We start from the raw sequence: 57,671 nt of genomic DNA on the forward strand, positions 1-57,671 counted from the left end.
CGTACTCAGAAACGCCAGGGGCAACGAAGTTGCCATCACCAACTACGGGGGGGCCATCGTCGCCATCATGGTTCCCGACAGAGACGGCAATCTGGCGAACGTCATACAGGGACACGACAACATCCAGGACATCATCAGCTCCCCGGAGCCTTATCTCTCCACCCTCATCGGCCGCTACGGCAACCGCATTGCCAAAGGACGCTTCCAGCTGAACGGCAAGGAATACCGCATCGCTGTCAACAACGGACCCAATGCGCTGCACGGAGGAAAGAAAGGCTTCAATGCAAAGGTGTGGGACGCCGTCCAGGTAAACGACCATGCCGTCGTACTGAAGTACACGTCTCCCTATGGGGAGGAAGGCTTCACCGGCGAGGTGGAAGTATGGGTAGCCTATTCCTTTACCGACGACAACGAGCTTGTCATCAAGTATTCGGCGAAGACCAACAAGAAAACCGTCATCAACCTTACCAGCCACGGATTCTTCTCCCTGGCAGGCATCGCCGACCCTACCCCGTCGGTGGAAAACCTGGAATGCCAAATCAACGCCGACTTCTACCTCCCCATCGACGAGACCTCCATCCCGACAGGCGAAATCCTGAAGGTGGCCGGCACACCCTTCGACTTCCGCACGCCGAAACCGGTCGGACAGGACATCAATGCCGACGACGAACAGATAAGAATCGGCGCAGGCTACGACCACTGCTTCGTCCTGAACAAGAAGGAGGAGGGCGAACTGTCGTTCGCGGCACGCATCAGAGAGCCGGAGAGCGGCAGGACAATGGAGGTCTACACCACCGAACCGGGCGTACAGGTATATACCGACAACTGGGCCGACGGCTACAAAGGGCAGCACGGGGCGACTTTCCCGCGCCGGAGTGCCATCTGCTTCGAGGCGCAGCACTTCCCCGACAGTCCCAACCACCCTTACTTCCCGTCTGTCGTGCTGGAACCGGGCAGGGAATATACGCAGAAGACCGTCTATAAGTTCGGTGTGGAGAAACAGACAACCCATGTAGAAACAAACAAATAAACATAAAAATGGAAAATCAAACTAAGAAGAGAGGAACGCTGGTGGCCATCATCACCATGATGTTCCTGTTCGCGATGATCGCATTCGTCACCAACATGGCTGCACCGTTCGGCACCATCTGGAAACAGCACTATGAATGGGCCGGCATGATGGGCAACATGATGAACTTTGCCGCCTACCTGTTCATGGGCATTCCCGCCGGCATGATGATTACAAAATACGGTTACAAGAAGACCGCCCTCGTCGCCCTGGCCCTCGGCTTCATCGGCATCGGCATACAGTATGTTTCCAGCACGATGGACGGCAACGCCATCAGCACCTATGTGGTCTATCTGCTCGGTGCTTTCGTGTGCGGATTCTGCGTCTGCATCCTGAACACGGTCGTCAACCCGATGCTGAACCTGCTCGGCGGCGGCGGCAACCGGGGCAACCAGCTCATCCAGACCGGCGGCTCGCTGAACTCGCTTGCAGCCACACTGACCCCGATGCTGGCCGGCTCCATGATCGGCGAGATCACGAAGGACACATCCCTCAAGGCAGTCACGCCGCTGCTGCTCATCGCACTGGTCATCTTCGCAGCTTCGTTCATCATCGTATGGTTCACGCAGCTGACAGAACCCGAGACGGAGAAGTCGGACGTGATGGGCGGCATCAAGGGCGCACTGGGCTACCGCCAGCTGGTACTCGGCATCGTGGCCATCTTCTTCTACGTAGGCATCGAGGTCGGCATCCCGGGCCAGCTTCTGTTCTACCTCAGCGAGCCGGTGGCAGAGGGCGGCGTGCTCGGCAGCGCGGCCATCGCCGGTCTGATAGCCGGTGTATACTGGCTGCTGATGCTCGTCGGGCGTTTCGTGAGTGCCTTCATCAGCGGCAAGGTGTCTTCCCGTATGCAGCTCACGGTGACCTCCTCCGTTGCCATCGTCCTCCTGCTTGTCGCCATCTTCATGCCGGAGACAAGCAAGATGAGCCTTACCGTGCCCGACCTTGCCGAGAGCACGCTGATTCAGGCAGAGGTACCGGTAAAGGTGCTGTTCATCATCCTCTGCGGTATCTGCACCTCCGTCATGTGGGGCGTTATCTTCAACCTTGCAACGGAAGGACTCGGGAAATACACCGCAACAGCTTCCGGACTGTTCATGACAATGGTTGTCGGCGGCGGTGTCATGCCGCTGATCCAGAACCTGACGGCAACCAGAATCGGCGACATCCAGAGCTACTGGCTGATCGTGGCCATGCTGGCCTATATGCTTTTCTACGCATTGGCAGGCTCGCACCCGGCAAAGAAAGATTAAGACTGAATCCCGTATAATCCAGACCATCAACTAAAAACATTACTGATATGGACATTGAATTCGTAAGAAGCCGTTTCATCAAACACTTCGACGGCAAGACCGGCAACATCTACTTCTCGCCGGGACGTATCAACCTCATCGGCGAGCACACCGACTACAACGGCGGGTTCGTCTTCCCCGGTGCCGTAGATAAAGGCATCATGGCGGAAGTACGCCCCAACGGTACGGACACCGTGATGTGCTACTCCATCGACCTCAAGGACCGGGTGGAGTTCAAGGTAGACGATCCGAAAGGGCCGCGCGCCACATGGGCCCGCTTCATCTACGGCATGGTACAGGAGTTCAAGGCACTCGGCGTCGACGTGAAAGGCTTCAACATCGCCTTTGCCGGCGACGTTCCCCTCGGTGCCGGCATGAGCTCATCGGCAGCCATGGAGAGCTGCTTCGGCTGTGCGCTGAACGACCTGTTTGCCGGCAACAAGGTGCCGAAATGGGACATCGCTCTCGCCGGACAGGCAACGGAGCACAAGTACATCGGCGTGAACTGCGGTATCATGGACCAGTTCGCAAGCGTCTTCGGACAGGAAGGGAAGCTGATGCGCCTGGACTGCCGCAGCCGTGAGTTCGAGTACTTCCCGTTCAGTCCAAAGAGCTACAGACTGGTGCTCGTCAACTCGAAGGTGAAGCACGAACTGGCAGGAAGCCCCTACAACGACCGCCGCAGGAGCTGCGAGAACGTCGTCGCCGCACTGGGCAAGCACTTCCCCGGCAAGAAGTTCGAGACGCTGCGGGATGCCGACTGGGACGAGCTGGAGGCCGTGAAGGCGGAAGTCAGCGCTGAAGACTATAAACGCGCCCACTTCGTACTGGGCGAGAAGGACCGTGTCCTCGCTGTCTGCGACGCCCTCGTGGCAGGCGACTACGAGACCGTCGGAAAGAAGATGTACGAGACCCACCACGGCCTCAGCAAGGAGTACGAGGTAAGCTGCGAGGAACTCGACTTCCTCAACGACCTCGCCCGTGAGAACGGCGTGACCGGCTCGCGCATCATGGGCGGCGGCTTCGGCGGCTGCACCATCAACCTCGTCAAGGACGAACTGTATGACAGGTTCGTTGCCGATGCGACCGAGAAGTTCAAAGCGAAGTACGGTCATGCGCCGGAAGTCTATCCGGTAGTCATCAGTGAGGGGTCGCACAAGGTCTGCTGAAACCGCTTCAACATCCGGGAAGACGGTCTTTTTCCGCAGGGACAGGTCTTCACCGGCATACACAAGAGCTGGATTCCTCACGGGGTTCAGCTCTTCGTGTCTGGTTCCCGGCGGTCCCGGACACGACTCCATGCCATGTCAGAAACAATGTTACATCGCTAATCAAAAAAATCTACAACATGAAAGAATACTATAAAGGTGAGCCCAAGATCCTGGTATCGGTGGACTGCATCGTACTGGGGTTTGAAGACAAGAAGCTCAGGCTGCTCGTAGGGAAAAGGAAGGTAGAACCCGGAAGCGGAAAGCTCTCGCTGTACGGCGGGTTCGTCCGGGAGAACGAAAGCCTCAAACAGGCCGCCAACCGGGTGCTCTGCCAATGCACAGGCATCAAGGACATCTATATGCTGCAGGTGGGCGCCTTCGGGGAGACTGACCGCGACCCCGGCGACCGCGTCATATCAATCGCCTACTGCGCACTCATCAACGCGCCCGACTACGACCGGCAGCTGCTGGAGAAGAACGACCTGCAGTGGGTCGACATCGACAAGATTCCAGAGCTCTACGGCGACCACATCGCCATGGTGCAGATGGCTCTGAGCCAGCTCCGCAAGCTGCTCAACAAGACACCCGTCAGCCTCAGCCTGCTGCCGGAACTGTTTACCCTCACGCAGCTGCAGCACGTCCACGAGGCGATTCTCGGTGCGGAAGTTGACAAGCGGAATTTCCGGAAACGCATCAAGCAGACCGACTTCATTGAGAAGACCAGCCTCATCGACAAGGTCACCAGCAAACGCGGCGCAGCCCTCTACCGTTTCAACCGGCAGGCCTTCAAGGACACTTCCGTCTACAGGCTGTAAAGGAAGGCAAGAACGCCCGTCCACAAAGCCAGGTACCGCCGGCCGGCAGACTTTCCCCTGTTCAAGTTCTGTCATCATCATCTTGACGCATACGGTACCGACAGGAAAGAACTCATCTTCCTGTTTTCTGCCTGCGTGCTGCCGCCCATCACTTATGGTGCCGTTGGCAGACACCAGCCGTGTGAGTACCCGGCACCGTGCGATCATGCCGTCGGTCCGGAAGCTGCCGGCAGTTAAACATCACCCGCAGGGACAGCCACGCACGTCCGTCCCTGCCGATCATTTAAGGACGACATACTGATTTCTGCATGAAACCACGTGTCTCGTCCGCTCAATCCGTTTTATCCGCAGGACATTGTCAGGCGCGACATTCAGCCGGTCCGCTCCATCCACAGAGAAGTCCTGGGCACGAACGATGCCCGCACCCCCCGGACAACAGCCTTTTGAGGTGTTCAAGACAAATTTATCAAAAATGTAACCCCAATATTTTGAATTCTCCTTATTTATCTCTATATTTGCATTATAAAAATTTAAATCCAATCTATATATGAACGACAAGAAACTGATGGACCGTGCAGCGGACAACATTAGAATACTCGCAGTGTCAATGGTTGAAAAGGCCAAGTCAGGCCATCCGGGCGGCGCCATGGGCGGTTCCGACTTCATCAATGTTCTTTTCTCTGAATTCCTCGTCTACGATCCGGACCGGCCGGAATGGGCAGGACGCGACCGTTTCTATCTCGACCCGGGGCATATGTCGCCCATGCTCTATGCGGCACTGACCCTCCAGAGAAAGTTCACGGTCGACGACATCAAGCAGTTCCGCCAGTGGGGTTCGGTCACACCCGGCCATCCGGAACGCGACCTCGCACACGGCATTGAAAATTCATCAGGCCCGCTCGGACAGGGACACGCCTATGCCGCAGGAGCCGCCGTGGCAGAGAAATTCCTCGAGGCACGCCTCGGACACACCATGATGCAGCACAAGATATACGCCTACATCTCCGACGGAGGCGTCCAGGAAGGCGTCAGCGCAGAAGTCGGAAGACTGGCAGGCGCACTCGGACTGAACAACCTCATCATGTTCTACGATGCCAACGACATACAGCTCTCCACCGAATGCGGAGCCGTCATGGATGAAGACACGGCCATGAAATACAGGGCATGGGGATGGAACGTCATGAATATCGACGGCAACGACCCGGATGCCATCCGTGAGGCACTCGCCGCTGCCAACAGGGAAGAGAACCGCCCCACCCTCATCATCGGTGACACCGTCATGGCCAAAGGCGCACGCCAGGCCGACGGCAGCAGCTACGAACACAGCATAAAGACACACGGCGCACCGCTCGGAGGCGATGCCTATATAAATACGGTGAAAAACCTCGGCGGCGATCCCGACGACCCGTTCAGAATCTTCCCTGAAGTACAGCAGTTCTACGATGACCGTGCAGCCGAACTCCGGAAAATCGTGGCTGAACGCCATGCTGCGGAGGCCGGCTGGGAAAAGGAGAATCCGGAGAAAGCGGCACAGATGCACCAGTGGTTCTCCGGCAAGACACCGGAGATCGACTGGAGCGGTCTTGTGCAGAAGCGTGACATCCCGACACGCAACGGATCGGCAGCCTGCCTCGGCCTGCTGGCAGAACAGGTGCCGAACATGATCGTGTCATCTGCCGACCTCAGCAATTCCGACAAGACCGACGGCTTTCTCAAGCACACACATTCCTTCACCCGCGGCGACTTCAGCGGTGCTTTCTTCCAGGCCGGCGTAAGCGAACTGGCCATGGCATGTATGTGCATCGGCATGATGCTCCATGGCGGCGTTGTCACGGCAATGGGCACATTCTTCGTCTTCTCCGACTACATGAAGCCGGCCATCCGCATGGCGGCCCTCATGCAGGTGCCCGTGAAATTCGTATGGAGTCACGATGCGTTCCGTGTCGGCGAGGACGGTCCTACCCACGAACCTGTCGAACAGGAGGCGCAGATCCGCCTGATGGAGAAGCTGCAGAACCATGCCGGACAGGATTCCGTCCGTGTGCTCCGCCCTGCCGACAGCGATGCGGCAACCGTCTGCTGGCAGATGGCCATGGAGAATACTGACACGCCGACGGCCCTCATCTTCTCCCGGCAGAACGTGAAGAGCCTGCCGGAAGGAACCGACTACCAGCTGACCCGCAAGGGCGCATACATCGTGAAGGGCTCTGACGAGCCGTTCGATGTCATCCTCGTCGCCAGCGGATCAGAGGTCTCCACCTGCCTCGACGGTGCAGAACTCCTGCGCCGGGACGGAGTGAAGGTGCGGGTCGTCAGCGCTCCGTCCGAGGGCCTCTTCCGCCGTCAGAGCAGGGAATACCAGGAGCAGGTACTGCCGGAGGACGCAAGAATCTTCGGTCTGACAGCCGGCCTCCCCGTGACGCTCGAGGGGCTGGTCGGTGCGCACGGAAAGGTATACGGGCTCAACAGCTTCGGCTTCTCCGCTCCTTACAAGGTGCTCGACGAGAAACTGGGCTTCACCGCCGAGAATGTGTACAGGCAAGTGAAAGCTTTTTTAGCATAGACGTTTAACCTGAGTCCTGCACTCCCCCGCCGGGAACGCAGAGGCTCATAAAACCTAAACAGCTTATGGAAATTAAGACAGTAGGAGTTGCCTGCGACCACGCAGGCTATCCGTTGAAGCAGTTCGTCATCCAGTATCTGGAAGAACACAAGTATCCATATAAGGACTTCGGTTGCAACAGCGACCTGAGCTGTGACTATCCCGACTACGCCCACCCGCTGGCCGAAGCCATCGAGAAAGGTGAGGTCTATCCGGGCATCGCCATCTGCGGAAGCGGCGAGGGAATGGCGATGACACTCAACAAGCATCAGGGTGTGCGTGCCGGACTGGCATGGAACAAAGACGTAGCCGAACTGATACGTCAGCACAACGATGCCAACGTCCTGGTCCTTCCAGGCAGATTCATCGACAACAAGACTGCCGGCAGAATCCTCGACGAGTTCTTCAAGGCAGGATTCGAAGGCGGCAGACACGAACGCCGTGTCAGGAAGATCGCCATCCAGCAGGCATAAGGCGTTCTCTGACCGCCTTGTCCTGATTGTCTCCAAGACATTACATACAGTCAGAAACCGGACGTGCCGGACATTCCTTCCACAGGCTTTCCCTGTAAATGACTATCCAAAACAACCTGTCCGGACCGCACCTTTTCTGACTGCCGGAATTATATGCGGCTTCTTCCTGCCGAAGCCCTGCTGAACAACACAAGAAGGCTGTGCATCTCCCCATCCTCCGGAAACAGACCGTGGATGGGGGGATGTTACTGCCTTTTTTGTCTTCCGTAATACGCATGGACAGGGAGTCAAGACAGCTCTCAACACACCCCCTCTCTTCTCAACGATCCCCCCCTCCCGCATCGGAGATGTGCTCCGTACAGCCTTCCCCCTTCCCGGAGACAGAACCTGAAAGACATGAATCCTTACCTATTCGCAGTTATCACTGTCCGGCAAAACCTGAATGTCATGGATTTCTATGTGTAACTTCCTTTCAGCCGGCAATCTCTCATCGTCTTTGGAAAGGCAGCCCCCCTCATCAGAAAAGGTACGCTGACCTTCGGCATTTACCACAGGCGGTTTCCTACCGGGCGGCAGATTGCAGGTGTGCGGGCCCTCAACACGGCCGGTATTCACCGACAGCACGGCCAGTGTCGGGCATCAGCACGGCTGGAAGAAGATGGGTTTTGTTCCCGTCACTGTCATAAATATGGCAAAAGGAATGACCGGCTTATACTGAAAAAACTTACCAGACAGAAACAATTTGCAATCCAATCCATATAAAACAATAAAAAAAAGAGGGAAAAAGGTTTTTTCTTTTATAATTTATATCTATCTTTGCACCGGAGTGTCTGACAGCAGCCTGTTCCTCTTGCAGGCAGGCATCCACAAGAAGCTGTCTGCAATACATTCCACCAGGGAAGGCACTGCGAACAAAAAAATCACTGGTTCCCGATAGACAATCACAATCAAAACGTAATATATGAAACAGGTTTACTATTTCGTTTTCCTGGCGGTACTGGCACTGACATCAGCAGCCGCAAAGGCCGATACGCCCGTGAAAATCAAGGTGGACGATGCCGCCAGGGTGACTGTGAAAGTCAACTACGCACCTGTCGCCGTCGTCACCGGAACGAATACGGTGAATGTACCCCAGTACGGTTCGGTGCAGATCGAGGCCAGACAGGGCTTTTATCTGAAGAGCGTCACGAAGACGACCGGCGCAGGAGACGCCACTCAGCAGACCATCACCGGACTGACAAGCTGCAGCCTCTACATCTCCGAATCAGACCGGAATGCGATGTTCACCGTCAAGAGCGGCGACCTGGAGGCCGCCCGCACAGGTTCGTGTACGGTGACGGTCGACCATGCCGCAAAGGTGAAGATGATGCGCTACGAGTCGCAGACCACCGTCGACCTGACGGACGGCGACAATACCGTGAAATGGATTCCCAACACGGAGAAGACCCTCGTCATCAGCAACAGGAACTATGGGGAAGCCCCTATATATAAGGTGGCGGTCGACGGACAGGACGTAGTGCCCTCTGACGGCCAGTACTTCGTCGTGCCCAGGCAGGGCAGCACCATCGTCATCACAGCCGGTTATCCCGATACAGACTGTCCGGTGACCTTCCAATTCAACGACGCTTCGGCAAAGGGTGTCCTGTCAGAAGTGACGGTCGACGGAACGGCAGTCAGCAACTTCCTGGAGGCCGGCTTCACGGTGAAGGCCGGCTCGAAGCTGTCGCTGAAATTCGACAAGACGAACTATTCCCTCGATGCCTTCAAGGTGAACGGCACCCCCGTGACGGTCTACGGCACCTATGAACGCTACGTCAGAGAAGCCACCGCCTTCGACATCCAGGCGCACAGGTACGCCACCGTGAAGGCCACGCTGACCATAGACAAGGCGGCCAACATCACCGCCTACGAGGGCCAGAGCTATGACAACAAGGTGATAACCCTCCGCGACGGAGAGAACACCCTCGAGCTGAGCGAGAAGAACAACCTCATCCAGCTGAAGCCCAACAGCGGCTGCAGGATCGAGTCGGTGAAGGCCGACGGCACGGCACAGTCGGCCGATTATGACGGAGCCTACAACATAAGACTGACGGAGGGTATGAAGATCGACGTCACCACTTCGGCCGTCGTGTGCGACCAGAAGGCAACCGTCTTCATCGACGACATCAGCCTCGCCGGCTACGGCTTCAACTTCTACCGTTCCGACCACAGCACCGTGCCGATGCAGACCGGCGAGAACACCGTGATGTTCTCGACCGACGACCATCACTTCCTGCTCGCAGCCTACGGCAACGACCTGGGCAAGATGGAAGTGAAACTGAACGACACGAAGCTCGCCCCCTCCTACCCCGGCGGCACCAGCTTCGAGTTCGACCTGAAGAACAACGACCGCCTGGAGGTGTTCCTCAAGGGCGCCCCCACAGGCATCGGAACCATCGGACAGGCACGCGGCGGAGAGGCAGCAGTCTACCGCCTCGACGGCACACGCGTGCAGGGAACAGGCCTGTCCAAGGGAATATATATTATCAACGGTAAAAAAACAGCAATCAACAAGCGATGAGAAAGATTCTACTCACAGCATTCTGTGCCGCTCTCGCAGCCGCAGCCTTCGGACAGTCGAAGCTCGACCTGCAGAGCCAGATGGAGCTGTACAGGCTCCGCAACACGTCCATCCCCACCTACAACAGCCGCACCCGCACGTTCGAGCGGCGGCAGAGTGTCCCGCAGAACACGATGGCAATGATCGAACTCAAGAACGGCAACGGCCGTGCAGAGCTCGAGGCAGAGGGCGTGACAGTACTGCGTATGCGCGGCGGCATCGCCATCGCCGTCGTTCCCCTGGCCGATGTCGAGCGCATCTCGGCCCTGAAATGCGTCCACCGCATGGAGCTGCCGCGCCGTATGTACCAGAAGATGGACATCGTCCGCAAGGAAATCGGCGTCGACAAGATCCACCAGGGCATCGACCTGCCGCAGGCCTATACCGGCAAGGGAGTCGTGACGGGCATCGTCGACGGCGGCATCGACCCGAACCACATCAACTTCCTCAAGCCCGACGGCACGACCCGCTTCGGCTACATCAGCAAGATCACCGCAAGCCAGCAGGACCCCAAAGGTTACCAATACGACAACTACTACCCGCGCGCCGTGCTCGACACGATGAAGAACAAGGCGGACAGCTACGCCATCGAAGACTTCACGACCGACAACAACACCAACTTCCACGGCACGCACACAACGGGCATCATGGCCGGCGGGTACAAGGGCGACATCACCTATGCCGTGACCGAGGACAACGACGTCTCCCACAACGTGCAGAAGCCCAACCCCTTCTACGGCTGTGCCACGGAGTCGGAGATCGTGGCTTCCTGCGGCGACCTGCGCGACCAGTACATCGCATTCGGTGTCGACGATGCCGTGCAGTATGCGCTCCTGTCAGGCAAGGAGCCCAAGCCCTGCGTCATCAACCTGTCGCTGGGCAGCAACCTCGGCGCACACGACTCCACCAGCGTGATGAACAGGTTTCTGGCCGAAGAGGGCAAGCACGCCATCATCTGCGTGGCGGCCGGCAACGAAGCCGACCGTGCCGTGGCCCTGAAGAAGACCTTCACCGATGCCGGCGAGACCGTCAAGACCTTCCTCACGCCGATGCAGACAGGGGAGCTTCCGTCGGGCAAGAAGACCTACTACAACCTCCGCAACGGACAGATTGCCGCCTACAGCAACGACAGCACCGAATTCGAATTCCAGATCGTCGTGACCAATACGAGGCGCAACAACCGTGCCGCCGTACGCATCCCCGTGCTGACGAACTCGAACGGACAGGCGACGACCTACGCCTCCGGCGGCGACTACTCCATGACGGGGGCCGTCATCAACCAGACCTTCGCCAAGGCTTTCGACGGCTACGTCAGCGTGGCATCGATGAAAGATCCCGAGACAGGACGCTACTATGCCATGGCGGAAATCATGACCAGCGACAACCAGACGACCAACAAGGACGGCAACTACAAGCTGTCACTGGAAATCAAGAGCAAGGAAGCCGGGCAGCGCGTCGATGTCTACGGCGACGCACAGCACATCTACTTCGACGACAACCAGCAGGTGGGATTCGTCAGCGGAACACGCAACGGATCGATCAGCGACATGGCCTGTGCGGCGAACATCATCACCGTAGGCAGCTACAACGTGCGCAACCACTGGCCTTCCATCGACGGATTCGTCTACGGATACAACAAGAAAGGGCAGGAAGACGACTTCCCCGCAGGCGAGGCATCCCGCTTCTCGTCGTTCGGCACGCTGGCCGACGGCCGGAACCTGCCGCTCGTCTGTGCGCCGGGAGCGTCCGTCATCTCTTCGGTGAACACCTACGCCGTGGAGAACCCCGACCTGGGCTACACGCAGGCGGCCCTGCAGGGCAAGCTGACGAAAGGCAAGAAGACCTATTACTGGCACCAGTCGCTCGGCACGTCGATGGCCACGCCGGTCGTCGCCGGAGCCATCGCCCTGTGGCTGGAGGCGAACCCGAAGCTGACCTGCAAGGATGTCGAACGCATCATCAGGGAGACCGCCCGCAAGGACGACTTCGTGAAGAACACCGGCGACCCGGTACAGTGGGGGGCCGGCAAGTTCGATGCCTACGCCGGACTGAAGCAGGTGCTGCGCGAGAAACAGTCCGCCGGCATCAGCGGCGTGAAGACAGCCGGCAACCGGGAGACGCCTGTCATCACGATGACGGGGGAGCGTTCGTTCGATGTCTTCCTCGCCGGTGCGGCACCGCTCACGGTGCGTGTCTACTCGCCCGGCGGCCAGCTTGTCCACGTGCAATCGGCACAGGGCGACGAGACCAGCGTCAACGCCTCCGCCTGGCAGAAGGGTGTCTATCTCATCCAGGTGAACGGCAGCAAGGCACAGCGCATCGTCATCTATTAAACGGCAGCTCCCTGCCGCTCAGAGATTCTGTAATGAAAATTCAGAACTCAAAGCACAGAACAAAGTCAGTGGAGAAGCAAGAGGGCGTTGCCTGCCTTCCAAGTAAGGCCTGACAGCACGTCGGGCAAGGCCTGATTGACGTGCAGACGAGGCCCTCTTGCCATGCAACTGAGCACCTTTTCCGCACAGGGATTCAATCTGCTGTGAACCAGTAGGTTGCAGTCGCCGGAATCTTCACTTCCCGCCGAGCGGTTACCCGTTCCCCGGCTGAGACATAAAAAATCGGAATTAAATATTATTTACCAAATCGTATGAAGAAAAAGTTTACTTTCCTGCCGTCAGTCTTTCTGTTGCTGATGGCGATGCTGTGGAGCTCCGCCGCCGTGCATGCACAGGAAGAGCAGCTCATCAGGTTCCACACCAACGTGCCCGCCAAGGCGAAAAGCAGCGGCATAGCGGCACAGGTCTCCTTCGTGCTCGGTGCGACGGACCAGGACATGACCGTCAGCATCGACTGTGGAGCCGGCGAACAGGAGTTCGACGTGAAGAAGGCCAAGGTAGAGTCGGATAACGGCGACATCTCCATCAAAGGCTCGCTCTTCACCGGCACGGTCTCCGACGAAGGATGGGTGACCATCACCGGCGACCCCGACAACCTCTACTTCTTCAATGCCTCGGGCAACGAAATCGACCAGATCGAGTTCAGCAGCAACCTCAAGCTCCATGTGCTCAACCTGGAACACAATGCGCTGAACGCACTCAACATCGACCGCCTGCAGACGCTGAACGTCATCTACCTGCAGGACAACCTCTTCACGAAGTCCACACCGCTGATGATCGGCAGCATGCCGGAACTCGTCGTGCTGGAGATTCCGCAGATCGGACACCTCTCCCCGGACTTCACGCTCCGCAACTTCCCCAAGCTCCGCTCCTTCGACGCCTACCACACGCTGGGACTGAAGACCGTCGACCCGACCGCCTGCCCCAAGCTGCAGCGGCTGAGTCTCGACATGACGAGCGTGGAATCGGTCGACCTCTCGCAGAACCCCGAGCTGCAGATCCTGAACGTCGGCGACTCACGGGTGAAGACGCTCGACCTCAGCCACAACCCGAAGATCACACAGCTTTACATCTCCCACTCCTCCGGTACGGTGAACACGGACGTGAAGTTCGACAACATCGACGTGACGCACTGTCCGGAGCTATACTACTTCTACTGCGGCGGCAACAACCTCAAGACGCTCGACCTCAGCCAGAACCCCAGACTCTTCACCCTCTCGTGCGACCGCAACCTGCTGCACAGCCTCGACGTGAGCCACAACCCCGACCTCTACAGCGTCAACGTGCGCTACAATTACATGGACTTCGCCACGCTCCCCTGGCCGGGCAACTGGTTCGAGTACTACCACGAGCAGAACCCGATGGAGCTGAACGACACCTACAAGGTGGGCGATGTCATCGACCTCAGCAGCCGTGTGCTCCGCGCGAAGACGACCACGCAGGGACGGCTCTTCCGTGTCCCGAAGAAGGACCCGACGAAGCCCGTCGAGCTGGACGACACCTATTATGAATACAAGGACGGCAAGGTGACGCTGAAGAAGGCACTCGACGACGAGGTCTTCGTACAGTACACCAACAGCGTCCTCAAGGCCTACCCCATCCGTACGGAGAACTTCCGGGTGAAGACCGCCGAAGACTTCGGAAAGGACGTGAAGGCCATTGAGCTGTCAAGCCTCGGCTCGGAAGGCTCGCCGGTGAAGATGTCCGTCGGCATCCTCGGCGCGACGGAAGACAAGCCGGTCACGGTGAAGGTCGACCTGGGCAGCGGCGAGACGAAGCCGCTCAAGGTGACTTCCGAACATCCCGCAACTGCGAACATCAATGACGTGCGCACGGGATCGGGCAACATCATCGTCTACGTGCCGCAGGACCATTACGTGACGACGCTCGAGTCCGACGGACAGTACATCGACAACATCGACCTCTCCGCACTGACCGAACTCCGCACGCTCTCGCTCCGGAACGCCGGCCTGACCGCCATCGACATGGGCTACAACAACAAGCTCGAGAAGCTCGACCTCTCCGGCAACAGCCTCCGGTTCGTCGACCTCCGCGGACCGTCGTCCTACTTCTACAAGAGCAAGCTCGCCGACATCGACCTGAGCCACAACCAGCTGGACTCCATCCGCTTCAACGACCTCTATGCCGTGCGCCGGCTCAACGTCAGCCACAACAACCTGGAGAAGCTGGATGTGTCTGATGCCGACAACCTGCGTACGCTCGACCTGTCGTACAACAAGTTCACACGTGTCCTGCTGAACCACAGCGAGCTCATCGAGGACATCAACGTGTCGAACAATGAACTCGACGAGGTGAAGATTCCGCCGGTCGCACCGGTCGCAAAGCTCAACGTCAGCGGCAACCGCTTCACGCTGGGCAATATGCCTTCCGACTTCGGACTGCCGCAGGGCAGGTTCATCTACGCACCGCAGCATATCCTGCAGATTTCCACCTCCTCGCCGGGCATCGACCTCTCCGAACAGAACATCACACGGAACGGTGCCAAGACGCAGTTCGTATGGAAGAAGAAGGGCGGAGAGACGCTGAAGCTGGGCACCGACTACACCCTCACGGACGGGTCGGCGAAGTTCCTCAACCTCGCACTCGACTCCATCTACTGCGAGATGACCCATCCGGGCTATCCCGACTTCAAGGGTGCCGACGTCTTCAAGACGACCTGCGTGCATCCGATCGCCATGCCGCAGCACGAGCTGGCATCGTTCACGACGGTCAGCAAGACGGACAGCGTGCAGCTCTCTCTGGCCAGCTACGTGCCGGGCAAGTCGGTCTACTTCGAGTGGAACGGCGACGGCAACGTGACCCAGTACACCCTCGGGACGGCCTACAAGCTCTTCCGCGCCAAGTCGAAGGAGAACACGAAAGTGCGTGTGCTCGTAGCCGAGGCCGACGACAAGCTCAAGATCTTCAGCGTGTCGAACGTCAAGATGAGCCAGGCCGACCTCTCGGGGCTGAAAGATGCCAAGCTCATCACGCTGGCGAATACAGGGCTGGAGCACATCACGCTTCCTGCCGCAGCACCCGGCCTGACCGACCTGAACCTCGACGGCAACGAGCTGAGCGAGATCGACCTTACGAAGTTCCCGAAACTCTTCTCACTCTCGCTGGTCGGCAACAAGTTCCAGACCTTCGACCTCTCACAGGCGAAGAACCTCAGACTGGCCTATCTCTCGAGCAACAAGATGACCAGCGTCAGCCTCGACAACCCGAACCTCTGGAACCTCGACCTGAGCAACAATGAGCTGGAAAGCGTGTCGCTCGACAGGCTCCCGGCACTGGAACAGCTCTGGCTGAACGCCAACAAGCTGACGAAAGTAGACGTGTCGCAATGCCCGAATCTGTCGGTATTGAACATCGTCGGCAACCGTCTGAAGTTCTCAACCATGCCGCTGCCGAGCAACAACGGCAGACCGTTCAACCGGTATTCCTACAACCTCCAGGCACCGCTCGATGTCAAGTGTGTCGACGGAAAGGTCGACCTCAGCTCCGAGGCCGTCGTAGGCGGTGAACCGACTACCTACCGATGGTTCGACGGCAACGTACAGTATGTGGACGGCGAACTGCAGGGCGAGGAGCTGACCGCCGGTGACGAGTACACGGTCGAGAACGGTGTTACCACGCTGAAACTCAACAAGAAGTTCACAAAGCTCGTCTGCGTGCTGGCCAACGGCAACTTCCCCAATGCGCTCCTGTACACGAACTACATCGAGTTCACGCCGACCGGCATCGATGATGTCCATGCCGGCGAGGACGTGAAGGTACAGCTCACCGACGGCGGCATCACCGTCCTCGGTGCAGGGAAGCACACTGTCGCCGTCTACACCATCGACGGCAAGGTGGCTTACCAGGGCAAGGCTGCCGGCGATGCAGTCCGTATCGCCCTGCCCCGCGGCACCTACATCGTACGTGTGGGCAACAAGGCTGCCAAGGTAGGCGTAAGATAAGCCACCCATCATCGCCTATCATCGCTTATCATCGCCTATCACTGCCCATCACCGCCCATCATCGCCTACCCCATCCCCTCTTTCGGAGGGGCTTGGGGAGGCTTCCCTCCCCCGTCATCCCCTCCCCAAGTCCTCTCCGAGCGATTTGGGGAGGGCTTTTTAAAGTGTATCAGAAACCCTCCTCTGCTTAAAATTAACAACATATTACCCTATTTTTAAGAAGAAATGTAATTTATTCTGTCAAAAACTTGCATTCCCTCTAAATATTTATTAATTTTGCAATCAGAAGGAGACGTAACCTTTAAAGTTTCCTAAGTAAACCGCGCAGCAGCCCTTACCATCCATCAGGGCTTCACATAAACCATATACGCTCCATCGCCCCCAATACCCAACACCCCACCATCGCTTATCATCGCCCACCATCGCTTATCATCCGCCTATCACCGCCTCCCCCACCAGCCGGAAAGGGGTGCAGATTGAGAGAAACTGTTACACAACAATAATTCATTAACATTCAAGAAAGAGATCTATGGAGAAAAGATTCACTTTATTTTTGCTTGGACTCGTCCTGTCTATCGGCACGGCATTCGGCCAGGCAAAAATCAATGGTACCGTAGTTTCTCAGGAAGACGGAGAAGCCGTCGTCGGTGCTTCGGTCATGGTACAGGGTACCACGACAGGAACGGTCACCGACATCGACGGAAAGTTCTCGCTCAATGTTCCTGCAGGAAAGAAACTCGTAGTCAGTTACATCGGCATGACCACCCAGACCCTCACCGCCAGGGACGGCATGAAGGTGGTGCTTGCCAATGACAACCACCAGCTCACCGAGGTCGTCGTGACGGGTATGACCCAGCAGGACAAACGTCTCTTCTCGGGTGCCGCCACGAAGATCGACGCCTCCAAGGCGAAGATCGACGGTATGGCCGACGTCAGCCGGTCGCTCGAAGGCCGCGCCGCCGGCGTGAGCGTCCAGAACGTCTCGGGTACATTCGGTACGGCACCGAAGATTCGTGTGCGTGGTGCCACGTCCATCTTCGGTTCGTCAAAGCCGCTGTGGGTAGTCGACGGCGTCATCATGGAAGACATTGCCAATGTCGATGCAAGCTCCCTGTCGTCAGGTGATGCGAAGACCCTGATATCCTCCGCCATCGCCGGCCTGAACGCCGACGACATCGAGAGCTTCCAGATCCTCAAGGACGGTTCTGCCACATCTATCTATGGTGCGCGCGCCATGGCGGGCGTGATCGTCGTCACGACGAAGAAGGGTAAAGCCGGCCAGAGCCACCTCAGCTATACCGGCGAATACACGCTGCGCCTGAAGCCGAGCTACCGCAACTTCAACATCATGAACTCGCAGGACCAGATGGAGGTCTACCGGGAACTGGAGAAGAAGGGCTACCTGAACTATGCCGAGATTGCCAACGCTTCGACGAGCGGTGTCTACGGACATATGTACCAGCTGCTCTCCGAGTACGATGCCACCAAGGGACAGTTCGGACTGGAGAACACGCAGGACGCACGGGATACCTACCTGCGGGCTGCCGAGTACCGCAACACCGACTGGTTCGACCAGCTCTTCTCAAGTTCCATCATGCACAACCACTCCGTCAGCGCATCGGGCGGTACGGACAAGGGACAGTACTATGCCTCCCTCTCCGCCATGTACGACCCCGGATGGTACAAGGCGAGCCGTGTACAGCGTTACACCGGCAACCTCAACACCACCTACAACATCAGCAAGCAGGTGGGCCTGAACCTCATCGCCAACGCCTCTTACCGCAAGCAGCGCGCACCGGGCTCGCTGACCCGGACCGTCGACCCGGCATCGGGAACTGTCAGCCGTGCGTTCGACATCAACCCCTACTCCTACTCGCTGAACACGTCGCGTACACTCGACCCCAACGTGTTCTATACCCGCAACTATGCGCCGTTCAATATCTTCAACGAGCTGGAGAACAACTACATGGACCTCAATGTCCACGACTTCCGCATCCAGGCGAGCGTCGACTACAAACCCATCTCGAAGGTGAAGCTCACCGCCCTGGTGGCCGTCAAGAGCGCCGCCTCGACGATGGAACACATCGTGCGCGAGAACTCCAACCAGGCACTGGCTTACCGGGCCATGGGGACGACGACCATCCGCGATGCCAATCCCTACCTCTATACCGACCCTGACAATCCGTTCGCTCTGCCGGAGTCTGTCCTGCCGGAAGGCGGTATTCTCGACCGCACCGGCAACCACTTCTTCGGCTGGGACTCGCGTTTCTCGGCATCCTACAACGATGTCTTCAACGACACGCACATCGTGAACCTCTATGCAGGTATGGAGACCAACAGCGTAGACCGCAAGCAGACCTTCGACCGGGAATGGGGCATGATGTTCGACGCAGGCGAGATTGCCAAGCTCAACTACCGTGCCTTCAAGATGTTCCAGGAGGAAGGAACATACTATTATTCGCTCGCGAACACCCACATCCGCAGCCTGGCTTACTTCGGAACAGGCACCTATTCCTATAAAGGGCGCTACCAGGTGACGGGTACTTTCCGCTACGAGGGTACGAACTATCTGGGCAAAGCGACATCCGCCCGCTGGCTGCCTACCTACAACGTCTCCGGCGCATGGAACGCACACGAGGAGGGTTGGTTCGCCGATGTCTTCAAGAAAGCGCTCACCCACGCCACACTCCGTCTGAGCTACTCGCTCACCGGCGACCGCCCGCCGGTCACCAACTCCCTGCCGATCTTCACGGCGGTAGTGCCCTGGCGGCCGTTCACGACCGTCCAGGAGACCGGCTACAAAGAGCAGTTCGGCAACAAGAACCTCACCTACGAGAAGAAACATGAGTTCAACCTCGGGTTCGACTTCGGCTTCCTCGACAACCGCATCAACCTCACCGCCGACTTCTACTGGCGGCGCAACAAGGATCTGATCGGCTATGTGAACCATCCGAACCTCGGGTCCTACAACCTCGCCAACGTCGCCGCCATGAAGTCGAACGGTGTCGAAGTCTCATTGAACACGCAGAACATCAGGAGCAAGGACTTCAGCTGGGAAACCAACTTCATCTTCTCCTGGACACACAATGAAATCACGAGCCTCTTCACCCATGCACGGGTCATCGACCTCGTACAGGGCACGGGCTACAGCCTCGTAGGCTATCCCGTGAACTCCATCTTCAGCATTCCGTTCGCAGGACTCAGCAGCGACGGTCTGCCGACCTTCTGGGACGCCGACGGCAACCGGACGACTTCCGGCATCTACCTCCAGGAACGCGACCAGGACAAGATCGGATTCCTCAAGTATGAAGGACCGGCCGACCCGACGACGACCGGCTCGTTCGGCAACGTCTTCCGCTACAAGAACTGGGACCTCAACGTCTTCATCACCTACAGCTTCGGCAACAAGGTGCGACTCAATCCGGTCTTCAGCAACCGTTACGACGACATGGACGCACTGCCCAAGGAGTTCCGCAACCGCTGGGCATACAGCGGCAACGAGGCGACGACAGACATCCCGGCCATCGCCACACGCCGCCAGAACCGGAACGACTCGCAGCTCAACGTAGCCTACAACAGCTACAACTACTCCGACGCACGCATCGCCAAGGGCGACTTCATCCGCATGAAGGAAATCTCGCTGGGCTACACCTTCCCGGCATCTCTCATCAGCCCCATCGGCATCAACAGTCTGGCTCTGAAGCTGCAGGCTACCAACCTCTTCCTGTTCTATGCCGACAAGAAACTGAACGGACAGGATCCGGAGTTCTTCAATACGGGCGGTGTAGCGGCTCCGGTGCCGAAACAGTTCACACTGACACTGAGATTAGGTCTTTAAACTCTTAATACAGACGGAATTATGAAAATAAAGAATATCATATACAAGAGCGGCCTGATGCTCGCATCGACGGCACTGCTCGCCTCCTGCTCCGACGAGCTGAACACGCTGCCGGACAACCGTACCACGCTGGACAACCCGACAAAAGTGGCCGGTCTGCTCGTGACAGCCTACCCCGACCGCACCCCGACACTCATCAACGAGTGGATGTCGGACAACACCGACTACATGGGTCCGCACAACAGCATGGGCGACCGTGAGGGCGACCAGATGTTCTTCTGGCTGGAAGACACGGAAAGCGGCAACGACTCACCGGAACACATCTGGATGATCTACTATGAAGGTATCTACAAGGCCAACGAGGCTCTGAACGCCATCCAGGAACTCGGAGGCGCCACCAACGCATCGCTCCGCAACTCCGAGGGAGAGGCACTGCTGCTGCGCGCCTACAACCACTTCGTGCTCGTCAACGAGTTCAGCCGTGCCTACAACTCCAAGACCAGCCAGACCGACCCCGGTATCTACTATGCCACAGAGGTGGCCGACTTCTCCGAGACGACTGCACAGGCCAACCGCGGTACCGTGGCAGAGGACTATGCGAAGATAGCCGCCGACATCGAGGCCGGCATCCCGCTGATCAACGACAGCTACAAGGTGCCGAAGTACCACTTCAACAAGAAGGCCGCCTACGCCTTCGCCACCCGCTTCTACCTCTATTACGAGAAGTGGGACAAGGCCAAGGAATACGCCGACAAGCTCCTGGGCAGCAATCCCGGTGCCTCGCTGCGCGACTACCGCACCCTGCAGGCCATGCCGCTGAGCAACTCCTCGCAGGCCGTGAAGATTGCCGAAGCCTACTGCAACGTGGAGGCGGAATGCAACCTGCTCATCCAGACGAGCGTCAGCTATGCCGGCATGGCACTCGCTCCCTGGGGGCTATACAAGCGTTACGCCCTGACCAACTACCTGTCGCAGACAGAGCTGACGGAGAGCGAAAACATCTGGGGATCGGAGTCTGGCCTCATCTGGAAGCCGTTCACCATCAACCAGGGCGAGGTAGACTGCGCCATGACGATGAAGCTGCCGCGTGAAGTGGAGATTCTCAACAAGACGACCGGCTCGGGCTATCTGCGCACGCTGAACGTCGACTTCACCATCGACGAGGCACTCCTCAACCGCGCCGAGGCCGAAATCATGCTCGGACAGGACGATGCTGCCTGCGCCGACATGACGACGTGGATGCAGAACTTCTTCAAGACAAGCGTCACGCTCACCCCGGCAAGCGTAAAGGCATTCTTCGATGCCCTGCCCTACGCCTACGACGATGCAGCGAAACTCAAGCCGAGCATCAAGAAACACCTCAGCCCCCGCTTCACCATCGGCGCCGAAGGCTCCGTACAGGAGTCGCTGCTCCAGTGCGTACTCGACCTGCGTCGCATCGAGACGGTACACCAGGGACTGCGATGGTTCGACATCAAACGCTACAACATCGAGATCCCGCGCCGCCTGATCGGTGCCGACGGAAAACCGCTGCGCAACCTCGACTGGCTCAAGAAAGACGACCCCCGGCAGGTGGTGCAGATTCCGCAGAGCATCCGTGCGGCCGGCGTAATGGGCAATCCGAAAGTCGTTGCACCCAGCCAGTACACGAAGCCGGGCTATACGTACACCCCACGGCCGAAGTACGCAGGACAGGCCCGGCTTTAACCTAACAGAATGCTTCCGGAATCCGGTCCGCCCGTTACCGAACGTCGGGAACATGAATCCCGGCCGTCGGGAATACGATTCCCAGGCACCGGGAACAACCTTCCCAGGCACCGGGAACAGCAGAACAGGCGGGCAGCCCGCATCCTGCAAGACCGGTTCCGGACACCGAATGACGAATCAATAATCAAGGAATAAGAAATGAAAAAGAACATATTGGCTTTATCGCTCCTGGCAGCCGTTGCGGCAGGGTTCGCCTCCTGTTCCGACGACGACCTGTCAAGTGAGAGCGTCATCAAGCGTTCCACGACGACAGAAACCGCCTTCGACAAGTGGCTGTACAAGAACTTCGTGTCGCCTTACAACATCCAGATACAGTGGCGTTACGAGGACAACGAGTCGGACATGGCCTATTACGACGTGCCGGCCGACTCGGCACAGTCCGTCGAACTGGCACACATCATCAAGTACACCTGCGTCGAAGCCTACACGCAGGCCGCCGGCATCAACTTCACACGCCGTTACTTCCCGAAGCTCTTCAGCTTCCTCGGCGAGTTCGAGTACGAGAACAGCGGAAACATCAAACTCGGTACGGCCGAAGGCGGAAAGAAAATCCGCCTGCTCGGTGTCAACCACCTCGACAGGTACAAGAACAACCGTGCCTACCTGGACGAATACTACCTGAAGACCATCCACCACGAGTTCGTACATATCGTCAACCAGACGAAAGACTATCCGCGCGAGTTCGGAAAGGTGACCCCCAACGACTATGTCAACGACTCCTGGAGCTCGAGCAAGTACGGAACGGGCTTCGAGCAGCGCGGCTTCGTGACCGCCTACTCGCAGAAGGAGGAGCGCGAGGACATCGCCGAGGTTGTCAGCACCTACATCATCTCGACGCCCGCACAGTGGAATGCCATTCTGGCAAAGGCCGTCATCAAGGATGACAAAGGGAACGCTGCCAAAGAGCAGCCCGGCGTGACAGCCATCAACAAGAAGCTCGAAATCTGCAAGCGATACTACAAGGAATCCTTCGGAATCGACCTCGACAAGGTGCGCGATGCCGTCATCGAACGTGAGAACGATGTCGTCAGCGGAAATTACAATCTGACGAATCTCAACTAATGAAGAAAGGATCATTTATGAAAGCAAGTAAAATATTCATCGCCCTCCTGATCGCTCTGCCGGCAATCGGCTTGCAGTCGTGCCTGAAGGACCAGGAGGACGTCTTCGACAAGTCTTACTCGGAGCGCATGGCGGAGTTCCTCCAGCAGGCGCAGGACACGCTTGTGAAGGCTCCCTACGGATGGGCACTGGACTACTACCCGGAGAGCAACCAGAGTTACGGCGGAGTGGCCTACACCATCCGCTTCACACGCGACAACGCCATCGTGCGCTATGAGAACAACCCCGACGACGGCGAGGTGAAGTCGCTCTACAGCATGAAGGATGACAGCGGTCCCGTGCTGTCGTTCGACACCTACAACACCTTCCTCCACGTCTATGCCACGCCGAAAGACGGTGAGTACCGGGGCAAGGAGGGCGACTTCGAGTTCATCATCGACAGCATCGGGTCCGACTGCGTCAAGCTGCACGGCAAGAAGTCGGAGAACACGATGTACCTCCGCAAGCTCACGGCTGATGCGGCAGAGTACATGGAGAAGGTGACCGACCTCTCCGCCGACTTCATCTTCTCGGGGATGGAAGTGACCATCGGCGGAAAGCCCTACAGGCTCGTCATCACCGATCCGGACAACCGCCAGCTGGCACTCTACGACGGCAACACACTGGTAGGCACATCGGCCTACGCCTTCACCGACCATGGAATCCGCCTCTACCTGCCAGTCACTGTGAACGGCGTACGGCTGTACGACTTCACCTACGATTCCGCAACGGCGAAGCTGTCGGCCGGCGGTGTCGAGACGACCAAGAGCTTCGTGGATGTCAACGCCATTGCCAAGCTCATCGGGTCTGTCAGCGTGTCAAACGGAGCGAAGACCGTCACGAAGACCGTCCCGCACCTCGACAAGCTCGAGGTTACCTGTGAAGCCTCATGGGTACACCTCTCCAAGAGCGGGAACACACTGACCATCACGGTAGACGCCAACCCCATGGCCACCAAGGCCCGCGGCTCGAAGATCAAGGTGTCGAACGGCACCGACGAGGCGCAGGTACAGGTGCTGCAGTACGACCTGCCGGCTCTCCTGGGTTCCTACAAGCTCACGATGACCGCATACGATCCGGATGCCGAGGCATTCAGGCAGACGACCCGCACCGCCAGCATCAGCTACACAGGCAGCGGCAAGAACCGGAAGTACAGCCTCAACGTGAAGAGCGGCTACGGCGCAGACTACGTCTTCCCGCTGACCTACGTGGCATCGGCAAACGCCTTCCTGATGCAGTCAGGACAGAAAGTGCTGACTCTCCGCGGCCAGAGTGCTACCTATTACATCGGCAATGCCTTCAACATCAACAAGAGCCAGGGTACGGGAACAGGCACCAACGCCTACAACCTGATCTCCTTCGACATTTCCGACAACGGCGACATCAGGGCATCGCTGTGCGGCCCGCTGTTCGTCATCAACGGCGGACAGCTCCAGTACACCGGAATGACCACGCAGATCATCGTCCTCTACGCATTCACCGGCGAGCCGTTCTCCGAGAGCAACCTTGCCGGATGGGTGGACAAGTGGCAGAACGCCGTACTCGAGAAGACCTCAACGTCTTCGCCGGCAAAGCCCGCCCCGCTGTTCGATGACGACGCTGCCGGCAGCGGACACGATACCGCCCTGCCCCAGTACAAGGCAAACCGTGTCGCACGCTTCGACATGGACTGGAGGTCCATCCTGCCGGCATGGAATGCATCCCAAGTGAAACTAAACAAGTAAACGCTTTATGAAAAAGATATTCAATATTTGTCTTCTCTCCGTTGCCGCCGCAGGCTTCATCGCCTGCAGCGACAACGACGACGCAGGCAGCGGATACCTGCGCGAGAACTCCGTGCAGGTCGTCAGCTCCAAGCTCTTCTTCAATGCCGATGCACAGAAAGGAGGCGTGAAGTTCAACGCACCGGCCGGTTCGACGGCCTCCGTCAGCGAGACATGGGCCAAGGCCGAGGTGAAGGAAGACTCCGTCGTCGTCAGCGTGACCAACAACACGGCTTCCGACAGCCGCGCCGCCGTACTGACCATCAAGAACGGCAACGACTCCACCAACCTCTCCATCCTCCAGTCGGGGGCTGTCTTCAAGTACACAGGAGAGCAGAACATCGTCGTCAACGACAACGACACCGCCCTTGCCCTGCCCTATACAAAGGTGGGCGCAGAGCCTTCCATCAGTCTGGGAGTGGGGCCCGGAGCCGCAGCCGTCGCATCGACAGAGGACAAGGGCAACGCTTTCGTGGCACACATCAATGCCAACACGACAGGCGAACCGCGCACCTTCGACCTCGTAATAACCAACCAGGAGAAGCACGACACCGTCACGGTGACACAGGGCAGCCTGAACGATTTCATCGACAAAACGTATTATCTCCAGGGCTACGACCTGCTCAAGCTCACTCCACAGACCCAGAGCCTCGACGAGCTGCTGACGCGGATGACCGGAACAATCAGGAAAGAGGCCGACGGCAGCGTCAGCTTCGCCGTCAGCGGATCGCCGATGGTGGTCCACCTCGGCTTCGATTCCAAGACCCTCGCCTTCTCCCTCAAGGGCGGCGACCTCCTCTCGACGACCCCCAGGGGCAGTGCCTCGCTGCTCCGCGTGACCTCTGTATGGGACAAAAGCTTCTATATCGCCCTGCAGAAAGCCATCAGCCAGGTCGAGAGCCAGCACAACGCAGGAAAGATAAGCGATGCCGACTACGACCAGTTCAACCAGTCGACACTGCCCGGCATCTACAGCATCTTCGCATCCAAGAACCTTTCGATGACAGCTGCAATGATGGCTTCCGAGGAAGACGGGGTCGTCATGGGACTCTTCGAAGACAGCGGAACGAACGCCGCCTACATGAGCCAGCAGACGGGTCTGGCACAGATGGGATTCCCCGTCGACAGTTTCGATGCCAACACGCTGGGTATCTACGAGTACCTGCTGTCGGGCAAAAAACTGACATTCAGACGGCCGATGGTCATGCTGATGGTGCCGGTGTTCTATCACCCCCTCCCTTCGGCAGGCGGTGCAAAGCCTTCCCTGCCACATCAGCAGAAGGCAGGCGTCAGCCTTCCGACACTGAAGGCCCTTCTCCGGTAAGGAACGGAAAGAACCCTGAAATCCCCTTTCCGGGGAAGCTACGATGTGTAGCTGAGACAAAACACGAACAGCCCTGTCCGAGCATGACCTGCCCGGACAGGGCCGTTTCTTTTGAATACGGACAGAACGCCTTCCGCTGAACAGACAGGTTGAGCGGAAGACTTTTTTTGTCAGGATTTCACTTAAAAGAAAACCGCAGCCCCAACCGGCATCTTCCAACAGAGCACTGACCGATATCCGACAGAGGCCCAACCGGAGGCCAGGTAATGCTTAGTTGAAGGCCAGACAGTGCTTAGTTGGATGCCTGTCAGGCACCTTTTCGACAGCATTAGCAACCAGCTGTCTCCGTGCATGTTACAGACACGAATTTCTCATCACCCCAATGTTCTTCAGGAGGATGAAGAAATAAATCATGTAAGGATATTTCATATCCAGAAATTAAAGAATCCGGTCAACTTAGCTGATTCCGAAGAAAAAGAATGCTGCACGCCTGCCACAGAACCTGACGGGCTGTAAGCCGGAGAAACATATTGCAGACCACTGATCGGAAGGGGCCGACTTCACCGGATTGTCCGTCTGCCCGCCATGTTCAGGACAGACGGGACATGTTTTCTCACCTCTGCTCATGACAGTCCACACACCTCTTTCCGAAAACAGAATCGATGTTGCATGATGACTGGCCGGCCACCATGCTTCTTTCAAAATGCCAGATAAACAGACCTGAAATTACCGGGAAAAAACTGGGGACAGCTTACATTACAGACATTGGCTTACTATGTGATTTTACGGATTTTTAACAATTCGGGGGGGTAATTTGCCAAATTATCTGTACTTTTGCACCAAATTTAACTATCTAAGATAGAATATAATAGAAAAGATTTCTGCTCCGCTGACAATGGATATCTATACAACAGAACAGAATGCGTCCGTTTCAAAAACGTCAGACAGGATATACAGAGGCAGCGGCACCGAGACGAATCTTCAGGAAACAGCAGAGACATCCCTGTAGCCGGCCTCTGCACATCACAGGAAACTCATACGAAAACTATCCACTAACGGAATTCAAGCAAAGACAACAATGAACAAAGAAGAAATCAAGAAGACTTACGGGAAACCGGAAATCGAAATCATGCACGTATGCATCGCCAGCCAGCTGCTGGATGCCTCTTTCCCCGGAGACCACCACAAAGGAGACCACAAGACCGGACCCTCGGAAGAATCGAGCGAAGGAGCCAAGAGTGCCTTCTTCCGAAGCTGTGAGAATGCACCGGCATCATGGGAAGACTAAAACAACAGAAAACAAAAACGGAATGAAAATCAGATTATCCTACCAGCAGTGGGCTGTGACAGCCCTGCTGTTTGCAGCAGCCGGCTGTTCAAGCGACGACATAACGACAGAGAAAACTGCAAAACCAGCAGCCGAGGAAAACGAAACGGAACAGACGGGCTTTGTCGCCGGTACGGAAGGTACGCGCACGTCACTGGATTATGACACAAGAGACTTCTTCTGGGAAGAAGGCGACAGAATCTATGTGCAAGACGACGGCAACGTCTTCCAGCACAGCAGCAATGCCGTAACGGGGACAAAGCAGCCTGCCTTCAAGTTCCTGATGCCCGGCACTTACACCCACAACAGCTACACCGTTTACTATCCCGGCAAGAACGGCACCGGAAACAACGTGACAATCGCTTCCGCCCAGACCCAGAACGGACCGGACAACACCCTCCACTTCGGCATATCAGGCGACTGCGGTACAGGCACGGCTACCCACCAACCCAACGGACAGTACAAGTTCCAGCTCAATCATGCTGCCGCCTATCTCTGTTTCAAGCCCACTTACAACCATCCGCTTGCAAGCACCTATGTCACGAAGATTGAAGTGACCGCTAATAAGAACATCGCCGGAGCCTACACACTGGGAACGAACGGACGGCTCACCGGGACAGGCAGCAGCCAGACAATCACACTGACACCCAAGACGGCAGGCAGCAGTGACGGATTCGCCATGCAGAACAATGCAGCCGGGACAAGTTGCGAGGCCGGCCGGATGTTCATGGTCATCATGCCCGGAAAGTACAAACTCACCATAAAATACTACGTCAGGGACAAAGAGACAGGCGTTTCGGGTGTCATCACAAAGACGTTCGGCGAGTTCCAGTATGATGCCAACGGCTACTATGATATGCCGGCAGCACTGTCCATCAGAAACTATGGAGATGATTACTATGCCTGGGATGCCAAGAAGGAATACTGGTTCGGACACAAGAACAACCAGCCGAAGAAAATGGGAGTACCAGGCAGCAATTATCCTACCAGTGCGGATGGCAACCGCTGGTACAACACTTCCAAAGACCCGAATGCCACCGCCAACACCGCCAAGACCTGTCCGAATGCCAATGAACTCGTATGGTACTGTCTGAAAGGCGACCCGCACTGGGACAACAAGACGCTTTGGACCGTATGGGGACATCTGTACACAGGCGGTATGTGGTTCAAGAAGGCAAGCGTCATCGCCTCGGAAAACGGCAAGGGCAGTGCTGATAAACTAAAAGAAAAAGCACCAAGCGGAACAGACTATGTTCACACGCAGCCCTTTATAACTCCACCGGATAACAAGAACATCAAGCAGAAGGCTCCGGACAACCGCAGCAATTATTTCTTCCTGCCTGCCATGGGACGCTATGAGAATGGCAAACTTATAGAGTTCGGTTCGTATGGACGTTACTGGACGAGTACGCCATATAAATGGAATAAGGATGTTTCCTACAGCCTTTATTTCCAGTCGGGTAATGTCACTGTAAGCAATATCATCGAAAAGAAAAACGGTCTCCGTCTGTGGAAGACTGAATAGACATTCCTGTCACTCTAAACAGCAACAGGTGTGCGGAAACGGGGACAGTCCTCATCCGCACACCTGTTTCCGTTTTTCCCAGACAGACAAATTCCCTATCCAAAGAACTTTTATATCGTGCCGGTCTCACGGTTAAAAGAAAGAAGAAAATCAGCTGTTACAACTTATAGACCTCCTTGACTTCCGCTTTCCTTTTTTTGTTCTGAGCCTTATACAGAATCCTCCTCCTTAGATTCATAAGTGATTATCAGTCGTCATACTTCCCGTCCGTATCTTCTGACCGGGTTTGAACAAGACTGTAAGGAAAGTTTTCCAAAGACTTCATAATGAAAAAAGGCAGGGAAAGACGTGGAAGTCTGTCCCTGCCAGATGGCTGCGATGCTGACACCGGAGGGATTATCCCTGCCGGTGCAGACGGTATGGTGAAAGCCGGTTTATTCCTTGATGTTCGGCTCTTCCAGTCCGAGGTGGCGTTTCTTGTCGACCACCTTCAGGATGAGACCGATGACGAGGGCGACGACACCCAGTCCGGCAAGCATGATCAGCGGTGCTGTGTAATTGAGCTGTGTCGGGTCGGTCACACCGACGTTCGTCTTGTCGAGCACCTTGCCGATGAGCAGCGGGAACAGCCACAGGCCGATGTTCTGAATCCAGAAGATCAATGCGTAGGCGGACCCGATGATCTTCGCATCCACCAGCTTCGGCACACTCGGCCACAACGAGGCAGGCACAAGCGAGAAGGAAGCACCGAGGACAAGAATCGTGACATAGGCCACGATGACGCCGCCCACCTGGCTGGTCTTGAACAGCGGGAGGACGAAGGCGAAGGTGAGGTGGCAGAGAATCAGCAGCAGCGAGCCCAGCACGAGCATGGAGGCCGCCTTGCCCTTATGGTCGACATAGCTGCCGAGAATCGGGGTGATGCCTACTGCCAGCAGCGGGAACACGGCGAAGATCGACTCTGCCGACTGGCGCATATAGCCCATGTAGCAATAGAGTACAAGGCTGAGTATGGAGAGCAGGAGCATCGTGTTCTTCAGAGCCTTCCGCTTCATGAAGTTGTACATGAAGGCGGTGGCTGCGACGACGAGCATGATGACATACTGGACCATCGTCACACTGGAAGACGCCCAGAACGAACCGGCCGGAAGCTCATGGAACGTAAGGTTGCACTGGAGCATATTCACGGCATACTTCTGGAAGGGGAAGATGGCCGAATAGTACAATACGCAGAGCAGGGCGACAAGCCAGAAGCCCATGCTGGTGAGGATCTTCCCGAGGTCGCTGATCTTGAACGGATCTTCCTTCTCCTCTGCCTCGCCGGTCTGTGCGTCGAGTTTCCTGTCCATGAAGAAGTAGACGATGAACATCATCAGGGCGATACAGATCAGTACGACACCGAAGGCTACGGAACGTGACACATCGACATGACCGCCTAACTTGGCAAAGAACGGCGAGAAGATCATGCAGGTGGCGACACCGAGCCGGGCCAGCGCCATCTCAGAACCCATTGCCAACGCCATCTCACGTCCCTTGAACCATTTCACGATACCGCGTGAGACGGTGATGCCGGCCATCTCCGTTCCACAGCCGAAGATCATGAAGCCGCAGGCCGCCACCTTCGCCGATGCCGGCATGCCCTCGTAGAAAGGAGAGACGCCCAGCTGTTCGAAGACAGGGATATGGTTGAGGTTGTTGGTGAACCACGCTTCTACCGCACTGCCGGCAAAGCTCTCGCTGATGGCATAGTACTTGATCAGCGCACCGGCCAGCATCACTGCACCGGAGAGTACGGCGGTGAAGCGGACACCCATCTTGTCGAGGATGATCCCGGCAAAGATGAGGAAGAAGACAAATACGTTCAGGAAGGTTTCTGACCCCTGCATCGTTCCGAATGCGGTAGAGTCCCATCCCCTCTGTTCCTGCATCAGTTCCTTGATCGGGGAGAGGATGTCCACGAAGATGTAGGCACAGAACATCGCCAGTGCCAGCAGGAGGAGAGCCGTCCAGCGCATAGCCGCTGAATCTCTCAATGTTGTTTGAATTTTTTCAGTCATGATGAATTATTAAAAGTCTACGAGTAAACGGGTAAACAAGTAGACGAGTTGTCTGTTAGATTATCAGTTAAAAGGGGCTGACGAGTTGACAGGTCGACGGGTTGACAGGTTAATGCCATCAGGCAACTTGTTTACCCGCAAACCCGTCGACCTGTAAACTTACTTTTTCAGCCAGCGGTCGAGCCAGCTGAAGAATGTGCGCTGCCAGAGAATACCGTTCTGCGGCTTCAAGACCCAATGGTTCTCATCGGGGAAGAGGAGCAGCTCTGCCGGTATGCCGCGCATACGGGCTGCATTGAAGGCACCCATGCCCTGGTTGGCATTGATGCGGTAGTCCTTCTCGCCGTGGATGCAGAGTATCGGCGTGTCCCACTTGCCGACGTTCAGGTGCGGACTGTTGGCATAGGTGCGCCGGGCAGCTTCCGTCTTGTCCTTGTTCCAGTAAGCATCGTCATACTCCCAGTTGCTGAACCACGCCTCCTCGGTATCGGTGTACATGCTCTCGAGGTTGAAGGCACCGTCATGTGCAATGAAGCACTTGAAACGTCTGTCGTGGATACCTGCCAGATAATAGACGGAGAATCCGCCGAAAGACGCACCGACGGCACCGAGCCGGTCCTTGTCCACGAAAGGCAGATTGCGGGCCGCATCGTCGATGGCGGAGAGGTAGTCGTTCATGCACTGACCGGTCCAGTCGGTACTTACCTCCTCGTTCCATGCGCTGCCGTAACCGGGCAGGCCGCGGCGGTTGGGTGCGATGACGACATAGCCGTTGGCGGCCATGATCTGGAGATTCCAGCGGTAGCTCCAGAACTGGGAAACAGGACTCTGCGGTCCGCCTTCGCAGAAGAGCAGCGTCGGGTACTTCCGGTTCGGATCGAAGTGAGGCGGTGTCACCACCCACTCCTGCATCTCCTTTCCGTCGGTCGTCTTCACCCATCGGTCGTGTACTTCGCCCAGTGCGAGCTGGTCGTAGATGTGCTTGTTCTCGAAGGAGAGCTGTGTCTGAAGGCTTGTCTTCTCCTTCTTCGCCGGCGTGACGGCGTAGATTTCGTTGGCCTGGGAGAGGCTCTGACGGATGGCCAGCAGCTTCCTGTCGCCCAGCAAGGCAATGCTGACATAGTTGTGGTCGCCCTCCGTGAGCTGCTTCACCTCGCCCTTGAGACTGGTCTGATAGATGTTCTCCGTCGCATGCCATACGCCGATGAAGTAGAGGACCTTGGAATCGGCTCCCCATGTGTATTCGTCGACGTTCGAGTCGAAGCTCTCGGTGACGTAGGTTTTCCTGCCCGTGGCCAGCTCGTAGACGCAGAGGCGGTTGCGGTCGCTCTCATAACCGTTGTTCTTCATGCTCTGCCAGGCGATGTACCTGCCGTCGGGCGAGAATTTGGGATTCACGTCGTAGCCCACGTTCATGTCGCCGGCCTGATGGTTGACTGCCTGGTCGCGCATGCTCTTCGTCGCATCGATTGCCGGTTCCACATACCCCTCGGGCTTGCAGAGGTTCTTCGTCCGGCGGGTTTCCACATTATATATATAGATGTCGGCATCAGTCGAGATGGCATACTGCGTGCCCTCTTTCTTGCGACAGGTATAGGCGACAGACTTGGAGTCCCTGCTCCAGTCGATCTGTTCGATGCCGCCGAACGGTGCCAGCGGACTTTCGTAAGGCTCGCCTTCGAGCACGTCGACACCGTCGCCGATGCCCCCGGCAGTGACGTCAGCCACGAACGGATGGGCGTTCGCCGTCACGTAATGGTCCCAGTGACGGTAGTTCATATCCGTGATGACCATGCCTGTAGCCTTCGGCAGATCACTCGGGTTCTGCCTGATCGTGCCGTAGTAAGGGATGCTCTTGATGAGCACGACGCGACGGCGGTCGGGCGAGAAGCGGAAGCCCTCGATGTCGATGTCCGAGCGGGTGAGCTGCCGGCGGTCCGTGCCGTCGGCTTTCATCGTCCACAGCTGTCCTCCGGTGAGGAAAGCCAGGGTGTTGTTGTCGAGCCATGCCGCATCGCTCTCGTTCGCTGCGGAGGTGGTGAGCAGGCGGTCGTTCCTGCCGTCGGCATCCATGATGCGCAGCACCTGGTGACCCTTGTTCTCCTTCACACTGTAGTACCCCACCTGGTAGACGATCCGTCTGCCGTCAGGTGATGCCTGTGCGGCACCGATGCGCCCCATGGCCCAGAGAGCCTCGGGTGTCATGAGGTCGCTCTTCAGCGTGATGCTGCTGCGCCCGATGTTCACATCCTGTGCCTGTGCGCCGCTGCTCATGACGAGTGCGGCAGCCATTGCGACTGTCAAGTTTCTGTTCATAGTTATAGACCTTTCTTTTTGTTGTTGAGTTCTTCCTTTCTGTGCCTCAATTCTTCCTGCTGCTTCTGCTGCATTTCCTGCAGGGCCTGCATCCGGGCGAAGAGTCCGCCGCCCTTCTGGTTCGGATTGTTCTTCTTCTCTTTGCGCTTCGCCTCCAGTATCCGGAGGAGTTTCTCGTCGTTGGTGGTCTTGCGCAGCGTCCACATGATGGCGGCCGAGAAGAAGAGCGAGACGAAGTAATAGAAGTTCAGACCCGACGAGTAGTCATTGAACATAAAGAAGAAGAAGAGCGGCATGGCGAACATCATCCACTGCATCATCTTCATCTGGTCGGCCTGCTGTCCCACCATCTGGTCTTTCTGCTGCTGCATGGTGAACCATGAGTAGAGCAGGTTGGCACCGCAGAAGAGAATGCAGGTGAGCGACAGGTGGTCGCCGACGAGCCATAGGTTATGCCCCCACGAGATGATCGGGTCGTAGGTGCTGAGGTCGTCCATCCAGAGGAAGCTCTGCCCGCGGAGCTGGATGGCGTTCGGTACGAAGTTGAACATCGCGATCCAGATAGGCATCTGTATCAGCATCGGCAGACAGCCGGAGAGCGGACTGACACCGTACTCGGCATACTTCTGCATCATCGCCTGCTGCTTCTGCATCTGGTCCTCGGGCTTGTTGAACTGCCTGGTCGCCTCGTCGAGTTTCGGCTTCAGCACGCGCATCTTCGCCGAGCTCATGTAGCTCTTCTTCACCATCGGATAGGTGATGAGCTTCAGCAGCAGGGTGATGAGAATCAGCACGACACCCATCGGGAATACCTTGCTCAGCCAGTCGAAGACGTAGAGCGTGAACCACCGGTTGATGATGCGGAACAGCGGCCAGCCGAGGTAGACGAGCCTCTGCATATCCAGGTCCTTGCCGAAACGGCTCTCCTTCTCTACCGCCTGGAGCAGGCGGAAGTCATTGGGGCCGAAGTAGAACTCGAACTCTGACGGCCGCCGGCCCGTAGGGTCGAAGCCGGTCTTCATGCTGGCTTCGTAGTGTTTCAGGTAGTGCGACTCCTTGTCGAGCGGCGTGCTCTTGAGCTTTGCGCCTGCTGCGAAATTGTCCCTGGCGATCATCACGGCAGAGAAGAACTGGTTTTTGAAGGCCACCCAGTCCATGGCGTCCTCGGTCGTCTCCTCCTTTTCGGCCGTCTCGCTCAGATAATCCGTACTGCCGCCGTGCTTCTTGTAGGTGAGAGTGGCATAGCGGTTCTCGAACGTGAAGCCGCGCTCCTGCTGGCGGCAACGCTCCTGCCAGCTGACGTCCATCTGGTTGCAGTCCGGTGCGAACAGCCCGCTCATGCCCTCTGCCTGCAAGGAGGCGTGGAGCAGGTAGTCCTTTCCGAGGACATAGTTCAGCGTGAGCGTCTTGCCCGGTCCGGCCACGGCGGTGAGGGTGACGGTCGTGTCGGTCACGTTCGACGGGGTGAAGACAAGGTCCTTCGTCTCGATGTTGGTGTTCTTGCCGGCCAGCATGAAGTTCAGGCTCTGGTCGTTTCCGCTGAACAGGGTGACGTCCTTCCGGTCCTTCGACCCGTCCTTGACGGCGATGTCATGCCCCACGTAGTTCTTGATGACAGCCTTGCTGACAACGCCGCCCTTGGTGTTCAGGGTCAGTTCCACCTTGCTGTTCTTCAGCGTGATGTCCTGCCCCTTGCCGTTCAGGGCCGAGTGGAACAGGGCCGTCGTGTCGGCTGCCACGGCAGCCTTCTGCTGTGCCTGCTTCGCAGCGGCGAGCTTTGCGTTCTGCGCTTTCCGGACTGCAGCGACGGAGTCCTTCACAAACTCGGCCCGCTGCTGTGCCACCTGTTCGGCCGACGGCTGCTGCCACCAGGCGAACCCGAAGAGTACCAGGGCGATGAGAACAAACCCTGTAATCGTATTCTTATCCATTTATTTATTTTTCTGGTTTTCTATTGATGTCTTTACGAAGTCGAGGAACAGGGGGTGCGGATGGAGCACGGTCGACTGGTATTCCGGATGGAACTGCGTGCCGATGTACCACTTCAGACCCGGTATCTCGACGATTTCCACGAGGTCGCTCTCGGGGTTGCGGCCGACGCACATCATGCCGTTCTTCTCGAATTCCTTCTCATAGTCGTTGTTGAACTCGTAGCGGTGGCGGTGGCGTTCCTGGATGTGTTCCTGGCGGTAGATGTCGAAGACGCGCGACCCCTGACGCAGCACGCACTCGTAGGCGCCGAGCCGCATCGTGCCGCCCATGTTGGTGATGTTCTTCTGCTCTTCCATGATGTCGATGACGTTGTGCGCCGTCTTCCCGTCCATCTCACGCGAGTTGGCGTCCTTGTAACCCAGCACGTTGCGGGCAAACTCAATCACCATCATCTGCATACCGAGACAGATGCCGAAGGTCGGGATGTTGTGGGTACGGGTGTAGTGGGCGGCGACAATCTTCCCCTCGATGCCCCGCTGGCCGAAGCCCGGACAGATGACGATGCCGTCCTGTCCCTGGAGCTTCTCCCCGACGTTCGCCTCGGTCAGGTCCTCGGAGTTGATGAAGGTGATGACGGTCTTGTGGTCGTTGTAAACGCCGGCCTGCAGCAGTCCCTCCCGGATGCTCTTGTAAGCATCCTGCAGGTCGTACTTGCCGACGAGTCCGATGTGTACCTCTTTCGTCGCCTTGCGCTGCCGGTCGAGGAAATCTCTCCACGGACCGAGGGCCGGCTTGGGTCCCACCTTCTCGCCGCACTTGCGCAGGATGGCTGCGTCGAGCCCCTGGTTCAGCATATTGACCGGCACGTCGTAGATGCTCGGCAGGTCTTCGCTCTGCACGACGCAGTCGAAATCGACGTTGCAGAAGGCCGCCACCTTCTTGCGGATGTCGTCCTCGAGATGCTTCTCCGTGCGCAGCACGAGGATGTCGGGCTGGATGCCGACGCTCTGCAGTTCCTTCACACTGTGCTGCGTGGGCTTCGTCTTCAGTTCGCCCGCCGCCTTGAGATAAGGGATATAGGTCAGGTGGAGGTTGATGGCACGGCGGCCCAGCTCCCACTTCATCTGCCGGATCGCCTCGAGGAACGGCGCCGACTCTATGTCGCCGATCGTACCGCCGATCTCCGTGATGACGAAGTCGTAGTGGTATTTCTGTCCGAGCAGCTTGATGTTGCGTTTGATTTCGTCCGTGATGTGAGGCACCACCTGGATGGTCTTGCCCAGATAGTCGCCGCGGCGTTCCTTGTCGATGACGCTCTTGTAGATGCGTCCGGTGGTCATGGAGTTGGCCTTCGTGGTCTTGATGCCCGTGAAGCGTTCGTAGTGCCCGAGGTCGAGGTCGGTCTCCATGCCGTCCACCGTCACGTAGCACTCCCCGTGCTCGTAGGGGTTCAGCGTCCCCGGGTCGATGTTGATGTACGGGTCGAATTTCTGGATGGTGATGTTGTAGCCCCTTGCCTGGAGGAGCTTACCGATTGACGACGAGATGATTCCTTTGCCGAGTGAGGAAACCACGCCGCCCGTAACGAAGATGTACTTTGTTTCAGCCACGATTTTATGTATGTTTTAATTTATTGTCTTCTGAAAAACGAATATCGCTGGTTATGAACTAAAGTGCAAAGATACTAATTTTCCGTGAATGAGGCTGGTTATAAGGAATAAATTTAGGATTTATACTGCTTTGTGCAGGTGCATGGAGCATAGGGTTCCCAGAGGATCTTTCACCTCCATGCCCATCAGGATTCCAATCAGGCGTTAACTGGCGTGCAAGTAAGCCTTACCTGGCCTTCAATCAGGCCTTACTTGGAATGCAACTGAGCACCTTTTGCAGCACAGCTTGTAAACAACTGGTTACAAGCTGTTTGCAAACCATCAGAAAAAGATTCAGACAGCCTCAACAGAGTCAGATCTGACAACATGGATTACCAGATCCGGAAGTATGGATTACACGGGACCGGCCTGGCAACATGGCACTTTGGGAACATGACTTCATGCAGCCTACTCTATCTTCCACTCCTCTATGCACCGCCGCTCCAGAGAGAAGCTCACGCCGATCCGGTAGAGCCTCCGGCTGTCGGCGGCGAAAGGCCGGGTATACCCCTTCTCGTCGATCTGGCGGAGGGCGGCCTCGGCGGAGCCGTCGAGCTTGAACTCGATGATGTAGAGGTAGTCGTGCGTGCCGACGACCATGTCCATGCGGCCGTCGGAGGTCGTGCGCTCCACCTGCGTGTAGAAGCCGAGCATCTTCGCTACGAGGTAAAAGGCGTTCTGGAAGTAAAGCTCGGAGTCGCCCACGATTTTATAGTCGGTATCGGCGAACATGGCCGACATGAGGCGCATGAAGTCGCCGGGGCGGCCGGCACGGAGAGAACGCACGAAACTGGCGACGGAGAAGGGCGTGCTGCGCTCGGCGCCGGTGTAGAAAGGAAGCAGGAAGCGGGTGAAGCCCTCCTCCACCTCCTTGTTGGGGAAGCCGAGACGGTACTCCCCGAACTCCGGGTCGTAGCCCTTGATGGTGAGGTAGCCGCTCTGGTAGATGACGGGGATGGGGTTGCTCGAGAAGGAGTCGATGCTGTTGAGCACGTCGGCCGTGGCCACCTCCTCGGTGAGGTTGGGCAGGACGTAGTCGTCGCGCTGCAGGAGCCTGACGAGATAGGTGGGCGTGCCCGTCTCGAACCAGTAGCTGCCGAATTCCAGCTTGCTGAAGGTGTTGAGCAGGCTGAAGGGGTTGTAGACGCCGACGCCGTTCTGGCGGAAGTGGTAGCCGTCGTACTGATCCCTGAGCCGGGCGAGCGTCTCCTCCTCCGTCAGCCCCTGCCGGTCGGCCAACTGGCGGACGGAGGCCTCGAAATAGGTGTGTATCTCCTCCTCCGTGATGCCGCAGAGAGCCTGGTAGCGTTCGTCCATAGAGAGGTCGAAGAGGTTGTTGAGGTCGGAGAAAACGCTTACCTTCCCGAACTTCGTCACGCCGGTGAGCAGGGCGAAGCGGATGTACTGGTCCTGCGACTTCAACGCCCCGTAGAAGGACTTGAGGAGATTCCTGTGGGCGGCCTGAAGCGTCTCGTTCCCGATTGTCTGCAGCATCGGCTTGTCATACTCGTCTACGAGAATCACCACACGCTGGCCTGTCGCTTCGGCGGCACGGCGGATGACTCCCTCGAACCGCTGGGAGGGTGTCACCTCGTTTTCCTCTTTCCCATAGCGTTTCTCCCACTGGGAAAGGGTGAGGTTCAGGCGTTGCGCAAGGACATTCTCGTGCTGGTAGTCGTCCGTGTTCAGGTCGAGGTGCAGGACGGGGCAGGCCGTCCAGGCCGTCTCCAGCTTCTCCATCGCCAGCCCGCTGAACAGCTCGCGCCTGCCGGAGAAGTAGGCCTCGAGGGTGGAAATGAGCAGGCTCTTGCCGAAACGGCGAGGGCGGCTGAGGAAGTAGTATCTTCCCTGCACGACCAGCTGATGAATCATGGCCGTTTTGTCCACATAGGTGTAACCATCCTTGCGCAGACTTTCAAAGTTCTGTATTCCGATAGGGTATTTCATCGTCTGTTCCTCCCTGGTTTGGTTGATACTGCAAATTTACATGAAAATAATGGATTCACGCCCCGGACTATGCCCCTGTGCCGTCTTCCGGCTGCGCAATCCGCACAGGCACTCGCCTACTCTATCTTCCACTCCTCTATGCACCGCCGCCCCAGAGAGAAGCTCACGCCGATCCGGTAGAGCTTCCGGCTGTCGGCGGCGAAAGGCCGGGCATACCCCTTCTCGTCGATCTGACGGAGGGCGGCCTCGGCGGAGCCGTCGAGCTTGAACTCGATGATGTAGAGGTAGTCGTGCGTGCCGACGACCATGTCCATGCGGCCGTCGGAGGTCGTGCGCTCCACCTGCGTGTAGAAGCCGAGCATCTTCGCGACGAGGTAAAAGGCGTTCTGGAAATAAAGCTCGGAGTCGCCCACGATTTTATAGTCGGTATCGGCGAACATGGCCGACATGAGGCGCATGAAGTCGCCGGGGCGGCCGGCACGGAGAGAACGCACGAAACTGGCGACGGAGAAGGGCGTGCTGCGCTCGGCGCCGGTGTAGAAAGGAAGCAGGAAGCGGGTGAAGCCCTCCTCCACCTCCTTGTTGGGAAAGCCGAGACGGTACTCCCCGAACTCCGGGTCGTAGCCCTTGATGGTGAGGTAGCCGCTCTGGTAGATGACGGGGATGGGGTTGCTCGAGAAGGAGTCGATGCTGTTGAGCACGTCGGCCGTGGCCACCTCCTCGGTGAGGTTGGGCAGGACGTAGTCGTCGCGCTGCAGGAGCCTGACGAGATAGGTGGGCGTGCCCGTCTCGAACCAGTAGCTGCCGAACCGCAGCCGCTGGAAGGTGTTGAGCAGGCTGAAGGGGTTGTAGACGCCGATGCCGTTCTCTACGAAGTGGTAGCCGTCGTACTGATCCCTGAGCTGGGCGAGCGTCTCCTCTTCCGTCAGCCCCTGCCGGTCGGCCAACTGGCGGACGGAGGCCTCGAAATAGGTGTGTATCTCCTCCTCCGTGATGCCGCAGAGAGCCTGGTAGCGTTCGTCCATAGAGAGGTCGAAGAGGTTGTTGAGGTCGGAGAAAACGCTTACCTTCCCGAACTTCGTCACGCCGGTGAGCAGGGCGAAGCGGATGTACTGGTCCTGCGTTTTGAGGACGGAATAGAAAGCCTTGAGCGTGGCACGGTATTCGGACTGCAGGGCTTCATTGTCCAGCGACTGCAACAGGGGCTTGTCGTATTCATCCACGAGGATGACCACCCTTTGCCCGGTCTGCTCCGCAGCCCGCCTTACAATGCCTTTGAAGCGTAGGGAAAGTGTTGTCTCCGCCGGCTCGCTGCCATAGGCTTTCTCCCATGTCGTCAGTGCGTCATTGAGAATCTCGTCAAGACTTTCCTTGCTGTCATATCTTGCCGTGTTCAGGTCGAGATGCAGGACGGGGCAGGCCGTCCAGTCCGTTTCCAGCTTCTCCATCGCCAGCCCGCTGAACAGCTCGCGCCTGCCGGAGAAGTAGGCCTCGAGGGTGGAAATGAGCAGGCTCTTGCCGAAACGGCGAGGGCGGCTGAGGAAGTAGTATCTTCCCTGCACGACCAGCTGATGGATCATGGCCGTCTTGTCCACGTAGGTGTAACCGTCCTTGCGCAGACTTTCAAAGTTCTGTATTCCGATAGGGTATTTCATCGTCTGTTCCTCCCTGGTTTGGTTGATACTGCAAATTTACATAAAAACTGTGATTTATAAGCCAGTTGGATAAAGAAAGTGATTTTTTCTTCAACGAGGAAAGATAAGCATTATTTCCTATGCCAAATAACCCGACTATAGATTGTCACATCGCATAAAGCCGGAGAAAGAATCGTCCTCACACGGCTGACAGCAACGGAAGAATGCCCGTTCCTGCAATTTTACCGTATGCGTCTTGGGTTATTCAATGAAAATCCGTAATTTTGCCGTAGAATATTATTTTTACAGATTACAAATCATTACCTGTCTCATAACAATATGTGGCTGAAAACTTATCCTCATCTCTTCCATACAGCGGCCGCCTGTGCAGGACTGCTGCTTTCCGCAACGGCACTCTCTGCCCAGGAGCAGAACATCGCAGTGATCCGGCCGACGGACACCCCCGCCGAAATCGTCCGCAAGGCTGCCAATGTCGTTCCGTCCGAACGCCAGTTCAACTGGCAGCGGCAGGAGCTGACGGCCTTCCTGCACTACGGCGTAAACACCTATACGGGCCGGGAATGGGGCGACGGAACGGAGTCGCCGGCCGTCTTCAACCCGACCGCCCTCGATGCCGACCAGTGGATCCGCGAGCTGAAGGCGGCCGGATTCAGATGTGCCATCCTGACCTGCAAGCACCACGACGGCTTCTGTCTGTGGCCGTCGGCCTGCACGGAGCACAGCGTGAAGCACTCTCCCTGGAAGAACGGCAAGGGCGACGTGGTGCGTGAAGTAAGCGATGCGTGCCGGAAATACGGCATATCGTTCGGCATCTACCTCTCGCCCTGGGACCGCAATTCAAAACTCTACGGCACAGAGGCCTACAACGATTACTTCGTCAGCCAGCTGACCGAACTGCTTACACAGTACGGCAAAGTGAGCGAGGTATGGTTCGACGGAGCCTGCGGCGAAGGGGCGAACGGAAAGAAACAGGAGTACGACTTCGTGCGCTGGTACAGCCTCATCCGCAGGCTGCAGCCCGATGCGGTGATTGCCGTCATGGGGCCGGACGTACGCTGGGTAGGAACAGAGACGGGACGCGGGCGTGAGACGGAATGGAGCGTCGTCCCCAAGGACAATCTCGACCAGGAGACCATTGCGAAGAACTCGCAGCAGGAGATGCTGACAGCTCCCGTGGGCGACATGAGAGGACAGGACCTGGGCAGCCGCAAGGTGATTGAAAAGGCGAAGTCGCTCGTCTGGTATCCTGCGGAAATCGACGTGTCGATCCGGCCGGGATGGTTCTATCATGCAGACCAGGACTGCAAGGTGAAATCGCCGAAAGAGCTGATGGACATCTACTTCACGTCCGTCGGCATGAACGGTGTCCTGCTGCTGAATCTTCCGCCGGACAAAGAGGGACGGCTTGCCGAAGCCGACGTGGAGAGCCTCCGCGGCTTCCGCCGGCTGTACGACGCAACATTCTCCCGCAACCTGCTCACCGGTTCCAAGGTCGTATGCCGGCTTTCGGAGGGCAAGGCTGGCAATGTCGTCGACGGCGACTACGACACCTCCGTCCTGCCTGACATGAAAGGCGGCAGGACCGTCTTCCTGTTCCGGATGAAGCACCCGGCCGCATTCAATGTCCTTTCCATACAGGAGGATATCCGCAAGGGACAGCGTGTGGAAGCGTTTTCCTTGGAGGTGAAAGATGCCAGGGGAAAGTGGAAGGAGGTGGCTGCAGGAACAACTGTCGGACACAAACGGCTGCTGAAGTTCCCCATACAGACCGCCGGGGAAGTGCGGCTGACTATCCGGCAGGCGCGTGCCGTCCCTGCCATCTCGGAAATCGGACTGTACCGGCTGGTGGAGTAAGAAGCCGTCTCTCGATGAAGAAAAGAGGGTGTGCCAGAACACGAATACCCTTTTGAAAGTCATACAGTCTGAAACGGCATCCTAAGAAAAGTCTGTTTCCAAGCTGGACGAAATTCGGGAAGAGAGAATATACGACTGTGCCTCAATAAGTTATACGGAATCTGCACAGACAATGTATGTCCGTTTTTCAATCAGGCCTTACTTGAAAGCCAAGTAACGCCTGATTGAAGTCCAACTAAGGCCTACTTGGATTCCAACTAAGGCCCGATTGAAGCTCAACTAAGGCCTGATTGGAAACCGATATATACCTTCCTGTATTCCAGGAAGTTGCATCCAAGGACTGGCGGCTGCCTGCCTGGAATGCAACCGTCAGGCAGCTGCAGCCGTCTTTCCCTATTCTCCTACGCCGGAATCACCTTGAAACGGATGCGGAAGGCATGCTTCTGCTCGTCCCAGTTGGTGCCTAACAGCTCGAAGCGGCCGATCTGTGCAGTGGAGCGCACGTGCCTGCCGATGCAGGGGCAGACATCAAAGTCGCCGATGCGGACAAGACGCAGCATTTCCGATGCGTCCTCGGGCAGGCGGTCAAGGCTGACGCCTTCGGGGAGGTGGTTGCGGTCGACCAGCTCGAAGGTTACCGGCAGGTCCTCGGCGATCAGCCGGTTCATCTCGTCCTCTATCGCCTTCTCTTCCTTGCGGTCGGGCTTGTGGTCGAGGATGAAGGTCATCTTGCTCTTCTTCCGTTCGATGTGCGCATTGGTGCTGCGTGCCGCACCGAACAGACGGAACATCACCTGATTCAGCAGATGCTCGGCGGTATGCGCCGGCGGGAATTCCTCTTTGTTGTGCGAATTCAATACGTATTCCACGGTCTTCTTCTTTATGTTGAACTTGTAAATCCGGCCATAGTTCCCGGGGACATCCAGTGCGATCTGTCCGTCACGTTTCAGTTCCGCTGTCTTCGTGAAGCCGGAAAGCAGGTCGGTCATCTCCACCTCCTGCTCGGGCAGACCGAGGAAATCGTAGGCATGGGCCGGCACGGTGACGCTGATGTGTACACGGCGGTCGTCGAAGTTGGCGACAACCAGCAGCACCTCGTCATCGGCCTTGCGCAGGAAGGCGAACTGCCGGCGGGGATTGAACTGGTAGCTCTGGTTGTTGGCGTACATGAGGTCGAAGGTCTGTCCTTCACGCACGGCCTTCTCACGGTTGCAGAAACGGAGGATGCCCTGGTAGACCAGCGACAGCTTCTTCTCGTCGGTCGTCAGCGCATCATGGTGGAAGAATCCCTTGTAGACGGCCTCACACGTCCAGTAGTCGAAGATGGTCGAACGGCCGTCACGCCCCGAGAAGCCTTCCTTGTCCATGCCCCTTTCGCCGAATTCCTGTCCTGCATAGACCATGACAGGGTTCTGCTGGAGGAGTGCGGAGACGATCATCCCCGGAACCCCTTTCCATGCATTGCCGGCGAAGAAGCCGGAGGCGATGCGCTGCTCGTCGTGGTTCTCGAGGAAGTAGAGCATGTGGTCGCGGATGTCGTCCACCTGCTGCCACTCGCGGGTGATGGACGATGCCGGCCGCTGGTCGCAGATCACGCCGCGGATGCAGTCGTACATCCCCACCTTGTCGTACAGATAGTCGAACCCAGACTCCACGTACATACGGTACCGGCCGGGGTCATAGACTTCGCCGATGAAGATGGTTTCCGGATAAAGGGCCTTGACCTGCTGCGTGGCGTATGCCCAGAACTCATGCGGCACCATCTCGGCCATGTCGCAGCGGAAACCGTCGACACCCTTCGCCGCCCAGAAGAGCAGGATGTCGGTCATCTTCTTCCACGTGGAGGGGACGGGATTATAGTGGTAGCTTCTTCCGCCTGCATCGCAGTAATCCACACCGTAGTTCAGCTTGACCGTCTCGTACCAGTCGTTCTGCTGCGGATGGGCATCGAAGCGGTCGTTGCCGGTACACTTCGCCGGGTATTCATCGTAAGGAGCGGCATCACAGGCGTATCCGTGTACCGGGACACAGGAGAGGTCGAGCCGTTCGCCCGGACAGTAATAAAAGTTGTTCTGCGCATCGAAATGCTTGCCGGTGTCGTCTCCCTCGCCGAGATCCTCCACGCCCTGCGGCCGGGCGATGCTTCTGTACTGGCGTGCGACGTGATTGGGCACGAAGTCCATGAGTACCTTCATGCCTGCCGCATGGGTGCGGGCTACGAGTGCCTCGAACTCTGCCATGCGTGCGTCTACATCCACGGCAATGTCGGGGTCGATGTCGTAGTAGTCGGTGATGGCATACGGCGACCCGGCACGTCCCTTCACGACCCGGGGGTTCTGGCACGGTATGCCGAAAGCGGAATAGTCCGTACACGTCGCATGGCGGATGATGCCGGTAAACCAGAGATGGGTGACACCGAGGTCATGGATGCGCTGCAGCACCTTGCCGTCGAAGTCGTTCATCTTCCCCGCACCGTTCTCCTCCAACGTTCCGTACTCCTTGCGGGTGAGGTTGCGGTTGCCGAAGGTACGGGTGAGAACCTGGTAGATAACTAATTTAGTCTTCATATAAAATCCCCTGCCGGCTCTCCCGAAAGTGGAAAGCAATAAGGGCTTGCACTTACATTATTGTAGGTGCATCAGACAACAGACCATCATCCTTACCTGACACACCTACATCCATATTCTTACTGTCTTAGAGTTCCCTCCCTTCAGAGGGATGGGGGAACTAATCTATGCCGTGTGCATTGACATTACGGTCGATGCGGGCGAGCATGCCCTGCAGGGCCTTGCCCGGACCGCACTCGATGAACTCGTCGGCACCGTCGGCGATCATGTTCTGCGCGCTCTTCGTCCAGCGTACGCTTGAGGTGAGCTGTGCGATGAGGTTTTTCCGGATTTCGGCCGGATCGGTGTGCGGGAGGGCATCCACATTCTGATAGACAGGGCACTTCGGCGTGTTGAACTCCGTTGCCTCGATGGCTGCCTGCAGCTCGTCCTTGGCCGGCTGCATTAGCGGAGAGTGGAACGCACCGCCCACCTTCAGCGGCAATGCACGCTTGGCACCGGCAGCCTTCAGCAGTTCGCAGGCCTCCTCAATGCCTTCCTTCGAACCGGAGATGACCAGCTGGCCGGGGCAGTTGAAGTTGGCTGCCACGCAGACTTTCCCTTCCTTGGAGACCGTTGCGCAGACCTCCTCCACCTTCTCGTCAGGCAGGCCGATGATGGCCGCCATCGTGCCTGGGTTCTTCTCGCAGGCCTTCTGCATGGCGTTGGCACGTGCCGCAACGAGTTTCAGTCCGTCCTCGAAGCTCAGTGCGCCGGCGGCAACCAGTGCGGAGAACTCGCCCAGAGAGTGGCCGGCCACCATGTCGGGCTTGAACGCATCGCCTAAGCAGAGGGCGGAGATGACACTGTGGAGGAACACGGCAGGCTGCGTCACCTTGGTTTCCTTCAGCTGCTCGTCCGTTCCGGCAAACATGATACCAGTTATCTTGAAGCCAAGAATCTCGTCTGCCTTGTCGAAAAGTTCTTTTGCCAGCGGGTTGCTCTCATAGAGTTCCTTGCCCATGCCGACAAACTGAGATCCCTGTCCTGGGAATACAAATGCTTTCATCTTTTGTCAATTGTTTAATTGTTAATACTCTACAGCGTGCAAAGATACAGAAAATAAAGCAGATAAAGAAGAAATCGTCCTGAAAAGCCCCTGTCCCCCCTGGCTGCCCGCTCACTTTACGAAGAGAATGCCCGACAGAAAGCCGTTCTCGTCCTTCTCTTCCTCGTAGCAGGTCAGACCCGTCAGGTACAGGCAGGTGTGCCGGCCGTAGAAAAGAGCCGGATGCTGTATGCGGCTTTCGTTCAGTTCCTTCAGCTTCGCAACCGGCATCCGGACAGTGTCGGCCGTCTTTCTGCCCCGGTACTGATAAGGTATCGTCACGCTCAAGGTGTCATGCTTGACGTAACACGGCAGGAAGCCCGTTTCGTAATCATACCTGACCGTCCGGAAAGCGGCATATCCCTTCGGTATCCCCAATACACTGTCGGAGGCAGAACACTGGATGTTGAAGTAATACATATCGTTGACTGTTGTGAAGGAAGGTTCGCCGGAAAGAAAGTCCTGCATCGAGACCGTCTTCGCATCAACGACCCTGCTGATGTCTGTTGTGTCATAATGGGTATAGAGATAGACGAGTTTGTCTTCAAGGAGCTGGGACTGCCCGTCCTCCGGACCCTCCCATATCTGTTTCAGCTCCGCATCCCGCATCGGGAAGTGACGGATGCCTTTCTCCTCCGCAAGGCTTCTGATGTCCCGGCACAGCTGGCCGCACGTGAACGAATAGACATTGTAAGGCAGGACCGAAAGAAGCAGCAGCGCGCCGGCAAACGAGCCGCCTATCCACCACAGCCATTTCGCCCTCGTCACACAGAGCCCTATGCAGACGGCATAGCACCAGACGTTGAACGCCAGCAGATAGACACGCAGCACCGACACGCCGTAGTCGCTGAAACGGCGGACGATGCCGATGGTCATCAGCACCAGCAGCGGCAGCACGACAAGCGGAAGCCAGCGGAGGACCCTCCTGTCGAACCGTCTGTCTTCTGCCTGGAAACGGACAGGATAGAGCAGATGGACAACAATGACGGTAAGGAACATCAGCGCCGTTACCAGCCAGCTTACCCATCCGTCGGGCAGTGTCCATTCGAGGATGATCTTGAAGACATAGAGATACAGCGTGGCGAGATAGGCGAAGAGCAGGGGAAGGAGCAGGAAATGGATGACGCCGTTCATGAACCTGTGCTGCATCCAGTCGCGGGGCGTACGGTTCTTTTCGGCCGAAGGTGTCTGCACGACGACCAGCGTGGGTGCCAGGAACACGAAGCAGAAGACCAGAAGATAAAGGAAATGGCTGTCGCTGACCTGGGCACCGAACAGATAGAAAAAAGACAGCACCAGCAGCTCCAGCCCCAGGAACAGGAGTCCCGAAACGGCTATGGCCAGCCCCGCACGCCCCAGGAATCCGATGGCAAAGCTGATGGCGGGCCGGTCGTCCCCCAGCCGGCGGAAAGGAACGATGAAGAGGCTCACCGCAACGGCCACGCAGCAGGCTATGCAGGCGGCCGTCATGGCACCGTCCAGCGGATAGCGGCAGGCGAAAAACGAGCAGACCGCAATCCACACGATGTTCGCCGACAGCATGACGACGTGCCGCCGGCCTCCCGCACGCCCCTCCATGAACAGATGGAGCATATAGGAGAGTACGATTCCGCCCAGGGTCAGCAGGTCGGCCAGGAAATCGATACAGGTATAATCGCCCTCCGACATCTTCCCGCAGACGAACCAGAGATGCACCGTGGCAAGGACGATATACACGAAAGTGACCGGAAAGCGGCCGACCGTCTCCACAAGACGGCTGCTCCAGTCTGCAAGGCTTGGCTTCTTCAATGGTGTCATACGCTTTCAATGTTTCAGCACCGGCTCCCTGTCTGTCTGAAGGCAGATGCGGAGACGGACTTTGTCTTGATTCCGCAGCAAAGATAATCATTTCCAGCGAATACAGGCCCGATCCGTCCGTTTTTTTTAAAGAGAGGCGGAGTTTTCACCAGTGTACCCGACCTGCATCCTGCAAATCCGGGTCTTCCGTCAAATGTATAGACAGGAATTTTAAACAGCTCTCAGCATCTCCCCCACTCCTCCCGGTACTCCTAAATCTCTCTCCGCATCGGAGATGCCCCACTCTCCCTGCCCTCCGTGTCCTCCGTGCCTCTGTGTGAGACAATTCCCCGTACACCGTCCGACTTACACTGAACCGCAAATTCCCGACCGTTCGGGAACCGCATTCCCGACTGCCTGGGAACGGCATTCCCAACTGTCTGGGAACCGCATTCCCGACACTTGGGAACAGCCTTCTCCGCCCCGCATTGCCAGCCGGGCGGGGACAGGATGGAGGTACATGAAACACTTTCATGGGAAAAAGAACCGGACCGGACAATGGGTTCAGATTATTTTTCGTAACTTTGCCTGCGGTTTTCCATGACAACAGAAGTAAGAACCAACCTGTAAACATATAACTAAAACAATTGGAAACAACAATGCGTATCAGAAAATCATGGGCTGCCCTGTGCCTGCTGGGCAGCCTGCTCCTGCCGTCAACGGCATCGGCACAGTTCAACTGGCCCTACAAAATCACCGGCGGAAAGGCCGTCACGGAAGTACCTGCACGCCCGGAAGGACAGGAGAGTGCCCTGAACCTCGCCGCCCCGAAGATGAAAGTCGTGCGGGTGGCCTTCGTCGGACTGGGCATGCGCGGGCCCAGTGCGGTGGAACGCTGGATGCACATCCCCGGCATCCAGGTGATGGCCCTCTGCGACCACGAACGCGGCAGAGCCGAGAAATGCCAGGATATTCTCCGCAAGGCAAGCATGCCTGCCGCCGACATCTACTCCGGTGAGGACGGATATAAAGAACTCTGCCGGCGCAAGGACATCGACCTCGTCTACATCGCCCCCGACTGGAAACACCACTTCCTCGTCGCCCGGGAGGCGATGACGCACGGCAAGCACGTGGCCATCGAGGTGCCGGCGGCGATGAACCTGTCGGAAATCTGGCAGCTGATCGACCTGTCCGAGAAGACCCGCCTGCACTGCATGATGCTGGAGAACTGCTGTTACGACTTCTTCGAACTGAACTCGCTGAACATGGCGCAGAAGGGTGTCTTCGGCGAAGTGCTTTACGTGCAGGGGGCTTACCGCCACGACCTGACGCCGTTCTGGGATGCCTACTGGAAGAAGGATGCGCAGGACAGGCTGGGCTGGCGGCTGGACTATAACCGGAAGTTCCGCGGCGACATCTATGCCACACACGGCCTCGGGCCTGTCGCACAGGTGCTGGACATCCACCGCGGCGACCGCATGAAGACGCTCGTCGCCATGGACACGAAGTCGGTCAACGGCAAGATGCACGTGGAGCAGATGACCGGGGAGAAGTGTGACGGATTCCGCAACGGCGACCAGACGACGACGCTCATCAGCACGGAGAACGGCAAGGTCATCGAAATCCATCACAACGTAATGACCCCGCAGCCGTACAACCGTATGTACCAGCTGACAGGCACACGGGGCTTCGCCAACAAATATCCCGTCGAAGGCTATGCGCTGTCGGCCGACGAACTGAAGAAATCGGGCGTCACGCCGTCGGCCGACGACCTCTCCGGACACTCCTATCTGTCAAAGGCAGATGCACAGGAACTGGTGCGGAAATACGAAAGTCCGCTGGTCGCCAAGTACGAGAAGGAGGCGAAGAAAGTCGGCGGACACGGCGGAATGGACTTCATCATGGATTCCCGGCTGGTCTACTGTCTGCAGAACGGCCTGCCGCTGGACATCGATGTCTACGACCTGGCCGAATGGTGCTGCCTGGCCGAGCTGGGTTCCATCTCCATGGACAACGGCAACATCCCTGTCGAAGTACCCGACTTCACACGTGGCCAGTGGAACAGCATCAAAGGCTACCGCCACGCATACGCTTCGCCTGCCGACGAGGCACAGGCGGCTGCAGACGCCATAGCCTTTACGGCCAGACTGAAGGAGAAAGGGAAGAAGTACTGGGAGAAGGCTGACAGGGCTTCCGGGAAACGATGATCACCGGACCGTATCATACGGAAAATGCCGCAGCTCCCGTTACTGGGAACTGCGGCATTTTCCGCTCTGGCGCACCGGCGTGCCAGAGCGGCACGTCCCTGCTCCGGAGGCTTCCGCCTCACTTCTTCAGAGCCAGATTGTAATTGTAATATTCGGTCTTTCCCGTTATGTCCTCAAGCACCTCGAGGAACGGCGGGAAGTTGACATCCTCGTGGTCGACGATTCCTTTCGTCTCGAGAATCTGCAGGCCGGAGGCCGGCGACAGGTAGGTGTCAAGCTCGAAGAACTGTCCCCGCCAGATGAAGGTCTTGCGCACCTTGTGGATGGACAGGCGGTAAGGGTCGGCCTGCCGCATCAGCGACTCGTAGAGGTTGTTGTCGATCTGCCGTTCCGTCACCACCTGCTCGTTGTTCGGGAGGGTCTTCTTCGTCGTGCGGACGTTGATGGAGACGCCGTTCAGCGTACGGCGGCGGAGACGTACCTCGCTGCGCGGCTCCGAAGTGAGGTAGGTCTGCATGATGTCGCTCTCGATGGCATCCGGAATCTCGCCCGTCAGGCGTACGATGTACTTGCGTTCCTCGATGACCTGCTGGGGAATCTCCAGCACATTGGAGATTTCCTGGAGCACACGGTTGATCTTCGTGTCGAAGTTCTCGTGGTTGTTGATGACGCGCAGGTGCGGATGTTCCGACCATGCCTGGATGACCTTCTTGTCCAACTCGCGGGCAAGCTCCAGCCCCTCCGTGCGCTCGGCGTTGTTGGCCGTCGTATAAAACTGCTCGGCCCCGTCGGCGGCGCTGACGAGGTGGAGGACCGCATCGTAACGGGCACGGAGCTGTTCGGACGACGTGCCGGCGGCGGCCGTTATCTCCTCCCACATCTCCGGCTTCATGTAGGCGGAGATGTCCATCGTGCCGCGGTCGCAGACGATGATCGTCGGTGTCTTGATTGTCTCCGCCATGCGTGTGAACCTGTCTTCCAGGTCGAGCTGTGTTTCCAGCGTCGCCTTCTCACCTTCGTAGAAGAAGGCGTGGTTGTCCGTAAGGTAATCCATGCCGGCCTGGCTGAAGAGCGTCGGCACCTCAGGAATGATGAACACCTTGTAGCCGAGACTTGAGAAGTGCTCGATGACCTTGACAAGGGCTGTCGTTTTCCCGGCGCAGGGTCCGCCGGTAAGTACTATTCGTTTCATGACTGACTGAAAAATCCCCTCCACCCGAAAGTGAAAGGGATTTTTATTAACATTACTGCTTTACAGTGCGAAAATGTCTATGTTGAATTATTCTGCGGCAGGAGCTTCCTCCTCAGCTGCCGGAGTCTCTTCCACTGCAGCAGGAGCCTCTGCGGGCTGCTCGGCAGGAGCTTCCTCGACAGCCGGTGCCGGCTGGTTCTCTGCAACGACCGTTACAGGAATCTTCACCTCAACCTCTCTGTGGAAGTGTACCGTAGCCTCGGACGAGCCGACCTTCTTCATGTCGTGCATGGTCACGATCTTGCGGTCGATCTCGATGCCGCGCTTGGCAAGCTCTTCGACGACAGTCGCTGCATTGACGGAACCGTAGGTCACGCCGGTCGCAGAGACCTTTGCCTCGATGACAAGCTCCACGCCGTCCAGCTGGGCTGCCTTCTTCTCGGCCTCGGCCTTGAGGACGGCGAGCTTTGCAGCCTGCTGCTTCAGGTTCTCGGCCAGCTGCTTCCTGGCAGACGGAGAAGCGATGACACCCTTGCCTGTCGGGATGAGGTAGTTACGGCCGTAGCCGTTCTTTACTTTCACGATTTCGTTCTTGTATCCAAGACCGATAATGTCTTCTTTCAGTATAATTTCCATCTGTTGACCTCCTTTTTACTTCATCAAATCGGTTACGTAAGGAAGCAGCGCAATCTGACGGGCACGCTTCACAGCCTGTGCCACACGACGCTGGTACTTCAGGGAAGTGCCTGTGATGCGGCGGGGAAGAATCTTGCCCTGCTCGTTGAGGAACTTCTTGAGGAACTCGCCGTCCTTGTAGTCGATGTACTTGATGCCGCTCTTCTTGAAACGGCAGTACTTCTTCTTCTTCGTGTCGATGGAAGGAGCGGTCAAATAACGGATTTCTGATTTCTGCTCTGCCATGGTTTAAGCCTCCTTTTTAGCTGCCCATTTAGCACGACGCTTCTCGGCATAAGCTGCAGAGTACTTGTCCTGCTTAACGGTGATGTAACGAATAACCTTCTCGTCACGACGGAAGGCGGTCTCGAGAGTGTAGATAACTGACGGTTCTGCGTTGAACTCCAGCAGCGCATAGAAGCCGGAAGACTTCTTCTGGATGTTGTAAGCCAACTTCTTCAGACCCCAGGCCTCTTCGTTCAAGATCTCCGCACCGTTGTCGGCGAGCAGTTTCCTGAATTTAGCGACCGTTTCCTTCATCTGTTCGTCAGACAAAACGGGAGTCAAAATGAAAACGGTTTCGTATTGATTCATACTGTTTATAAAATATAAAATGTAAATTTAACCGCACCTGCTTTCGCAAAATGCGGTGCAAAAGTACGGCTTTTTATGCAACCGGCCAAATATTTTTCGTACTTTTGCGTCTGCTAACAGCATATTCACGCATCCGTATGAAAAGACCTATCAAATACTTAGGCATCGCCGCCATCCTCCTCGGCCTCCTCCTGTTCGTCCTCCACGTCGTCATCAGCTACAGAGGCAACACGCTGCTGTTCACCGGTCTGGCACTCGTTCTGGGCGGTGCCGCTGCGTTCGTCAAGGGTGAGAAGAATCCTTACTGAGGGCTGCCGGTAATCACATCAGAGACCTCTGCAAAACTCTTCCGAAAAACATGAATGAAAGTGTAACGAACTGATATGCCGGACAAGGAGAGGCTTGCAGAGGTCTCTTCACGTCATTTCTCCACCTGCAGAATCCTATGGAATGAAGATGCCGTTTCCTATGAGAGAACGTTCGTGAGCGGCTGGACAGACGAGCTGCTTACAACTGTGTCAGTGCCACCTGGCAGACTTTTCCCGTGCAACCGGTCTTCAGCGTCTTACTGCATATCATAGCGACACTGCAAGAACCGGCCTTCCCTGCTGATGTGTCGAGGCCTGCCACAGATTGTGTTGACGGTAAACACCAGTCGTGTCGACAGTCCGCTCCTTTCAGCAGACTGCCGGAACGGGAGCAACCTGCAGCCTGCTGCCTTGTCCGTTTCCCCTGTTCCGCAGACCGGAGGGAGGCCGCCCTGCTGGTCAGCGGCGACGTGCGGCAGCGGCATCCCTGACATACCGAGAGCGGTCGGCAAACGGAAGGAGGGCGTATTCGCCTCCGGTGATTTCCTGCAGCGACAGGCTCCGGAACTCGATGTCATAGCCGTCGTCCTGTCCGCGCACCTCGTAGAGAAGTCCGATACGGCGGTTTTTCATGCTGACCATCGTCGAATAGCACGATGAGCCGTCCGTCACGCACAGCCCTTTCTTCCATCCACGGCCCAGTGCATCAGGCGTGGAATAGTCGGCATAGGCAGCCAGCTCCTTGTAATAGAAGCCCACGCTGTCGCGGCGTGCGCTGAGCGGAACGGACTGGAGGGCTACGAACAGCCGGCGTCCGTCGGCCATCCTCCTTGCCGGAACGACCAGGATGCCGCCGTTGCAGGCGTTGACCTGCCTACCGGTCATGTTCTCCGGCATCACCTCCTGTCCCCAGCTGCCTGTGCCCTTGAGGGCATCCGCATAGGTGAAGACATTGAAACGCCGTCCGCCATAGACATCCCGGCAGCTGAGCAGTACGCTTCCGTCGGGCAGTTCCTCCACTTTCGACTCGTCCTGAGCGACAGAGGGGGCAACAGCGGGAGAGCCCAGCACGCTCCATGTGCGACCGAAGTCGTCGGAATAGATGACGAACGTGCCGCAACGGTCCACTCCTGCCTGCCGGACGGGATGGGCGATGTACAGCCGGTAGAATCTGCCTCTGCGGATGTAACGGCTCTGCATGATCTTCCCTGAAGTCAGGAAGATGCCGTCGGGACAGCCACCGCCGGGCAGCCGTCCGTCATAGAGACCGTGTATCATTTCCGTCAGGTCCGTCCCGTTGTCCCATGTCCTTCCGCCGTCAGTGCTGCGGAAGAAGAAGGCGTGCATGGGATTCCGGCGTGTCGCCGTCTGGTAGCCGGTCTTCCCGGCGACGCAGCTCATCAGCACGTTGTCCGACGTGCGGTCGGCGACAATGCACGGATCGCCGAAAGCCGTGCGGACGGTGTCCGCAGCCTGCTCATCGCCCCTTGCGACACAGAGCGTGTCCGACCATGTGCGCCCATGGTCCTCGCTCCTTTTCATGACGACATTGATCTGCCAGCGGCCGTTGCGGTTGTTCCACCCCACGTCCGTATGGCTGAAGCGGAAGTCGCAGGCCGCCAGCAGCGTGCCCCGCCGTGTCTCGGCGATGGCCGGGATGCGGTAGGGGACGGGGCTGTGCGCCCTATCAAAAACGATGGTGGTAAAACCATCATCGCTCTTGTCTCTGTTCCTGTCTGTCCCGGCTGCACCGGCCTGTAACAGCACGGTGCAGAGGATGACAGCCGATAGGATTCTTCTGTACATGGATTGTCTTTGCCGGGAGATTGTTAAAACTTGTATTCGACAAACGCCTCCATCGCTTCGTAGCAGGCCAGCCCGAGGTCGTCATAGAGCTTGGCGGTGCCGCGGTTGCGGTCCTCGGAACGCTGCCAGAAGAGCCGTTCGTCGTTGCCGAGGAACGGAGCGCTCTCCATCTGGCTCTGGTGCTTGAGGATGGAATTGCGCTTTGCACGCAGCTCTTCCGGACTGATGGGGACGCACATCTCGATGTTCTCGATTTCCCATTCCGCCCATGCGCCGCGGTACATCCACACACGGCAGTCCTTCAGCCACGCCGCCTTGGCCTCTTTCTCCAGGTCGATGGCGGCGAGGACGGCATCCGTACACTTGCGGTGCGTGCCGTGCGGGTCGGCCAGGTCGCCGGCTACGTAGATCTGGTGCGGCTGCACGGTACTGATGAGCTTCCTCACGATGTCTACGTCGGCCTCGCCCATCGGCAGCTTCTCGATCTTGCCCGACTCATAGAAAGGCAGGTCGAGGAAGTGGACGTGGTCGAGCGGAATCTGATTGAAGGTGCAGGCCGTGCGCGCCTCGCCGCGGCGGATCAGCCCCTTGATGGTGCGGACATCCTGTGTGTCGATGTCGCCTTCCTTCTTGTGCTTCAGGAACTCCTTTATCTCCTTGTACTTCGACTTGATGACCTCGTCCTGCTCGTTGCCGAAGAGCTGGTTGAAACCGTTGATGAAGTGCATGAAGCGCACGACCTCCTCGTCGCCGACGGCGATGTTGCCCGATGTCTCGTAGGCGACGTGTACGTCGTGGCCCTGCTGGACGAGGCGGCGGAGCGTACCGCCCATGGAGATCACGTCGTCGTCAGGGTGCGGCGAGAAGACGATGACCCGCTTCGGGAACGGTTTGGCACGCTCCGGCCGGTAGGTGTCGTCGGCATCAGGCTTGCCGCCCGGCCATCCGGTGATGGTATGCTGGAGGTCGTTGAATATCTTGATGTTGGCGTTGTAGGCCGACCCGTAGAGGGCCAGAAGTTCACTGAGGCCGTTCTCGTTGTAGTCCTTGTTGGTCAGCTTGAGGATCGGTTTGCCCGTCACCTGACAGAGCCAGACGAGTGCCGAACGGACGAGCTTGTCGGTCCACTTGCAGGAAGCGACGAGCCAGGGGTGCTGGATGCGCGTCAGCTTGGCTGCCGCCGAGAGGTCGATGACGACGTGCGCATCGTTGTGCGTCTGCAGGAAAGAGGCCGGGACAGTGTCGCTGACCTTGCCTTCTACGGTCTTCTTGATGATGTCGGCCTTCTCCTCGCCCCATGCCGTAAGGAAGATCCTGCGCGCGGAGAGGATGGTGCTGACGCCCATCGTGATGGAACAGGGAGGGACCGTCTCCTGCGAGCCGAAGCTCATCTTCATCTCCTCGCGCGCCGTCTCGTCGATGAGGATGAGGCGTGAGGCCGACGTGATGCTCGAACCCGGCTCGTTGGTGGCGATGTTGCCCATGCGGCCGATGCCGAGGAGGATGACGTCCAGGCCGCCCTGCTCCTTGATGTGCTGCTCGTACTGCCGGCAGTGTTCCTGCACATCGTCCTGGGCAAGCGTCCCGTCGGGCGTGAAGATGTTGTCCGCCTCGATGTCGACATGATTCAGGAAACGCTCCTTCAGCTGGTTGATGCTGCGGTTCACGTTCTCGGCGTTCAGCGGGAAATACTCGTAGGCGTTGAAGACGACCACGTTCCTGAAGCTCAGCCTGCCGGCCTCATGCCGACGGATAAGCTCCTGGAAGATGGGGGTGAGCGAAGAGCCGGACCCTACGCCCATGACGAACTTCCGTCCTTCCTGCTCCCGCTTCTTGATGTCGGCTTCCAGCTGGTTGGCGATGTCGACGGCACCCTCCTCGATGGTCGGGAAGATGTCGGTCGGCACTTTCTCGAAGCGGGTGATCTCCGAACGTTCGATGGCGGTTGCCGGACGGTAGAACTCCTCCGGTATCTGGTTGAGTACGATCTTTGAACTAAGATTCAGCTTCATCACAGGTTCTCCTTTTCTATGTCTTTAAAGTATTTGTATGTTTCTACGGTGAGCTTGTCGGTCGCAGCCTCGTCACAGACGATGATGCCGTGCTCGTGCATCTGCAGCGCGCTGATGGTCCACTTCTGGGTGATGCCGCCCTCTACGGCTGCACGCAGGGCCTCGGCCTTGTGATGACCGTTGGCGAGAATCAGCACCTCCCGGGCGTCCATGACGGTGCCCACACCTACGGTCAGTGCGTGTGCCGGCACTTTCTCCGGGTCGTTGTCGAAGAAGCGCGAGTTGGCGATGCGCGTGTCAGAGGTCAGCGTCTTCACACGGGTGTGCGATCGGAGCGACGACCCCGGCTCGTTGAAGGCGATGTGCCCGTCGGGGCCGATGCCGCCGAGGAAGAGGTCGATGCCGCCGGCCTCACGGATCATCTCCTCATAGTGCCGGCATTCTGCCTCCAGGTCTTCGGCATTGCCGTTCAGGATGTGGATGTTCTCCTTCGGGCAGTCGATGTGGTTGAAGAGGTGTTCGGCCATGAAGGTGTGGTAGCTCTGCGGATGGCTCTCGGGCAGGCCGACATACTCGTCCATGTTGAACGTGACGACGTTCTTGAAGCTGACTCTGCCTTCCTTGCAGGCCATCACCAGTTCGGCATACATCCCTTCCGGCGACGAACCGGTAGGCAGTCCGAGCACGAACGGCTTTTCCTGGTTCCTGGCAGCATTGACGCGCTCGATGACGTAGTTGGCCGCCCACCGGGACAGCTGTTCGTAGTTGGGTTCTATGATTAATCTCATAATCTTTGGTTTTAATTATTTTGTTTGGGTCTGAATGTGCTGTACACGCTGTCCCCCGCTCATGCCGCGGCCTTTGCCTTCTTCGTCCTGTCGGGATAGGTGAACGGGACGAACCATGTGATCAGCAGGGCCGGAATGGTGCATGCCAGTACGACGATGAAGAACATACGGTAGCCCAGATGGTCGCT

36 protein-coding genes (2 of these 36 only partly in view) are annotated in these 57,671 nt (G+C 57.4%); 19 read left to right on the forward strand and 17 right to left on the reverse strand.

Features of this window, described 5'->3' with window-relative positions; all coding sequences use genetic code 11:
* The 16 genes from DYH27_RS09340 to DYH27_RS09430 form a co-directional block, all read left to right on the forward strand.
* A protein-coding gene (locus DYH27_RS09340) for an aldose epimerase family protein (protein WP_025067749.1) crosses the window boundary here: on the forward strand, positions 1-1,030 show its 3' portion. 89 nt of this gene lie to the left of the window's left edge; only the last 1,030 of its 1,119 coding nucleotides appear in the window; the start codon falls outside the window, past its left edge; the stop codon is at positions 1,028-1,030.
* 8 nt (positions 1,031-1,038) lie between these two features.
* On the forward strand, positions 1,039-2,322 hold the full coding sequence (locus DYH27_RS09345; protein ID WP_029216350.1) for an MFS transporter: 1,284 nt from the start codon (positions 1,039-1,041) through the stop codon (positions 2,320-2,322).
* Positions 2,323-2,369: 47 nt separating this feature from the next.
* Positions 2,370-3,530: a galactokinase gene (gene galK / locus DYH27_RS09350; protein ID WP_004351761.1), complete on the forward strand. Its 1,161-nt coding sequence runs from the start codon at positions 2,370-2,372 to the stop codon at positions 3,528-3,530.
* A gap of 179 nt (positions 3,531-3,709) precedes the next feature.
* Complete coding sequence (locus DYH27_RS09355; RefSeq protein ID WP_025067750.1) at positions 3,710-4,387, forward strand: NUDIX hydrolase; 678 nt, start codon at positions 3,710-3,712, stop codon at positions 4,385-4,387.
* Between the two features lie 547 nt (positions 4,388-4,934).
* On the forward strand, positions 4,935-6,950 hold the full coding sequence (locus DYH27_RS09360) for a transketolase family protein (protein WP_029216351.1): 2,016 nt from the start codon (positions 4,935-4,937) through the stop codon (positions 6,948-6,950).
* A 65-nt stretch (positions 6,951-7,015) separates the two neighbouring features.
* Entirely contained in the window at positions 7,016-7,462 is a 447-nt protein-coding gene (locus DYH27_RS09365; RefSeq protein ID WP_004351776.1) for an RpiB/LacA/LacB family sugar-phosphate isomerase, read from the forward strand.
* A gap of 961 nt (positions 7,463-8,423) precedes the next feature.
* On the forward strand, positions 8,424-10,022 hold the full coding sequence (locus DYH27_RS09375) for a hypothetical protein (RefSeq protein WP_029216352.1): 1,599 nt from the start codon (positions 8,424-8,426) through the stop codon (positions 10,020-10,022).
* Complete coding sequence (locus DYH27_RS09380) at positions 10,019-12,394, forward strand: S8 family peptidase (RefSeq protein ID WP_025067752.1); 2,376 nt, start codon at positions 10,019-10,021, stop codon at positions 12,392-12,394. Before DYH27_RS09375 ends, DYH27_RS09380 begins: the two co-directional genes overlap by 4 nt.
* 311 nt (positions 12,395-12,705) lie before the next feature.
* Positions 12,706-16,416: a DUF6383 domain-containing protein gene (locus DYH27_RS09385; protein ID WP_025067753.1), complete on the forward strand. Its 3,711-nt coding sequence runs from the start codon at positions 12,706-12,708 to the stop codon at positions 16,414-16,416.
* 529 nt (positions 16,417-16,945) lie between these two features.
* A complete protein-coding gene (locus DYH27_RS09390) occupies positions 16,946-20,254 on the forward strand; it encodes a SusC/RagA family TonB-linked outer membrane protein (protein WP_025067754.1) in 3,309 nt (1,102 codons plus the stop codon).
* Positions 20,255-20,275: 21 nt separating this feature from the next.
* The gene (locus tag DYH27_RS09395) at positions 20,276-21,961 is read left to right on the forward strand and encodes a RagB/SusD family nutrient uptake outer membrane protein (protein WP_025067755.1); all 1,686 of its coding nucleotides are present in this window, start codon (positions 20,276-20,278) and stop codon (positions 21,959-21,961) included.
* Between the two features lie 198 nt (positions 21,962-22,159).
* Positions 22,160-23,083: a zinc-binding metallopeptidase gene (locus DYH27_RS09405; protein WP_029216353.1), complete on the forward strand. Its 924-nt coding sequence runs from the start codon at positions 22,160-22,162 to the stop codon at positions 23,081-23,083.
* Between the two features lie 17 nt (positions 23,084-23,100).
* Positions 23,101-24,846 (forward strand): DUF4302 domain-containing protein, encoded by a 1,746-nt coding sequence (locus DYH27_RS09410; RefSeq protein WP_025067757.1) that lies wholly within the window; start codon positions 23,101-23,103, stop codon positions 24,844-24,846.
* Positions 24,847-24,853: 7 nt separating this feature from the next.
* Positions 24,854-26,209 (forward strand): BACON domain-containing protein, encoded by a 1,356-nt coding sequence (locus DYH27_RS09415; protein ID WP_025067758.1) that lies wholly within the window; start codon positions 24,854-24,856, stop codon positions 26,207-26,209.
* A 1,078-nt stretch (positions 26,210-27,287) separates the two neighbouring features.
* Positions 27,288-27,497, forward strand: a complete 210-nt coding sequence (locus DYH27_RS09425) for a hypothetical protein (protein ID WP_025067760.1) — start codon at positions 27,288-27,290, stop codon at positions 27,495-27,497.
* Between the two features lie 22 nt (positions 27,498-27,519).
* Complete coding sequence (locus DYH27_RS09430) at positions 27,520-29,061, forward strand: fibrobacter succinogenes major paralogous domain-containing protein (RefSeq protein WP_029216354.1); 1,542 nt, start codon at positions 27,520-27,522, stop codon at positions 29,059-29,061.
* Positions 29,062-29,495: 434 nt separating this feature from the next.
* Here the strand turns inward: DYH27_RS09430 and DYH27_RS09435 are convergent, their stop codons facing one another.
* The 6 genes from DYH27_RS09435 to DYH27_RS09460 all read right to left on the reverse strand — a co-directional run bounded on the left by DYH27_RS09435 (position 29,496) and on the right by DYH27_RS09460 (position 40,617).
* Entirely contained in the window at positions 29,496-31,118 is a 1,623-nt protein-coding gene (locus DYH27_RS09435) for an MFS transporter (protein WP_004353598.1), read from the reverse strand.
* Between the two features lie 159 nt (positions 31,119-31,277).
* The gene (locus DYH27_RS09440; protein WP_029216355.1) at positions 31,278-33,434 is read right to left on the reverse strand and encodes a S9 family peptidase; all 2,157 of its coding nucleotides are present in this window, start codon (positions 33,432-33,434) and stop codon (positions 31,278-31,280) included.
* 2 nt (positions 33,435-33,436) lie between these two features.
* Positions 33,437-35,365, reverse strand: coding sequence for a membrane protein insertase YidC (yidC, locus tag DYH27_RS09445; RefSeq protein ID WP_025067761.1), 1,929 nt, complete (start codon positions 35,363-35,365; stop codon positions 33,437-33,439).
* The gene (locus DYH27_RS09450) at positions 35,366-36,976 is read right to left on the reverse strand and encodes a CTP synthase (protein ID WP_025067762.1); all 1,611 of its coding nucleotides are present in this window, start codon (positions 36,974-36,976) and stop codon (positions 35,366-35,368) included. It abuts the gene before it with no gap.
* Between the two features lie 447 nt (positions 36,977-37,423).
* The gene (locus DYH27_RS09455) at positions 37,424-38,962 is read right to left on the reverse strand and encodes an ATP-binding protein (protein WP_115338013.1); all 1,539 of its coding nucleotides are present in this window, start codon (positions 38,960-38,962) and stop codon (positions 37,424-37,426) included.
* A gap of 116 nt (positions 38,963-39,078) precedes the next feature.
* On the reverse strand, positions 39,079-40,617 hold the full coding sequence (locus tag DYH27_RS09460) for an ATP-binding protein (RefSeq protein WP_115338014.1): 1,539 nt from the start codon (positions 40,615-40,617) through the stop codon (positions 39,079-39,081).
* 318 nt (positions 40,618-40,935) lie between these two features.
* Between DYH27_RS09460 and DYH27_RS09465 the strand changes: the two genes are divergently transcribed.
* Positions 40,936-42,471 (forward strand): alpha-L-fucosidase, encoded by a 1,536-nt coding sequence (locus tag DYH27_RS09465; protein WP_025068195.1) that lies wholly within the window; start codon positions 40,936-40,938, stop codon positions 42,469-42,471.
* A gap of 401 nt (positions 42,472-42,872) precedes the next feature.
* Here DYH27_RS09465 and DYH27_RS09470 read toward each other — a convergent pair whose 3' ends face one another.
* The 3 genes from DYH27_RS09470 to DYH27_RS09480 form a co-directional block, all read right to left on the reverse strand.
* Positions 42,873-45,038 (reverse strand): alpha-amylase family glycosyl hydrolase, encoded by a 2,166-nt coding sequence (locus DYH27_RS09470; RefSeq protein WP_025068196.1) that lies wholly within the window; start codon positions 45,036-45,038, stop codon positions 42,873-42,875.
* A 160-nt stretch (positions 45,039-45,198) separates the two neighbouring features.
* Complete coding sequence (fabD, locus tag DYH27_RS09475) at positions 45,199-46,086, reverse strand: ACP S-malonyltransferase (RefSeq protein ID WP_004353593.1); 888 nt, start codon at positions 46,084-46,086, stop codon at positions 45,199-45,201.
* Positions 46,087-46,197: 111 nt separating this feature from the next.
* Complete coding sequence (locus DYH27_RS09480) at positions 46,198-47,922, reverse strand: DUF4153 domain-containing protein (protein WP_025068197.1); 1,725 nt, start codon at positions 47,920-47,922, stop codon at positions 46,198-46,200.
* A 638-nt stretch (positions 47,923-48,560) separates the two neighbouring features.
* On the opposite strand from DYH27_RS09480, the gene DYH27_RS09485 reads away from it, so the two are divergent.
* A complete protein-coding gene (locus tag DYH27_RS09485) occupies positions 48,561-50,108 on the forward strand; it encodes a Gfo/Idh/MocA family protein (protein WP_025068198.1) in 1,548 nt (515 codons plus the stop codon).
* A gap of 118 nt (positions 50,109-50,226) precedes the next feature.
* Here the strand turns inward: DYH27_RS09485 and DYH27_RS09490 are convergent, their stop codons facing one another.
* From DYH27_RS09490 to rpsF, 4 genes are all read right to left on the reverse strand, one after another.
* Entirely contained in the window at positions 50,227-51,300 is a 1,074-nt protein-coding gene (locus tag DYH27_RS09490) for an AAA family ATPase (RefSeq protein WP_004353595.1), read from the reverse strand.
* A gap of 87 nt (positions 51,301-51,387) precedes the next feature.
* The gene (rplI, locus tag DYH27_RS09495; protein ID WP_004353624.1) at positions 51,388-51,936 is read right to left on the reverse strand and encodes a 50S ribosomal protein L9; all 549 of its coding nucleotides are present in this window, start codon (positions 51,934-51,936) and stop codon (positions 51,388-51,390) included.
* Positions 51,937-51,951: 15 nt separating this feature from the next.
* Positions 51,952-52,221: a 30S ribosomal protein S18 gene (gene rpsR / locus DYH27_RS09500; protein ID WP_004353605.1), complete on the reverse strand. Its 270-nt coding sequence runs from the start codon at positions 52,219-52,221 to the stop codon at positions 51,952-51,954.
* 3 nt (positions 52,222-52,224) lie between these two features.
* A complete protein-coding gene (gene rpsF, locus DYH27_RS09505) occupies positions 52,225-52,569 on the reverse strand; it encodes a 30S ribosomal protein S6 (RefSeq protein WP_004353619.1) in 345 nt (114 codons plus the stop codon).
* Between the two features lie 137 nt (positions 52,570-52,706).
* Between rpsF and DYH27_RS13410 the strand changes: the two genes are divergently transcribed.
* Positions 52,707-52,877 carry a hypothetical protein gene (locus DYH27_RS13410; RefSeq protein ID WP_169447811.1) on the forward strand — a complete coding sequence of 57 codons (171 nt, stop codon included), beginning with the start codon at positions 52,707-52,709 and terminating at the stop codon, positions 52,875-52,877.
* A 459-nt stretch (positions 52,878-53,336) separates the two neighbouring features.
* Here the strand turns inward: DYH27_RS13410 and DYH27_RS09520 are convergent, their stop codons facing one another.
* The 4 genes in view from DYH27_RS09520 to DYH27_RS09535 are tightly spaced (at most 59 nt apart) and all read right to left on the reverse strand, a layout consistent with a single transcriptional unit that may run on beyond the window.
* Complete coding sequence (locus DYH27_RS09520; protein ID WP_025068200.1) at positions 53,337-54,683, reverse strand: sialidase family protein; 1,347 nt, start codon at positions 54,681-54,683, stop codon at positions 53,337-53,339.
* Between the two features lie 23 nt (positions 54,684-54,706).
* Complete coding sequence (locus tag DYH27_RS09525) at positions 54,707-56,695, reverse strand: glucosamine-6-phosphate deaminase (protein ID WP_025068201.1); 1,989 nt, start codon at positions 56,693-56,695, stop codon at positions 54,707-54,709.
* Positions 56,695-57,483 carry a glucosamine-6-phosphate deaminase gene (nagB, locus tag DYH27_RS09530; protein WP_025068202.1) on the reverse strand — a complete coding sequence of 263 codons (789 nt, stop codon included), beginning with the start codon at positions 57,481-57,483 and terminating at the stop codon, positions 56,695-56,697. The genes DYH27_RS09525 and nagB overlap by 1 nt, the downstream gene beginning before the upstream one ends.
* 59 nt (positions 57,484-57,542) lie before the next feature.
* A protein-coding gene (locus DYH27_RS09535) for an MFS transporter (protein ID WP_004353599.1) crosses the window boundary here: on the reverse strand, positions 57,543-57,671 show its end. It continues 1,197 nt past the right edge of the window; the window shows 129 of its 1,326 coding nt (coding positions 1,198-1,326); its start codon lies off the right edge, out of view; the stop codon is at positions 57,543-57,545.

Origin of the sequence: Prevotella denticola (assembly GCF_900454835.1) — a bacterium.
GTDB classification, from domain to species: Bacteria; Bacteroidota; Bacteroidia; order Bacteroidales; family Bacteroidaceae; genus Prevotella; species Prevotella denticola.

What these genes read in the sequence shown, in the direction of transcription:
- DYH27_RS09470 (WP_025068196.1), bottom strand. Translation starts at nt 45,038, where the DNA reads ATGAAGACTAAATTAGTTATCTACCAGGTTCTCACCCGTACCTTCGGC.
- rpsF (WP_004353619.1), bottom strand. Translation starts at nt 52,569, where the DNA reads ATGAATCAATACGAAACCGTTTTCATTTTGACTCCCGTTTTGTCTGAC.
- DYH27_RS09455 (WP_115338013.1), bottom strand. Translation starts at nt 38,962, where the DNA reads ATGAAATACCCTATCGGAATACAGAACTTTGAAAGTCTGCGCAAGGAT.
- DYH27_RS09520 (WP_025068200.1), bottom strand. Translation starts at nt 54,683, where the DNA reads ATGTACAGAAGAATCCTATCGGCTGTCATCCTCTGCACCGTGCTGTTA.
- DYH27_RS09415 (WP_025067758.1), top strand. Translation starts at nt 24,854, where the DNA reads ATGAAAAAGATATTCAATATTTGTCTTCTCTCCGTTGCCGCCGCAGGC.
- DYH27_RS09385 (WP_025067753.1), top strand. Translation starts at nt 12,706, where the DNA reads ATGAAGAAAAAGTTTACTTTCCTGCCGTCAGTCTTTCTGTTGCTGATG.
- DYH27_RS09425 (WP_025067760.1), top strand. Translation starts at nt 27,288, where the DNA reads ATGAACAAAGAAGAAATCAAGAAGACTTACGGGAAACCGGAAATCGAA.
- DYH27_RS09485 (WP_025068198.1), top strand. Translation starts at nt 48,561, where the DNA reads ATGCGTATCAGAAAATCATGGGCTGCCCTGTGCCTGCTGGGCAGCCTG.
- galK (WP_004351761.1), top strand. Translation starts at nt 2,370, where the DNA reads ATGGACATTGAATTCGTAAGAAGCCGTTTCATCAAACACTTCGACGGC.
- DYH27_RS09440 (WP_029216355.1), bottom strand. Translation starts at nt 33,434, where the DNA reads ATGAACAGAAACTTGACAGTCGCAATGGCTGCCGCACTCGTCATGAGC.
- DYH27_RS09410 (WP_025067757.1), top strand. Translation starts at nt 23,101, where the DNA reads ATGAAAGCAAGTAAAATATTCATCGCCCTCCTGATCGCTCTGCCGGCA.
- DYH27_RS09390 (WP_025067754.1), top strand. Translation starts at nt 16,946, where the DNA reads ATGGAGAAAAGATTCACTTTATTTTTGCTTGGACTCGTCCTGTCTATC.
- DYH27_RS09465 (WP_025068195.1), top strand. Translation starts at nt 40,936, where the DNA reads ATGTGGCTGAAAACTTATCCTCATCTCTTCCATACAGCGGCCGCCTGT.
- nagB (WP_025068202.1), bottom strand. Translation starts at nt 57,483, where the DNA reads ATGAGATTAATCATAGAACCCAACTACGAACAGCTGTCCCGGTGGGCG.
- DYH27_RS09490 (WP_004353595.1), bottom strand. Translation starts at nt 51,300, where the DNA reads ATGAAACGAATAGTACTTACCGGCGGACCCTGCGCCGGGAAAACGACA.
- DYH27_RS09525 (WP_025068201.1), bottom strand. Translation starts at nt 56,695, where the DNA reads ATGAAGCTGAATCTTAGTTCAAAGATCGTACTCAACCAGATACCGGAG.
- DYH27_RS09345 (WP_029216350.1), top strand. Translation starts at nt 1,039, where the DNA reads ATGGAAAATCAAACTAAGAAGAGAGGAACGCTGGTGGCCATCATCACC.
- DYH27_RS09460 (WP_115338014.1), bottom strand. Translation starts at nt 40,617, where the DNA reads ATGAAATACCCTATCGGAATACAGAACTTTGAAAGTCTGCGCAAGGAC.
- DYH27_RS09365 (WP_004351776.1), top strand. Translation starts at nt 7,016, where the DNA reads ATGGAAATTAAGACAGTAGGAGTTGCCTGCGACCACGCAGGCTATCCG.
- DYH27_RS09360 (WP_029216351.1), top strand. Translation starts at nt 4,935, where the DNA reads ATGAACGACAAGAAACTGATGGACCGTGCAGCGGACAACATTAGAATA.
- rpsR (WP_004353605.1), bottom strand. Translation starts at nt 52,221, where the DNA reads ATGGCAGAGCAGAAATCAGAAATCCGTTATTTGACCGCTCCTTCCATC.
- DYH27_RS09435 (WP_004353598.1), bottom strand. Translation starts at nt 31,118, where the DNA reads ATGACTGAAAAAATTCAAACAACATTGAGAGATTCAGCGGCTATGCGC.
- DYH27_RS09480 (WP_025068197.1), bottom strand. Translation starts at nt 47,922, where the DNA reads ATGACACCATTGAAGAAGCCAAGCCTTGCAGACTGGAGCAGCCGTCTT.
- DYH27_RS09430 (WP_029216354.1), top strand. Translation starts at nt 27,520, where the DNA reads ATGAAAATCAGATTATCCTACCAGCAGTGGGCTGTGACAGCCCTGCTG.
- DYH27_RS13410 (WP_169447811.1), top strand. Translation starts at nt 52,707, where the DNA reads ATGAAAAGACCTATCAAATACTTAGGCATCGCCGCCATCCTCCTCGGC.
- DYH27_RS09405 (WP_029216353.1), top strand. Translation starts at nt 22,160, where the DNA reads ATGAAAAAGAACATATTGGCTTTATCGCTCCTGGCAGCCGTTGCGGCA.
- DYH27_RS09375 (WP_029216352.1), top strand. Translation starts at nt 8,424, where the DNA reads ATGAAACAGGTTTACTATTTCGTTTTCCTGGCGGTACTGGCACTGACA.
- DYH27_RS09355 (WP_025067750.1), top strand. Translation starts at nt 3,710, where the DNA reads ATGAAAGAATACTATAAAGGTGAGCCCAAGATCCTGGTATCGGTGGAC.
- DYH27_RS09380 (WP_025067752.1), top strand. Translation starts at nt 10,019, where the DNA reads ATGAGAAAGATTCTACTCACAGCATTCTGTGCCGCTCTCGCAGCCGCA.
- yidC (WP_025067761.1), bottom strand. Translation starts at nt 35,365, where the DNA reads ATGGATAAGAATACGATTACAGGGTTTGTTCTCATCGCCCTGGTACTC.
- fabD (WP_004353593.1), bottom strand. Translation starts at nt 46,086, where the DNA reads ATGAAAGCATTTGTATTCCCAGGACAGGGATCTCAGTTTGTCGGCATG.
- rplI (WP_004353624.1), bottom strand. Translation starts at nt 51,936, where the DNA reads ATGGAAATTATACTGAAAGAAGACATTATCGGTCTTGGATACAAGAAC.
- DYH27_RS09395 (WP_025067755.1), top strand. Translation starts at nt 20,276, where the DNA reads ATGAAAATAAAGAATATCATATACAAGAGCGGCCTGATGCTCGCATCG.